This is a genomic window from Microbacterium sp. NPDC058345 (genome assembly GCF_042723855.1).
Classification (GTDB): Bacteria; Actinomycetota; Actinomycetes; order Actinomycetales; family Microbacteriaceae; genus Microbacterium.
Genome location: NZ_JBHXIG010000003.1, coordinates 241,437 through 297,709, shown reverse-complemented (window position 1 = coordinate 297,709; position 56,273 = coordinate 241,437). Strand labels below are relative to the sequence as shown.

The 56,273-nt window shown below is 70.7% G+C and carries 51 protein-coding genes and 1 riboswitch (2 of these 52 cut by a window edge); of the genes, 34 read left to right on the top strand and 17 right to left on the bottom strand.

Going from position 1 to position 56,273, the window contains the following annotated elements:
• On the top strand, positions 1-125 hold the 3' end of the coding sequence (locus ACFWH5_RS13065) for an APC family permease (protein WP_378835194.1). It extends 1,108 nt beyond the left edge of the window; 125 of the gene's 1,233 nt are visible here — the last part of the coding sequence; the start codon falls outside the window, past its left edge; the stop codon is at positions 123-125.
• A 7-nt stretch (positions 126-132) separates the two neighbouring features.
• Here the strand turns inward: ACFWH5_RS13065 and ACFWH5_RS13060 are convergent, their stop codons facing one another.
• On the bottom strand, positions 133-912 hold the full coding sequence (locus tag ACFWH5_RS13060) for a helix-turn-helix domain-containing protein (RefSeq protein ID WP_378835192.1): 780 nt from the start codon (positions 910-912) through the stop codon (positions 133-135).
• A gap of 82 nt (positions 913-994) precedes the next feature.
• On the opposite strand from ACFWH5_RS13060, the gene ACFWH5_RS13055 reads away from it, so the two are divergent.
• Positions 995-1,513, top strand: a complete 519-nt coding sequence (locus ACFWH5_RS13055) for a VOC family protein (RefSeq protein WP_378835191.1) — start codon at positions 995-997, stop codon at positions 1,511-1,513.
• A 49-nt stretch (positions 1,514-1,562) separates the two neighbouring features.
• Here ACFWH5_RS13055 and ACFWH5_RS13050 read toward each other — a convergent pair whose 3' ends face one another.
• From ACFWH5_RS13050 to ACFWH5_RS13040, 3 genes are all read right to left on the bottom strand, one after another.
• On the bottom strand, positions 1,563-2,828 hold the full coding sequence (locus ACFWH5_RS13050) for a histidine--tRNA ligase (RefSeq protein ID WP_378835787.1): 1,266 nt from the start codon (positions 2,826-2,828) through the stop codon (positions 1,563-1,565).
• 183 nt (positions 2,829-3,011) lie between these two features.
• Positions 3,012-3,692 carry a MazG family protein gene (locus ACFWH5_RS13045; RefSeq protein WP_378835189.1) on the bottom strand — a complete coding sequence of 227 codons (681 nt, stop codon included), beginning with the start codon at positions 3,690-3,692 and terminating at the stop codon, positions 3,012-3,014.
• Between the two features lie 15 nt (positions 3,693-3,707).
• Entirely contained in the window at positions 3,708-4,874 is a 1,167-nt protein-coding gene (locus ACFWH5_RS13040; RefSeq protein ID WP_378835188.1) for a Na+/H+ antiporter NhaA, read from the bottom strand.
• Positions 4,875-4,961: 87 nt separating this feature from the next.
• On the opposite strand from ACFWH5_RS13040, the gene ACFWH5_RS13035 reads away from it, so the two are divergent.
• Together ACFWH5_RS13035 and gdhA are read left to right on the top strand one after the other, a co-directional pair.
• Positions 4,962-7,628 carry a phosphoenolpyruvate carboxylase gene (locus ACFWH5_RS13035; protein ID WP_378835186.1) on the top strand — a complete coding sequence of 889 codons (2,667 nt, stop codon included), beginning with the start codon at positions 4,962-4,964 and terminating at the stop codon, positions 7,626-7,628.
• 123 nt (positions 7,629-7,751) lie between these two features.
• The gene (gene gdhA, locus ACFWH5_RS13030; protein WP_378835185.1) at positions 7,752-9,119 is read left to right on the top strand and encodes an NADP-specific glutamate dehydrogenase; all 1,368 of its coding nucleotides are present in this window, start codon (positions 7,752-7,754) and stop codon (positions 9,117-9,119) included.
• Between the two features lie 171 nt (positions 9,120-9,290).
• Here gdhA and ACFWH5_RS13025 read toward each other — a convergent pair whose 3' ends face one another.
• Complete coding sequence (locus ACFWH5_RS13025) at positions 9,291-9,887, bottom strand: gamma carbonic anhydrase family protein (RefSeq protein ID WP_378835183.1); 597 nt, start codon at positions 9,885-9,887, stop codon at positions 9,291-9,293.
• Positions 9,888-9,976: 89 nt separating this feature from the next.
• Positions 9,977-10,363 (bottom strand): nuclear transport factor 2 family protein, encoded by a 387-nt coding sequence (locus tag ACFWH5_RS13020; RefSeq protein WP_378835182.1) that lies wholly within the window; start codon positions 10,361-10,363, stop codon positions 9,977-9,979.
• 87 nt (positions 10,364-10,450) lie between these two features.
• Between ACFWH5_RS13020 and ACFWH5_RS13015 the strand changes: the two genes are divergently transcribed.
• Positions 10,451-10,810, top strand: coding sequence for a VOC family protein (locus ACFWH5_RS13015; protein ID WP_378835181.1), 360 nt, complete (start codon positions 10,451-10,453; stop codon positions 10,808-10,810).
• Between the two features lie 85 nt (positions 10,811-10,895).
• Here ACFWH5_RS13015 and ACFWH5_RS13010 read toward each other — a convergent pair whose 3' ends face one another.
• From ACFWH5_RS13010 to ACFWH5_RS13000, 3 genes are all read right to left on the bottom strand, one after another.
• Positions 10,896-11,057: a hypothetical protein gene (locus tag ACFWH5_RS13010; RefSeq protein ID WP_378835179.1), complete on the bottom strand. Its 162-nt coding sequence runs from the start codon at positions 11,055-11,057 to the stop codon at positions 10,896-10,898.
• A 92-nt stretch (positions 11,058-11,149) separates the two neighbouring features.
• Positions 11,150-14,683, bottom strand: a complete 3,534-nt coding sequence (gene mfd, locus ACFWH5_RS13005; protein WP_378835178.1) for a transcription-repair coupling factor — start codon at positions 14,681-14,683, stop codon at positions 11,150-11,152.
• A 9-nt stretch (positions 14,684-14,692) separates the two neighbouring features.
• Complete coding sequence (locus ACFWH5_RS13000; RefSeq protein WP_378835176.1) at positions 14,693-15,583, bottom strand: EamA family transporter; 891 nt, start codon at positions 15,581-15,583, stop codon at positions 14,693-14,695.
• 76 nt (positions 15,584-15,659) lie between these two features.
• Here ACFWH5_RS13000 and ACFWH5_RS12995 point away from each other — a divergent pair, with 76 nt between their 5' ends.
• The 13 genes from ACFWH5_RS12995 to ACFWH5_RS12935 all read left to right on the top strand — a co-directional run bounded on the left by ACFWH5_RS12995 (position 15,660) and on the right by ACFWH5_RS12935 (position 28,137).
• Positions 15,660-16,229: a GNAT family N-acetyltransferase gene (locus ACFWH5_RS12995; RefSeq protein WP_378835174.1), complete on the top strand. Its 570-nt coding sequence runs from the start codon at positions 15,660-15,662 to the stop codon at positions 16,227-16,229.
• Between the two features lie 51 nt (positions 16,230-16,280).
• On the top strand, positions 16,281-17,144 hold the full coding sequence (locus tag ACFWH5_RS12990; RefSeq protein ID WP_378835172.1) for an Fpg/Nei family DNA glycosylase: 864 nt from the start codon (positions 16,281-16,283) through the stop codon (positions 17,142-17,144).
• Positions 17,145-17,212: 68 nt separating this feature from the next.
• A riboswitch (FMN riboswitch) is annotated at positions 17,213-17,353 on the top strand.
• A 51-nt stretch (positions 17,354-17,404) separates the two neighbouring features.
• The gene (gene ribD / locus ACFWH5_RS12985; RefSeq protein ID WP_378835171.1) at positions 17,405-18,433 is read left to right on the top strand and encodes a bifunctional diaminohydroxyphosphoribosylaminopyrimidine deaminase/5-amino-6-(5-phosphoribosylamino)uracil reductase RibD; all 1,029 of its coding nucleotides are present in this window, start codon (positions 17,405-17,407) and stop codon (positions 18,431-18,433) included.
• Positions 18,433-19,062 (top strand): riboflavin synthase, encoded by a 630-nt coding sequence (locus tag ACFWH5_RS12980; RefSeq protein ID WP_378835169.1) that lies wholly within the window; start codon positions 18,433-18,435, stop codon positions 19,060-19,062. Before ribD ends, ACFWH5_RS12980 begins: the two co-directional genes overlap by 1 nt.
• Positions 19,059-20,333 carry a GTP cyclohydrolase II gene (gene ribA, locus ACFWH5_RS12975; RefSeq protein WP_378835168.1) on the top strand — a complete coding sequence of 425 codons (1,275 nt, stop codon included), beginning with the start codon at positions 19,059-19,061 and terminating at the stop codon, positions 20,331-20,333. The genes ACFWH5_RS12980 and ribA overlap by 4 nt, the downstream gene beginning before the upstream one ends.
• The gene (ribH, locus tag ACFWH5_RS12970) at positions 20,330-20,806 is read left to right on the top strand and encodes a 6,7-dimethyl-8-ribityllumazine synthase (protein WP_378835166.1); all 477 of its coding nucleotides are present in this window, start codon (positions 20,330-20,332) and stop codon (positions 20,804-20,806) included. Before ribA ends, ribH begins: the two co-directional genes overlap by 4 nt.
• Positions 20,807-20,852: 46 nt before the next feature.
• Positions 20,853-21,209, top strand: coding sequence for a Fe-S protein (locus ACFWH5_RS12965; protein ID WP_378835165.1), 357 nt, complete (start codon positions 20,853-20,855; stop codon positions 21,207-21,209).
• A gap of 150 nt (positions 21,210-21,359) precedes the next feature.
• Complete coding sequence (locus tag ACFWH5_RS12960; protein ID WP_378835163.1) at positions 21,360-22,535, top strand: ABC transporter substrate-binding protein; 1,176 nt, start codon at positions 21,360-21,362, stop codon at positions 22,533-22,535.
• Positions 22,536-22,560: 25 nt separating this feature from the next.
• Positions 22,561-23,436: a branched-chain amino acid ABC transporter permease gene (locus tag ACFWH5_RS12955; protein ID WP_378835162.1), complete on the top strand. Its 876-nt coding sequence runs from the start codon at positions 22,561-22,563 to the stop codon at positions 23,434-23,436.
• Entirely contained in the window at positions 23,436-25,169 is a 1,734-nt protein-coding gene (locus ACFWH5_RS12950; protein ID WP_378835160.1) for an ATP-binding cassette domain-containing protein, read from the top strand. The genes ACFWH5_RS12955 and ACFWH5_RS12950 overlap by 1 nt, the downstream gene beginning before the upstream one ends.
• Before the next feature lie 4 nt (positions 25,170-25,173).
• Positions 25,174-25,887 carry an ABC transporter ATP-binding protein gene (locus tag ACFWH5_RS12945; protein WP_378835785.1) on the top strand — a complete coding sequence of 238 codons (714 nt, stop codon included), beginning with the start codon at positions 25,174-25,176 and terminating at the stop codon, positions 25,885-25,887.
• A complete protein-coding gene (locus tag ACFWH5_RS12940; RefSeq protein ID WP_378835159.1) occupies positions 25,884-27,107 on the top strand; it encodes an alpha-hydroxy acid oxidase in 1,224 nt (407 codons plus the stop codon). Before ACFWH5_RS12945 ends, ACFWH5_RS12940 begins: the two co-directional genes overlap by 4 nt.
• 148 nt (positions 27,108-27,255) lie before the next feature.
• On the top strand, positions 27,256-28,137 hold the full coding sequence (locus ACFWH5_RS12935; protein ID WP_378835158.1) for a hypothetical protein: 882 nt from the start codon (positions 27,256-27,258) through the stop codon (positions 28,135-28,137).
• A 56-nt stretch (positions 28,138-28,193) separates the two neighbouring features.
• Here ACFWH5_RS12935 and ACFWH5_RS12930 read toward each other — a convergent pair whose 3' ends face one another.
• On the bottom strand, positions 28,194-29,225 hold the full coding sequence (locus tag ACFWH5_RS12930) for an LD-carboxypeptidase (protein WP_378835157.1): 1,032 nt from the start codon (positions 29,223-29,225) through the stop codon (positions 28,194-28,196).
• 73 nt (positions 29,226-29,298) lie between these two features.
• On the opposite strand from ACFWH5_RS12930, the gene ACFWH5_RS12925 reads away from it, so the two are divergent.
• Positions 29,299-29,505: an AsnC family protein gene (locus tag ACFWH5_RS12925; RefSeq protein ID WP_378835155.1), complete on the top strand. Its 207-nt coding sequence runs from the start codon at positions 29,299-29,301 to the stop codon at positions 29,503-29,505.
• A gap of 27 nt (positions 29,506-29,532) precedes the next feature.
• Positions 29,533-31,410: an ABC transporter ATP-binding protein gene (locus ACFWH5_RS12920; RefSeq protein WP_378835154.1), complete on the top strand. Its 1,878-nt coding sequence runs from the start codon at positions 29,533-29,535 to the stop codon at positions 31,408-31,410.
• A gap of 253 nt (positions 31,411-31,663) precedes the next feature.
• Here the strand turns inward: ACFWH5_RS12920 and ACFWH5_RS12915 are convergent, their stop codons facing one another.
• Positions 31,664-33,535 (bottom strand): phosphoenolpyruvate carboxykinase (GTP), encoded by a 1,872-nt coding sequence (locus ACFWH5_RS12915; protein ID WP_378835153.1) that lies wholly within the window; start codon positions 33,533-33,535, stop codon positions 31,664-31,666.
• Between the two features lie 109 nt (positions 33,536-33,644).
• Between ACFWH5_RS12915 and ACFWH5_RS12910 the strand changes: the two genes are divergently transcribed.
• Positions 33,645-35,087, top strand: a complete 1,443-nt coding sequence (locus ACFWH5_RS12910) for a helix-turn-helix domain-containing protein (RefSeq protein ID WP_378835151.1) — start codon at positions 33,645-33,647, stop codon at positions 35,085-35,087.
• A gap of 71 nt (positions 35,088-35,158) precedes the next feature.
• Here ACFWH5_RS12910 and ACFWH5_RS12905 read toward each other — a convergent pair whose 3' ends face one another.
• The 3 genes from ACFWH5_RS12905 to ACFWH5_RS12895 are packed head-to-tail and all read right to left on the bottom strand — an operon-like array spanning position 35,159 to position 38,535.
• Positions 35,159-35,935: a thioesterase family protein gene (locus ACFWH5_RS12905; RefSeq protein WP_378835150.1), complete on the bottom strand. Its 777-nt coding sequence runs from the start codon at positions 35,933-35,935 to the stop codon at positions 35,159-35,161.
• A gap of 52 nt (positions 35,936-35,987) precedes the next feature.
• The gene (locus ACFWH5_RS12900; protein WP_378835149.1) at positions 35,988-37,037 is read right to left on the bottom strand and encodes a winged helix DNA-binding domain-containing protein; all 1,050 of its coding nucleotides are present in this window, start codon (positions 37,035-37,037) and stop codon (positions 35,988-35,990) included.
• Between the two features lie 49 nt (positions 37,038-37,086).
• Positions 37,087-38,535 carry a glyceraldehyde-3-phosphate dehydrogenase gene (locus ACFWH5_RS12895; protein WP_378835148.1) on the bottom strand — a complete coding sequence of 483 codons (1,449 nt, stop codon included), beginning with the start codon at positions 38,533-38,535 and terminating at the stop codon, positions 37,087-37,089.
• Positions 38,536-38,811: 276 nt separating this feature from the next.
• On the opposite strand from ACFWH5_RS12895, the gene ACFWH5_RS12890 reads away from it, so the two are divergent.
• Positions 38,812-40,233: an amidase gene (locus tag ACFWH5_RS12890; RefSeq protein ID WP_378835146.1), complete on the top strand. Its 1,422-nt coding sequence runs from the start codon at positions 38,812-38,814 to the stop codon at positions 40,231-40,233.
• Positions 40,234-40,237: 4 nt separating this feature from the next.
• Complete coding sequence (locus tag ACFWH5_RS12885) at positions 40,238-40,912, top strand: HAD-IA family hydrolase (RefSeq protein WP_378835145.1); 675 nt, start codon at positions 40,238-40,240, stop codon at positions 40,910-40,912.
• On the opposite strand, the gene ACFWH5_RS12880 is transcribed toward ACFWH5_RS12885, so the two are convergent.
• Positions 40,899-41,336 carry an Lrp/AsnC family transcriptional regulator gene (locus ACFWH5_RS12880; RefSeq protein ID WP_378835144.1) on the bottom strand — a complete coding sequence of 146 codons (438 nt, stop codon included), beginning with the start codon at positions 41,334-41,336 and terminating at the stop codon, positions 40,899-40,901. The two genes, ACFWH5_RS12885 and ACFWH5_RS12880, sit on opposite strands and share 14 nt — an antisense overlap.
• 152 nt (positions 41,337-41,488) lie before the next feature.
• Here ACFWH5_RS12880 and pdhA point away from each other — a divergent pair, with 152 nt between their 5' ends.
• The 3 genes from pdhA to ACFWH5_RS12865 are packed head-to-tail and all read left to right on the top strand — an operon-like array spanning position 41,489 to position 45,092.
• The gene (gene pdhA, locus ACFWH5_RS12875; protein WP_378835142.1) at positions 41,489-42,592 is read left to right on the top strand and encodes a pyruvate dehydrogenase (acetyl-transferring) E1 component subunit alpha; all 1,104 of its coding nucleotides are present in this window, start codon (positions 41,489-41,491) and stop codon (positions 42,590-42,592) included.
• Positions 42,589-43,629 (top strand): alpha-ketoacid dehydrogenase subunit beta, encoded by a 1,041-nt coding sequence (locus ACFWH5_RS12870; protein ID WP_378835141.1) that lies wholly within the window; start codon positions 42,589-42,591, stop codon positions 43,627-43,629. The genes pdhA and ACFWH5_RS12870 overlap by 4 nt, the downstream gene beginning before the upstream one ends.
• Complete coding sequence (locus ACFWH5_RS12865; RefSeq protein WP_378835140.1) at positions 43,626-45,092, top strand: dihydrolipoamide acetyltransferase family protein; 1,467 nt, start codon at positions 43,626-43,628, stop codon at positions 45,090-45,092. The genes ACFWH5_RS12870 and ACFWH5_RS12865 overlap by 4 nt, the downstream gene beginning before the upstream one ends.
• Positions 45,093-45,153: 61 nt before the next feature.
• On the opposite strand, the gene ACFWH5_RS12860 is transcribed toward ACFWH5_RS12865, so the two are convergent.
• Positions 45,154-46,491 (bottom strand): MFS transporter, encoded by a 1,338-nt coding sequence (locus ACFWH5_RS12860; protein WP_378835139.1) that lies wholly within the window; start codon positions 46,489-46,491, stop codon positions 45,154-45,156.
• Positions 46,492-46,692: 201 nt separating this feature from the next.
• Between ACFWH5_RS12860 and ACFWH5_RS12855 the strand changes: the two genes are divergently transcribed.
• Genes ACFWH5_RS12855 through paaK form a run of 6 tightly spaced genes read left to right on the top strand, consistent with a single transcriptional unit; the run spans position 46,693 to position 53,313 of the window.
• Entirely contained in the window at positions 46,693-47,880 is a 1,188-nt protein-coding gene (locus ACFWH5_RS12855; protein WP_378835137.1) for a thiolase family protein, read from the top strand.
• Entirely contained in the window at positions 47,877-48,650 is a 774-nt protein-coding gene (locus ACFWH5_RS12850) for an enoyl-CoA hydratase/isomerase family protein (protein WP_378835136.1), read from the top strand. Before ACFWH5_RS12855 ends, ACFWH5_RS12850 begins: the two co-directional genes overlap by 4 nt.
• Complete coding sequence (locus ACFWH5_RS12845; RefSeq protein ID WP_378835135.1) at positions 48,647-49,501, top strand: 3-hydroxyacyl-CoA dehydrogenase family protein; 855 nt, start codon at positions 48,647-48,649, stop codon at positions 49,499-49,501. Before ACFWH5_RS12850 ends, ACFWH5_RS12845 begins: the two co-directional genes overlap by 4 nt.
• Positions 49,501-51,600 carry a phenylacetic acid degradation bifunctional protein PaaZ gene (gene paaZ, locus ACFWH5_RS12840; RefSeq protein ID WP_378835133.1) on the top strand — a complete coding sequence of 700 codons (2,100 nt, stop codon included), beginning with the start codon at positions 49,501-49,503 and terminating at the stop codon, positions 51,598-51,600. The genes ACFWH5_RS12845 and paaZ overlap by 1 nt, the downstream gene beginning before the upstream one ends.
• Positions 51,601-51,605: 5 nt before the next feature.
• On the top strand, positions 51,606-51,986 hold the full coding sequence (paaI, locus tag ACFWH5_RS12835; protein WP_378835132.1) for a hydroxyphenylacetyl-CoA thioesterase PaaI: 381 nt from the start codon (positions 51,606-51,608) through the stop codon (positions 51,984-51,986).
• 34 nt (positions 51,987-52,020) lie between these two features.
• On the top strand, positions 52,021-53,313 hold the full coding sequence (gene paaK, locus ACFWH5_RS12830; RefSeq protein WP_378835783.1) for a phenylacetate--CoA ligase PaaK: 1,293 nt from the start codon (positions 52,021-52,023) through the stop codon (positions 53,311-53,313).
• A gap of 46 nt (positions 53,314-53,359) precedes the next feature.
• Here paaK and ACFWH5_RS12825 read toward each other — a convergent pair whose 3' ends face one another.
• Positions 53,360-55,477, bottom strand: coding sequence for a DEAD/DEAH box helicase (locus tag ACFWH5_RS12825; RefSeq protein ID WP_378835130.1), 2,118 nt, complete (start codon positions 55,475-55,477; stop codon positions 53,360-53,362).
• A 113-nt stretch (positions 55,478-55,590) separates the two neighbouring features.
• Here ACFWH5_RS12825 and ACFWH5_RS12820 point away from each other — a divergent pair, with 113 nt between their 5' ends.
• Positions 55,591-56,010 (top strand): pilus assembly protein CpaE, encoded by a 420-nt coding sequence (locus tag ACFWH5_RS12820; RefSeq protein ID WP_378835129.1) that lies wholly within the window; start codon positions 55,591-55,593, stop codon positions 56,008-56,010.
• A 99-nt stretch (positions 56,011-56,109) separates the two neighbouring features.
• A protein-coding gene (gene paaA / locus ACFWH5_RS12815) for a 1,2-phenylacetyl-CoA epoxidase subunit PaaA (RefSeq protein ID WP_378835128.1) crosses the window boundary here: on the top strand, positions 56,110-56,273 show its 5' end (the start). Its footprint extends 817 nt past the window's final position; only the first 164 of its 981 coding nucleotides appear in the window; the start codon lies at positions 56,110-56,112; its stop codon lies beyond the right edge, outside the window.

Here is a 56,273-nt window from a genome sequence, read left to right as displayed (position 1 = left end):
GGGCGCTGGGCTGCCTGCTGCTGGTGAACACGCTTCCGGTGTGGTCGTCGATCATCGGCACGGTCGTCGTGCTGGCGGGTGTCGGCTACCGGATGCTGCGCCTGCGCCTGGCCGCACGACACTGAGTGCGCCTCAGACGTCGCGCCGATATCCACTCGGCGCCATGCCCAGCACGGTGCGGAAGTCCCCGGTGAGATGGGCGTGATCGGCGTAGCCCAGCTCGGCGGCGAGCGCGGCGAGGTCGACCTCCGGCTGGTCACGCAGCCGCTGCGCCGCCTCTTGCAGGCGCCGCCGACGGATCATCGCCAGGGGCGGAAGCCCGACGTATCGGTGCGCCATCCGCTGCAGCGTGCGCAGCGACACGGCGAGCCGGGCGGCGGCCAGCTCAGCGGTGCGCACCTCGGCGTCGGTCATCAGAAGATCGGCCATCGCATTGGCCTGCAGAGCGGCATCGCCGGGCGTGCCGGCGCGGTCGGCGAGCCACCGCGACACGCACGCCACCGCGCGTTCTCGATGCCGGTCCGCGCCGTCTGTCATGGCCTCCGTCACCGCGGCGAGGAGCTCGGGGGCGCGTACATCCGTGGCGCTGTCGCGGAGAGCGGCCGGCTGATCGGTGAGTGCCGCGACGGCGGCAGGGCGCAGCAGTGCTCCCACCGCCCAGCCCGACCCCGTCAGGTCACGGTGCGATGCCGCGGTGGTGGCGCCGACCAGCTCGATGCTGCCGGACGATTCGACGACGAGGTTCAGCGCGGGGTACGCCACGACGTGCTGCCGGGATGTCTCGCCGGGCGGCAGATCCCACTCCGGAACCCAGAACCACGCCACCAGGTGCTCCCCCTCGGGTGGCGGCGGCAGCCGGTGGAACCGGGGCATCCGCTGCGGGTAGAGCACACCGCGACGCGCGTCGATCACTCCACCGACCATAACCGCGACCGTCGACATCGTGTCGCGAATCTTCAAGCCCCCTCCCCCGCCCGCGTTCTACCGTCACCTCATGAACACGATGAAGACCGGACTCACCGGCATCCACACCACCGACGGCCGCCCGCACAGCGCGACGTCCCTCACGCCGTTCCTCGCCATCCCCGGCGCCGCCGCGGCGATCGACTTCTATCGCGACGTCTTCGGCGCTCGAGTCGTCGACGTCACGGAGCTCGGCGGGTCCGTCGTGCACGCCGATCTCGACTTCGGAATGGGCGGGTTGCAGCTGGGTGAGCCGAACCCGGAGTACCACCTGGTGGCACCTCCGCAGGGTGATGACGACTGCTATTCGATGGGACTCTATGTTCCGGATGTGGACGGCGTCGTCGCGAGGGCCGTCGACGCGGGCGCCACGGTGCGCGAGGCGCCGTCGGATTTCGTCTCCGGCGACCGGTACGCGAGCATCCGCGACCCGTTCGGTGTGCGCTGGTCGATCATGTCGCGTGTCGAGGATCTCTCCGAGGAGGAGAGCACGCGCCGCGTCGCGGAGTGGGCGGCCTCCTTCGCCGCCGACGGCCCCTCAGCGGACTGACCGCTCGGCGAGCGCCTCGACGGCCGCGGCGATCCCGTGCAGCGGCGGGTCAGGACAGCGGCTTGACCTCGAGCCGGCCGAGTGCTTCGCCGGCACGCACCGCGGCGAATCCCGTGTACCCGTCGGCGGCGGCGCGTTCCAGCAGCGCCTTCAGATTCTTGGTGCGTCGCTCCAGGCGCACCCGCGCCGCGGCGCCGTCGCGCAGCAGGGCGGACTTGTGCGCGAGCAGCTCGGTCAGCGGCACGTCGGCGTCATGCACCAGCACCACCGCCCGTGCGGCATCCGCCTCACGCTCGGCGACGAGATCGACGATGCGCTCGAATCCGATCGAGAAGCCCACCGCGGGCACCTGCTGCCCGAGGAACCGGCCGATCATGCCGTCGTAGCGTCCGCCGCCGCCGAGCGAGTAGCCCACCGAGGGGTGCGCCAGTTCGAAGATGGTGCCGGTGTAGTAGCCCATGCCGCGCACCAGGAACGGGTCGTACAGGAGCGGGGGCTCACCGGCATCGGGGCGTGCCGCCGCGACGGCCTCGCCGAGTCCCGTCAGGTGGGCGATCAGCTCGTCGGGCGCTCCCTCGGGCAGCGCCTTGCGGATCTGCCGCTCGCCGTACGGGTGGTACTCCATGGTCTGCGGGCGCGTCAGGAAGGCCTCGAACGCGTCGACGGCGTCCGCGCTCGCGCCGCGTTCGCGCAGTTCGACGCCCACGCCCTCGGCGCCGATCTTGTCGAGCTTGTCGATCGTGATGAGCACGCCGGGGCGCTCCTCCTCGGTGAACGCGAAGGAGGTCAGCATCCAATCCAGCATCCGGCGGTCGTTGACGCGCACGAAGCCGCCCTCCAGGCCGAGCGCGTCGACGGTGTCGAGCGATGCCGTCATCAGCTCGGCCTCCGCGCGACCGGAGTCATCGCCCATGATGTCGATGTCGCACTGTACGAACTGCCGATAACGGCCCTTCTGCGGGCGCTCCGCACGCCACACCGGCCCGATCTGGATCGAACGGAACACGGTCGGCAGCTGCCCGCGGTGGGTGGCGTAGAACCGGGCCAGCGGCACGGTGAGGTCGTAGCGCAGCCCGAGATCGCTGAGCGCCGCAGGGTCGTCGGCAGCGTCGCGGATCGCCGCGGCATCCAGCCCGCGACGCAGGATGTTGTACGAGAGCTTCTCGTTGTCGCCGCCGATGCCCGCGTGCAGCCGGTCGTACTCCTCGACGACGGGGGTCTCGATCTCGTCGAAGCCGTGCGCACGATAGCGCTCACGGATGACGGCGAGCACGCGCTCGCGACGGGCCTTGTCAGCGGGGAGGAAGTCGCGCATTCCGCGCGGCGGGTTCACGGTTGCCACCCGTCCATCCTTCCAGGTCTGCGAGCGCGCCCCCTCCCGGCATCCCCTCGCCTTCGTCGAGAAGTCGAAAGCGCACGGTATGCGGGCTCATACCGTGCGTTCTCGACTTCTCGACGTGCGTGGGCGGCGCGCAGGTGCATCTCAGCGCGACGGCGATCAGCGAGCCTCGGCGGCGCGCACCTCGTCCTCGAGCAGTCGCAGGCGCTCGCGCAGGGCACGTTCCGCATCCCAGCCGTGCGCCCGCGCGGTCGCCGTGAGGGTGAGCAGCAGGTCGCCGAGCTCCTGCTCCGACTCCGGGGCCGCTCCGATCTCGGCCGCGTCGTGCGCGGCGAGCGCCACGTCGTCACCCGCGCCGACCTGCGCGGCCCTGCCCAGCACCTTCTGCGCGCGGGCGAGCGCCGGCATCCCGGACGGCACGCCGTCGAGCACACTGCGTCGTTCGCGCTTCTCCGCCGCCTTCGCGGCGTTCCAGTGCACGAGCACCTCTTCCGGCGTCTCTGCTGTGGCATCCGCGAAGACGTGCGGATGCCGTCGCACCATCTTCTCGGCGAGGCCGCGGGCGACGTCGTCGATGTCGAACGGATCGTCGGGATGCTGCGCGGCGACGGCGGAGTGGAACAGCACCTGCCAGAGCAGATCGCCCAGCTCCTCGCGCAGCTCGGCGCGGTCGCTCGTCTCGACCGCGTCGATGAGCTCGTGCGACTCCTCCACGAGGTACGGCACGAGGTCGCGATGCGTGATCCGCTGCGACCAGACGCAGCGTTCGCGCACCTGTCGCATCGTCTCGGCGGCGGCGCGCAGCGGGTCCCGGACGGTCAGCGGATCAGGATCGTTCATCGGCTCTCCGGCATCTCAGGAGGTCGCCGCCGCGAGCATCCGGTAGTGCCGGGCGCGCATCGAGACGAACACGCCGGACAGCACGAGGGCGATCAGCGATCCGGCCAGCACGCCGAGGATCGCCTGGTCGCGCACACCCGCATCCGCCGCGAAGGCGAGGTTCGCGAGCAGCAGCGACACGGTGAATCCGATACCGCCCAGCATGCCGGCGGCGATCACGTCGGGCAGCGCCAGCGCGGGCGCCGTGCCCCGTGGCCGCAGCTGCAGGCTCAGCCAGCCGAAGAGGGTGATGCCGATGATCTTGCCCACGGGAAGCGCGACGAGGATCGCCCAGAACGCGGGCGACAGCTGCGAGGGCGAGACGGCGGGAATCACGACGAAGGCCGCGACGAAGGCGAAGATCGGCAGGATGAGCCCGTTCACGGTCGGCTCGAGGGCGTGCCGCACGCGCTCGGCGGGCACCGGTGCCATGACGAGTCCGAGCATGACGCCCGCGATCGTGGCATGGATGCCGGATGCCGCCATCAGCCCCCACGCGATGACGCCGACCACGCCCATGGCCACGGCGATGCCGGAGTGACCGTTGGCGTGCAGCCAGTGGCTGAGCAGCCAGAACACGATGACGGCCGCAACGGCGAGCGCGAACATCAGCCAGTCGACGTCGTGCGCGAACAGCACGGCGATGAAGATGATCCCGATGATGTCATCGAGGATGGCGAGGGCCAGCAGGAACACGCGCACCGCTGACGGGAGGCCCTTGCCGAACATGGCGAGAACACCCAGGGCGAACGCGATGTCGGTGGCGGTCGGGATCGGCCAGCCGCCCGACGTCGCCTCTCCTCCGGCGATGAGCAGGTAGACGGCGATCGGCACCAGCACGCCGCCGGCCGCGGCGATCGCCGGCTGCACGGCCTTGCGCACCGAATTGAGTTCGCCGTGGGCGAGCTCGTGGCGGAGCTCGATCGCGACGACGAGGAAGAAGATCGCCAGCAGCCCGTCCGAGACCCAGTGCGCGATCGACAGGTCGAGGGGCGTGCCGGGGATCGCGATGTGCGCATGGAGCACCGAGGCGATGCCGTCATGCGTCGGGATGTTCGCCAGCAGCAGGCCGAGACCTGCGGCAGCGAGCAGAAGGGCCGCGGGGAACTGCTGCCCGCGGAGCGGGTTCGACGAGATGCGCATCGGTCCCATGCTAGATGCTCGGCCGCGCCGCCGGAGCGGCGGGTAACACGGGACGGCGGGCACGAGAGGCCGGGATACGCTCGAAGAATGTCGCTCGAGCCCACGAACACCGAAGCCATCCGCGTCATCACCCGATTCGAGGCTTCCCACGGGATTCCCGAGGCGATGCGGGCCGACGTGCGCATGCTGGGCGGTCTGCTCGGACAGGTGCTGCGGGAGTCAGGCACCCCTGGTCTTTTCGATGACGTCGAACGCCTGCGCATCGCGACCATCCAGGCCGCCGAGACCGAGAGCGACGAGGCCTTCGAGCGTGCCACCGCCATCGCGGAGTCGTTCACGCTGGAACGCGCCGACGAGGTGGCTCGCGCGTTCACCTGCTACTTCCACCTGGTGAACCTCGCCGAGGAGCACCAGCGCGTGCGCGTGCTGCGCGAACGCGCCGGCCAGCCCGGTCGCGAGGACGCCGCCGACACGGTCGCCACGGCGTTCGCGCAGCTGCGCCGTGAAGTGGGCGATGACGAGGCCCGCCGCCGCCTCGCCGAGCTGCGCTTCCACCCCGTGTTCACCGCGCACCCGACCGAGGCGCGCCGGCGTGCGGTGTCGAGCAGCATCCGGCGCCTCTCCGAGCTGCTCACCCAGCACGACGCGGCGAGTCCCGGTGGCGCCGAGGAGCGCCGTGCCGTGCGACGGATGCTGGAGGAGGTCGACACGCTGTGGCGCACGGCGCCGCTGCGCGCGCAGAAGCCCAGTCCCACCGACGAGGTGCGCACCGTGATGAGCGTCTTCGACGAGACCCTGTTCACCACCGTGCCGCACGTGTACCGCCGCATCGACGACGCGCTGCGCGGTGAGGCCTCCGGACACGACGCTCCGGTGGTGCCCGCGTTCGTGCGCGTCGGGTCGTGGGTGGGCGGCGATCGCGACGGGAATCCGTTCGTCACGGCATCCGTCACCCGGGAGGCGGCGGAGATCGCCGCCGATCATGTGCTGCGCGGCATCGAACGGGCGACGGAGCGGATCGGGCGCACCCTGACCCTCGACGCCGCCGACACTCCGCCGAGCGCTGACGTCACCGCGATCTGGCGGCGGTTCGAGACCGCGCAGCCCGATCTGGCCGCCGAGATCGCCAAACGCTCCCCCGATGAGCCGCACCGCCGCGCGATGCTGTCGCTGGGGCACCGGGTGCACGCGACCCGCACCGGCGGCGGCGACGGATACGGCGCCCCGCAGGAGCTTCTCGATGACCTGCGAGCGCTGCAGCGCTCGCTCATCGACGCGGGTGCGCGCCGGCACGCCTTCGGCGGCGTGCAGCATCTGATCTGGCAGGTCGAGACGTACGGCTTCCACCTCACCGAGCTCGAGGTGCGCCAGCATTCCAAGGTGCACGCCCAGGCGCTCGCCGAGCTGGAGTCGGGCGCGGCGCTCAGCGAGCAGACCGAGGAGGTGCTCGAGGTCTTCCGCGCGATCGCCGACATCCAGAAGCGCCACGGACTGAGGGCTGCCGGCCGCTACGTCGTGTCGTTCACGCAGTCGGCCGCCGACCTCGCCGCTGTGCACCGGCTGGCCGGCCACGCTCTCGGCGCGGACGCCCCCGTGCTCGACGTCGTGCCGCTCTTCGAGACCTTCGCCGACCTGCAGGCGGCCCCCGCGATCCTGGCCGAGGCGGTGCGGTTCCCCGAGTTCCGCGCGCGCATGGCCGCGACGGACAACCGCCTCGAGGTCATGCTGGGCTACTCGGACTCGTCGAAGGACGTCGGCCCGGTCGCCGCCAACCTCGCCCTGTACGAGGCGCAGCGTGAGATCGCGCAGTGGGCGAAGGCGTCCAGCATCCGGCTCACGCTGTTCCACGGCCGCGGCGGTGCGCTCGGCCGAGGTGGCGGACCCGCGAACTCCGCGATCCTCGCCCAGCCGCCGCACTCCGTCGACGGCCGGTTCAAGCTCACCGAGCAGGGCGAGGTGATCTTCGCCCGCTACGGCGAGCCCGCCATCGCGATGCGGCACATCGACCAGGTCGCTGCGGCGACCCTGCTGGCCTCCTCTCCCACCGTCGAGCAGCGCATCAGCGGCGCCGCCGAGCGGTTCTCGTCGATCGCGACGACGATGGACGCCGCCTCCCGCGAGCGGTTCTTCTCTCTCGTCGGCGCCGACGGATTCGCGCCCTGGTTCGCCACCGTCACACCGCTCGAGGAGATCGGCCTGCTGGCACTCGGATCGCGCCCCGCCCGCCGCGGTCTCTCCGTGGAGTCGCTCGAGGATCTGCGTGCCATCCCCTGGGTGTTCGCCTGGACGCAGGCCCGCATCAACCTCGCCGGATGGTTCGGGCTCGGTTCCGCGCTCGAGGCGGTCGGCGACGAGCAGGCGCTGCGCGAGGCATACCGGGAATGGCCGCTGCTGCGCACCATGATCGACAACGTCGCGATGAGCCTGGCGAAGACCGATGAGCGCATCGCCCGCCGCTATCTCGCCCTCGGCGACCGCGACGATCTCGCCGCCATCGTGCTCGAGGAGCTGCGGCTCACCCGGGAGTGGGTCGTGCGCCTCACCGGCGGCGAGGGGTTGCTCGAGAACAAGCCCATCCTGCAGCGCGCGGTGCAGCTGCGCACGCCGTACGTCGACGCACTCTCGCTGCTGCAACTGCGCGCGCTGCGCGGATTGCGGTCGGATGCCGCCCAGCAGGCGGACGATCCGGAACTGCGCCGTCTGCTGCTGCTCTCGGTGAGCGGCGTCGCGGCCGGACTGCAGAACACCGGCTGAGCCGGCCCGCGCTCGACGTGAGACGAGCGCGGACTCGCGCGCTAAAGTGTGAAGCCGGGCCGACCCGGCGACGCATCACGCGACACGATCGCACCCTTCCATCCCCCACCAGAAAGCTTCCGCGTGACCGACAACACTGCCGACTTCCATCCGCTCAGCTCCGCAGCGCAGCCCGTGTTCGACGCGGTGCGCAGCCTCAACCCGAATGAGCCGGAGTTCCACCAGGCGGTGCACGAGGTGCTGCACTCCATCGGGCCTGTGCTCGACCGGCGACCCGAATACCTCGAGAACGGCGTGCTCGAGCGCCTCGTCGAGCCGGAGCGCCAGATCCTCTTCCGCGTGCCGTGGATCGACGACGCCGGCAAGCTGCAGGTCAACCGCGGCTACCGGGTGCAGTACAACTCGGCGCTCGGCCCGTACAAGGGGGGCCTGCGCTTCCACCCGTCGGTGAACATCTCGATCATCAAGTTCCTCGGCTTCGAGCAGATCTTCAAGAACGCGCTCACCGGTCAGGGCATCGGCGGCGGCAAGGGCGGCTCGAACTTCGACCCGCACGGCAAGAGCGAGGCCGAGGTCATGCGCTTCTGCCAGTCGTTCATGAGCGAGCTGTCGCGTCACATCGGTGAGCACACCGACGTGCCCGCCGGCGACATCGGCGTCGGCGGCCGCGAGATCGGCTACATGTTCGGCATGTACCGCAAGATCACCAACCGCCACGAGTCGGGCATCCTCACCGGCAAGGGCATCGGCTGGGGCGGTGCGCAGGTGCGCACCGAGGCGACCGGCTACGGTGCGGTGTTCTTCGTGCAGGAGATGCTGGCCGTGCACGGCGAGAGCCTCGAGGGCAAGCGCGTCGCGGTCTCAGGCTCGGGCAACGTCGCGATCTACGCGATCGAGAAGGCCACCCAGCTCGGCGCGCGCGCCGTGACAGCATCCGACTCCTCCGGCTACGTCGTCGACGACGCGGGCATCGACCTGGGTCTGCTGCGGCAGATCAAGGAGGTCGAGCGCGGTCGCATCGTCGAGTACGCCAACCGCCGCCCGAGCGCGCGCTTCGTCGAGAGCGGCAACGTCTGGGAGGTCCCGGTCGACATCGCCGTGCCTTCGGCCACGCAGAACGAGCTGAACGAGGATTCGGCGCGGATGCTGATCGAGAACGGCGTTCGCGCCGTGGCGGAGGGCGCCAACATGCCGTCGACGCCCGAGGCCGTCGGCGCGTTTCAGGACTCCGAGGTGCTGTTCGCCCCCGGCAAGGCCGCGAACGCGGGCGGCGTCGCGACCTCGGCGCTGGAGATGAGCCAGAACGCCTCGCGTCAGCGCTGGAACTTCGCGAACAGCGAGCAGAAGCTGCGCGACATCATGGCCGACATCCACGACGCGTCGTTCCGCGCCGCCGAGCGCTACGGCACCCCCGGTGACTACGTCGCGGGCGCCAACATCGCCGGCTTCGAGCGCGTCGCCGACGCAATGCTGGCCCAGGGCGTCATCTGACCCGGACCGGCGGCACCTCCCCGACTGGCACATTTTTCGTCGAATGTCACGCTTGTCTGTGTGACAAATGCAGAAAAGTGTGACAGTCGGGCGGGGTGCGGGGCGCGGGGGTGCGGGGTGAGGGCGAGGCGCGGAGGGCAGAGGCGGTGGCGGATGCTGCGCGCAGAGCGTTCAGACCTGCCGATCGTCAGCGTGTCGTGCCAGCGAGCTGCCGTAGCGCTCGGTGAGCTGCACCATCAGGTCGGGGGTGTCGCGGTCGACGCCGAAGACGTGGCCGGGGAAGTCGAGCTCGGGCATCGCCGCGGCGATGTCGTCGGCGCGGTCGGGTGACAGGAGCCGCGCCGGGTCGCCTGTCGCGACCCAGCCGATCGGCACGACGGTGCCCTCGGGCAGCACGGAGCGGCGCTGCACGATCGCGTTCACCCGCACCTCGCAGCGGGCGCCGATCAGCGCGCCGTTGAACACGCGCGCCCCGGACGCGAGGAAGACCTCCTCGCCGACGGTCGCGCCCGCGACGCTGGCGAGCGTGCCCACCAGCGTGTGATCACCGATGTGCACCGCGTTGGCGGCCGTCGCGCGGATCAACGCGTTCTCCATCACGATGACGTACTCGCCCAGAGTGATCGGCCCGCCTTCCGCGGTGATCACGGCGCCGTGCAGCACCTGACAGCCCGGTCCGATCTCGACGTCTCCCGAGATGACCGCGGTCGGCGCCACGACGGCGGTGTCGTGGATGCGGGGGCGAGCCCCGAGGTGCTCGAACATCATGCGGCCAGACTAGTCCGACCGGCGGGCAGGGCAAGCGACCCGCGAATGCGGCCGGTGCACCGGTCAGCGGGCACCGGCCGGTGCACCGGTCAGTCGAGCCCCGGTCCGTGGTCGGCCGTCTGCTGATACAGCGCCAGCCGCAGTCCGTCGTCGGTGCGCGCGTACACGCTGGTCATCAGAGCACGGAACGGCTCCTCGTCATCCGCGCGCTCGGCCCGCGCCCGGTACACCAGTGCCACGGCGTCCTCCCCCACCCGCACGAGCCGAGGGTCCGTGAGGGTGTAGGTCCGCCACGGCGGCGCATCGTCCAGCGACGCGGCGACCGCGTCGCGGTCGAGCACCATGCCGTTGACGAGCACCATCACGGCGTCGGCGGTCATCAGCTCCCGGTAGTGCGTGCCGCCCCGCGCCGCGCACAGCGCATCCCAGCCCTGCCGCTCCACGTCGAGAATCCGTTCGAGTTCGAATGCCGTCATGTTCCCGACGCTAACCCGGGCGGGCGCTCGCGCCAAGGAGCCGTCCCGGTCTTGCGCCCTCCCACTGGGGCGAGTACGTTCCCGGGCATGACGGTGACCACGCTGTTCCCCATCCTGCGCACCACGGATCTTCCCCGGCTGGTGGACTTCTACCGGCGAGCGTTCTCGGCATCCGTGCACTATCGCTTCGAACACGACGGACGCGAGGTGTACGTCGCGCTCACCGTGGGCGGCGGGGTGCTGGGCATCGGATTCGAACCCGAGGTGACGAGCGGCGATGCCGTCGCCGTCTGGCTCTACGTCGATGAGGTCGACAGCGCGCACTCCGCGGCGCTGGCCGCAGGTGCGACATCGGTCGTCGCGCCGGAGGACATGCCCTGGGGCGAGCGGGTGGCGCAGGTGCGCGATCCGGATGGCACGCTGCTCTACCTGGGCGTTCGGAACTGACCCGGCCGCACGGCTTCCCGACCCGGATGCGGCGCCTGCGCCGCCGGCGCCGCCGGATGCCGTGCCGGCGTGCCCGAGCCGAGGGTCATCCGCTGCTCGATCGACCCCTGCGGAAGAAGCCGAACACGAGCGTGACGAGGAACAGGACGATGCCCAGCACCGCGAGCCAGACCAGCCCCTTCACGACGAAGCCGAGAATCGACATACCGAGCCAGAGGACCAGAAGAACGATCAGCAGAGTCCACATGTGACGATCCTCGTGCACGCGGCCCGGAGGGCACAGGCGGTTGACCCTTCGGCGCGGAGGCGCTATCCGGTGTCGCTTCGTCTGCGGGCCGGTCAAGCCCCGGCCTTCACCGGCTCCGGGAAGAGGGCGGTGAACAGGTTGCCGACCCAGTCGATGAGCTCCGGTCCGTCCGGTCCCGGCATCGGCACGACCAGGGCCTCTCCCCCGCCGACGAGCTTCGCCTTCGGGTACAGCCGCTGCAGGCGCACCTTCATCGAGTCCTCGAAGCGGGCCGGCGCGATGCGCAGGTTGGATCCCATCGCGACGACGTCGGTCAGGCCGGCGCGGGCGGCGCGGCGACGAAGGCGCGCCACCGTCACGAGCGTCTCGACTTCCTCGGGAAGCGAACCGTAGCGGTCGATGAGCTCCTCTGCCACGAGGTCGATCGCGTCGTCGGTCGCAGTGGCCGTCGCCGCGGATGACAGCTTCTGGTACGCCTCCAGGCGCAGTCGCTCGCTGTCGATGTAGTGTTCGGGGATGCGCGCCTCGACCGGCAGCTCCAGCCGCAGCTCCGCACCGGTCTCGGTCTCCTCGCCACGGAAGTTCGCGACGGCCTCGCCGATCATGCGCAGGTAGAGGTCGAAACCGACGCCGGCGATGTGCCCGGCCTGCTCGGCGCCGAGCATGTTGCCGGCGCCGCGCAGCTCCAGGTCCTTCAACGCGACCTGCATCCCCGAGCCGAGATCGTTGTTCACGGCGATGGTCTGCAGCCGGTCGGCCGCCGTCTCGCTGAGCGGCTTGGTGTCGTCGTAGAGGAAGTAGGCGTACGCGCGTTCCCGGCCCCGTCCCACGCGCCCGCGCAGCTGGTGCAGCTGCGACAGTCCGTACTTGTCGGCGCGATCGATGATGATCGTGTTCGCGTTGGAGATGTCGAGGCCGGTCTCGATGATCGTCGTGGAGACGAGCACGTCGTACTTGCGCTCCCAGAAGTCGTCGACGACCTGCTCGAGCTGATGCTCGCCCATCTTGCCGTGCGCCACCGCGATACGCGCCTCCGGCACGAGTTCGGCGAGCTCGGCCGCCACCCGCTGGATCGACTGCACCCGGTTGTGCACGAAGAACACCTGGCCCTCGCGCAGGATCTCGCGGCGGATCGCCGCGGCGATCTGCTTGTCGCTGCGCGGGCCGACGAACGAGAGGATCGGATGCCGGTCCTCCGGCGGGGTCTGCAGGGTGGACATCTCGCGGATGCCGGTCACCGCCATCTCGAGCGTGCGCGGGATGGGAGTGGCGCTCATGGCGAGGATGTCGACGTTCATCTTCAGCTTCTTCAGCGCATCCTTGTGCTCGACGCCGAACCGCTGCTCCTCGTCGATGATCAGCAGCCCGAGATCCTTGAAGAGCACCTGGTCGGTGAGGATGCGGTGCGTGCCGATGACCATGTCGACCGAGCCGTCGAGGAGTCCCTGCAGGGTGAGCCTGGCCTCCTTGTCGGTCTGGAAGCGCGACAGCGGGCGCACCTTCACCGGGAAGCCTGCGAAGCGCTCGGTGAACGTCTCGAGGTGCTGCTTGACGAGGAGTGTGGTCGGCACGAGCATCGCGACCTGCTTGCCCTCCTGGATCGCCTTGAACGCCGCCCGCACGGCGACCTCGGTCTTGCCGAACCCGACATCGCCCGACAGCAGCCGGTCCATCGGGATCGGCCGCTCCATGTCGGCCTTGATCTCCTCGATCGTCTGCAGCTGGTCCGGTGTCTCGGCGAACGGGAACGCCTCCTCCAGCTCGCGCTGCCAGGGTGTGTCCGGTCCGAACGAATGCCCCTTGGCGCTCATCCGCGCGGAGTAGAGCTTCACAAGCTCCACGGCGATGTCGCGCACCGCCTTGCGCGCGCGGCCCTTCGCGGCCGCCCAGTCGCTGCCGCCCATCTTCGACAGCGTGGGCGCTTCGCCGCCGACGTACTTCGAGAGCAGGTCGAGCTGGTCGGTCGGCACGAAAAGCTTGTCGCCGGGATAGCCGCGCTTGGACGGCGCGTACTCGAGCACCAGATACTCGCGGGTCGACTTCGTCGCGTTGCGACCGCCGGTGGACACCTCGCGCTTGGTCATCTCGACGAAGCGGCCGATGCCGTGCGTGGTGTGCACGACGAAGTCACCGGGTTTCAGCTGCAGCGGGTCGACGACGTTGCGGCGACGCGAGGCGAGCTTCTTCACGACGCGCTGATCGCCACCGATGGTGCGACCGTAGAACTCGTTGTCGGTGAGCACGGCGAGCTTCGCCTCGGGCACCTGGAACCCCGACTCGACGGAACCCGCCACGAGACTCGCGACACCCGCCTCGGGCGCGTCGACGAGATCCTCGAGCATGCGCGCGGCGAGTCCCCGGTCGCTCAGCACGTCCCGCGCGCGCTCCACGAGCCCCTGCCCTGAGGCGATGACCACGACCCGCCAGCCGTCGTGCAGCCGCGCCTCGACGAAGGCGATGGCGCCGTCGACGTTGCCGTGGAAGGACGGGATGATCGAGGAGTCGAGATTCTCGGCGGCCGCGTCGTCGGTCGCGAAGACGCTGAGCCGCCACCACACGCCGTCGCGACCGCGCACGACCTCTCGCAGCCGCGCGATGGAGATGAAGTCGCCGGCGCCGAGATCGATCGGGGCGGATGCTCCGGAGGTCGCGGCGCTCCACGCGGCGTCGAGGAACTCGCGGTTGGTCTCGCCGAGATTCTGCGCCCTGGCGCTCGCCCGCTCCGGATCGACGATCGCGGCCGCCGACCCCTCTGGCAGGTACTCGGCGAGCGTCATCAGGGGCCCGGAGACGGCCGGAAGCAGCGACTCCATGCCCTCGACCGGGATGCCCTCGGCCATCTTCTCGAGCATGCCGGAGATCGCCGGGAATCGTCCGACGAGCGCCGCGGCCCGCTCTCGCACGTCGGCCGTGAGCAGCAGCTCACGGCTCGCCGGCAGCTCGACCCCGGCCACGTCGCCCGGGAGAGAGCGCTGATCGGCGACGGAGAACGCACGGATCTGGTCGACCTCGTCGCCGAAGAACTCCACCCGCAGCGGGTGGTCGGCCGTCGGCGGGAAGACATCGAGGATGCCGCCGCGCACCGCGAACTCACCGCGCCGCGAGACCATGTCGACGCGGGAGTACGCCCGCTCGACCAGCTGCTCGACGGCTTCGTCGAGCTCGACACCGCGCCCTCCGACGCGCAGCGCCAGCGGGACCGCGTCGCCGAGGTTCGCGGCGATCGGCTGCAGCGCGGCACGCACCGAGGCGACGACGACCAGGGGCCGCTCGCCCGTCCACGTGGTGATGCGGCGCAGGGCATCCAGGCGCCGGCCGACCGTGTCCGGGCTCGGGCTGAGCCGTTCGTGCGGCAGCGTCTCCCAGGCCGGGAACGTCAGGATCTCGGCATCCGCCAGATACGAGTCGAGGGCGGCGGCCACGGATTCCGCCCGGCGGCCGGTGGGCGTGACCACCAGCGCGGATGCCGGCAGCCCGGCGCGCGCTCGCTTCTCGAGCAGACCGGCGATGACCGGCACATCGAGCCCGTCGACCACGGAGATGTCGGCATCGGTCTGGGCCCAGGTGAGGGCGTCGCGGTACAGGTTCGCCTCTTCCAAGGCGCGCAGAATCCCCGGAACAGTCACCGGACGAGTCTAGTCGCGGGCACGGACACCGGGTCGCGACCTTCGGAACCCGTCGACCGCGAGGGTCGCGAGCGCGACGGCGAGGATGCCGTATACGACGGCGTCGGCGCCCCGCATCCGCTCCCCCAGCAGCAGCGCGACGAGGACCAGCATCACCGGCTCGGCGTAGCCGAGCAGACCGAACACCGGCATCGACAGCAGCGTCGAGGCGCCCAGGTACAGCACCATCGCGATCGCGCCGATGAGCCCGACCGCGGCGAGCCCAGCGAGCTCCTCCGCGGGGAACGGTCCCGGCGCCGCCGTGCCGAGCAGTGTCACGGCGAGCGGCGTCATGATCGCGACCTCGACGCCGAACACCATGGGCCCGTCCAGGCCGAAGCGCTGACGCAGCACGAAGTAGACGGCGTACGGGATGCAGATGGTCCAGGTGACCCACGACATCTGCGGCGTCGCCAGGAGCTTGAGGGCGACGGCGACGGCGGCGAGCGCCACGACGCCCCACTGTAGCGCGCTGACGTGCGCGCGCAGCAGGAACCGCCCGCAGAGCACCAGACTGATCGGCAGCAGCAGATAGCCGAGCCCGGCATCCAAGCCGTGTCCGTTCATCGGCGCCCACATGAACAGCCACAGCTGCACACCGACGATCGTCGTGAGCAGCAGCGCGATCAGCGGCGTCCACCACCGCGCCCGCAGGCGACGCCACAGCATGACGAGCGAGCGGCGCGCGGCCGGATGCGAGAGGGCGAGCGCGTACACCGCGAGCGTCGCGAGCACCCGCCAGGCGTATACGACCTCCGCCGAGGACTGCAGCTGGGCGGCGAGGAAGAAGATGCCGCCGAAGAGGACGGATGCCAACAGCGACGCGGCGACGCCCTTCGACGATGAGTGCTGCACCGGCACGGCCATCCTCCTCGGGTCACGGCGAACGACCGTCGACGAAATCCTATCGAGGACGGCGGAGCCCTACGCTGGTGGGATGCGACCCGTCACCCTGCGCACCGAACGACTGGTGCTCAGCATCCCGACCGACGCCGACATCGATGCGATCACGGCCGCCTGCCAGGATCCCGAGATCCCCCGCTGGACGACCGTGCCGAGTCCGTACTCGCGCGACGACGCGGCCGATTTCGTGCGGCTGGTCGCCGGCTGGTGGGCCGACGGCGTCGAGACCGTCTGGGCGATCCGCAAGGACGAGGCACTGGCGGGGATGGTCGGTCTGCACCGCATCAAGACCCATCCGCACGGCGGCGAGGCCGAGATCGGATTCTGGGGCGTCGCCGAGCACCGCGGGCAGGGCCTGATGCGCGAAGCCGCACGGGCCGTCGTCGACTGGGCCTTCGATGAGCTGCACCTGGCGCGCATCGGCTGGCGCGCGGTCGTCGGCAATGTGCCGTCGGCTCGCACGGCGCGTTCGCTCGGGTTCCGCTACGAGGGGATGCTGCGTCAGGCGGAGAGCAGCCCGCGCGGGCGCGACGACGGCTGGATCGCCGGCCTCCTCGCCGACGATGACCGCGCGCCCGTCGCGTGGCCGGTGCTGGACGCCTGAGAAGCGACGGCGACCCTCGCCGACGTCGTCGGGGCGTGCCAGGATGTCTGCATGCCCGAGATGCCGGAGGTTCAAGGACTGGTCGGCTTTCTCGCCGAACGAGCGGTGGGACGCACCATCACGCGCGTCAGTGTGAGCGCGATCGCGGCGCTGAAGACCTTCGACCCGCCGGTGACGGCGCTGCAGGGCGCGGAGATCACCGGGGCCGTCCGGCGCGGCAAGTTCATCGACCTGACCTGCGGGGATGATCTGCATCTGATCTTCCACCTCGCGAAGGCCGGCTGGCTGCGCTGGTACGACGAACTGCCGAAGACGCTCATCAAACCCGGCAAGTCGCCGATCGCGCTGCGCGTGGCCCTCGACGACGGCAGCGGGTTCGATCTCACCGAGGCGGGCACCAAGAAGTCCCTCGCCGTCTCCGTGGTGCGCGATCCGCAGGCCGTCCCCGGCATCGCCCGGCTCGGACCCGATCCGCTCGACGCGTCGTTCACCCGCGACGTCTTCGCCGAGCTGCTCGCCGGCCGGCGGATGCAGATCAAGGGCCTGCTGCGCGACCAGGCCCTCATCGCCGGGATCGGCAACGCGTACAGCGACGAAATCCTGCATGCCGCGCGGATGTCCCCCTACGCCCCTGCCGCGAACCTCGACGACGCCGAGATCGACCGTCTCTACGAGGCCATGCAGACGACGCTCCGTGAGGCGGTGGCCGCGGCGTCCGGCAAGCCGCCCGCCGACCTCAAAGATGCCAAGCGGCGCGGCATGCAGGTGCACGCGCGACGCGGCGAGACCTGCCCGGTCTGCGGCGACACCATCCGCAGCGTCTTCTTCGCCGATCGCAGCCTGGAGTACTGCCCCACCTGTCAGACCGGCGGCAGAGCGCTCGCCGACCGGCGCCTGTCGCGGCTGCTGAAGTGACGAGGTCTCCCGTCCGCAGCGGCCGGGAATGAAACGCATCGACCCGCGTTGAGTAGACTCAGAGCATCAACGTGCTCCGGGGTCGGTGAGAATCCGAACCGGCGGTGACAGTCCGCGAACGCCTGACATCAGGCGCCGATCCGGTGGAAATCCGGAACCGACGGTGATGCGAGCAGCCGCTCGCGAGTCCGGATGAGAGGCAGCACGAGACGCGAGAGCGCGCCCTCGGCCACCCCGGATGCCTGAATGAAGGACGACGGATGGCTGTGACCGAGGCGGAGCGCCGGGCGATGACCCGTGCTCTCGAGCTCGCCGGCAACGGGCCCCGGGGCCTTAACCCGCAGGTCGGCGCCGTCATCCTCTCCGCCGACGGCGAGATCCTCGCCGAGGGCTGGCACCGCGGCGCGGGGACCCCGCACGCCGAAGTCGACGCCCTCTCGAAGCTCGCTCCCGGCGCCGCGCACGGCACCACCGCCGTGGTGACCCTCGAGCCGTGCAACCACACCGGCCGCACCGGCCCGTGCTCCCAGGCGCTCATCGACGCCGGTGTGGCACGCGTCGTGCACTCCCTCGACGATCCCGGCGACGTGTCCGGGGGCGGCGCTGAGCGCCTGCGGGCCGCGGGCGTCGACGTCGAATCCGGCGAACAGGCGGCCACCGCCCGCACGGTCATCGCCGACTGGCTCGAGGTGCAGCGCCTCGGCCGGCCGCACGTCACGGTGAAATGGGCGCAGAGCCTCGACGGCCGCGCCGCGGCATCCGACGGCACCAGCCAGTGGATCACCGGTCCCGACGCCCGCGCCGACGTGCACCGGCGCCGCGCAGCATCCGACGCCATCGTCGTCGGCACCGGCACCGTGCTGGCCGATGACCCGTCGCTGACCGCGCGCGACGGCGACGCGCTTCTGCCCCACCAGCCGGTACCGGTCGTGATCGGCTCGCGAACGACCCCTCCCGGCGCCGCGCTGCGCCGGCATCCGCACCAGGCGCTGTTCTACGACACCCGCGATCTCGCCGTCGTCCTCGACGATCTGCGCGAGCGCGGTGTGCAACGCGTGTTCGTCGAGGGCGGCCCCACGCTCGCCAGCGCGTTCGTCGCCGCCGGTCTCGCCGACACCGTGCTCGCGTACATCGCACCTGTGCTGCTCGGCGGACCCCGCCTCGCCCTCACCGACATCGGCGTGGGCGGCATCGCCGAGGCGCGCCGCCTCGCCGTCGACGAATGGATGCCGCTGGGCGACGATCTGCTCGTGATCGCCCGCCCCGCGGCGGCTACGGAAGGAGACTGATGTTCACCGGAATCATCGAGGAGATCGGCGAGATCGCCGCGATCACCGCCTCCGGCGACGGCTGGCGACTGACCGTGCGGGCCCCGCAGGCCGCAATGGACGCCGTGCACGGCGAGTCGATCGCCGTCAGCGGCGTGTGCTTGACCGTCGTCGGCTCCACCGCCGAGTCGTTCGACGCCGACGTCATGAAGCAGACGCTCGACGTGTCGGCACTGGGCGCCCTTCAGGTCGGCTCCCGCGTCAACATCGAGAAGGCGATGCCCGCCGGCGCCAGGCTCGGCGGTCACATCGTGCAGGGACACGTCGACGGCACCGGCTCCGTGATCGACGTGCGCCCCGGCGATCAGTGGCGAGTGCTGCGCATCAGCATGCCCGCCGATCTCGCACCGCTCGTCGTCGACAAGGGATCGATCACCGTCGCCGGCACGTCGCTCACGGTGAGCGCCGTCAGCGAGCCGGACGAGACCGACGCCTGGTTCGAGGTCTCGCTGATCCCCGAGACGCTCGAGGCGACCGTCCTCGGCGACCTCGCGCCCGGCGACACCGTCAATCTCGAGACCGACATCCTCGCCCGTCACGTCGAGCGCCTGCTCGCGTTCCGCACTGCTCCGGAAGGAGGCTCACGATGAGCCTTGCCACCATCGCCGAGGCCCTCGACGCGCTGCGCGCGGGACGGCCGATCATCGTCGCCGACGACGAGGACCGCGAGAACGAAGGCGACGTCATCCTGTCGGCAGAGCTGGCGACACCGAGCTCGGTGGCGTGGATGGTGCGCTGGTCGTCGGGCTTCATCTGCGCGCCGATGCCCGCCGATCTCGCCGACCACCTGAACCTGCCCCCCATGGTGGAGGCCAACGAGGACGCCCGCTCCACGGCGTACACGGTGAGCGTGGATGCCGCCAGCGGCGTGACGACCGGCATCAGCGCCGGCGATCGCGCCCACACCCTGAACGTGCTGGCGAACCCGGAGTCGACCGCGACGAGCATCATCCGGCCCGGCCACGTGCTGCCTCTGCGTGCCGTGGACGGCGGGGTGCGCGAGCGCAGCGGCCACACCGAGGCCGCGGTCGAGCTGATGCGCCTGGCCGGTTTGAACCCGGTCGGCGCCATCGCCGAGGTCGTCGCCGAGGACGGCAGCATGATGCGGATGCCCGGTCTGCTGGAGCTCGGTGAGCGCGACGGTGTGCCCGTCATCACGATCGAGCAGCTGATCGCCCACCTCAACGAGGTCGACCCGCTCGACGGGGCGGCCGGCCGCCCGCCGCACGGCCGCCGTCGGGTGAGCCTGCGCGCCGACGCGAACGTGCCCACCGAGCACGGCATGTTCCGCTTCCTCGCCTACAAGGACCGGGTCACCGGCACCGATCACATCGCCGTCGTCTCGGGCGAACCCGGCGACACCGCGCTGGTGCGCGTGCACTCCGAGTGCCTCACCGGCGAGGCGTTCGGGTCGCTGAAGTGCGAATGCGGCCCGCAGCTGGATGCCGCGCTCGACGCGATCGAGCAGGAGGGTGGCATCGTCATCTACATGCGCGGCCATGAGGGCCGCGGTATCGGCCTGATCAACAAGCTGCGCGCCTACAGCCTGCAGGAGGACGGCCTCGACACCGTCGACGCGAACCTCGCTCTCGGGCTGCCGGCGGATGCCAGGGAGTACGCCGCCGCGGCCGGCATCCTCGCCGACCTCGGTGTGTCGAAGGTGCGCCTGCTCACGAACAACACCGACAAGGTGAACAAGCTGCGCGAGCTCGGCCTCGATGTCGTCGAGCAGGTGCCGCTGATCGTCGGCGTCGGGCCGAACAACCACCAGTACCTCGAGACCAAGCGCGACCGCATGGGCCACATCATCGGCGAAGCCGAGCTGGCCGAGGCGCTCGCACAGGGAAAGGACCGCGCATGAGCCGCGAAGGAGCACCCACGACGCAGACCCCGGTCGACGGCAGCGGCCTGCGGGTCGTCGTCGTCGCCGGCACCTGGCACGACACGATCACCGACGGGCTGATCGCCGGCGCGCAGCGCACCCTCGATGCCGCGGGCGCCGCGCACTCGCTCGTGCGGGTTCCCGGGTCGTTCGAGCTCGCCGTCGCGGCGCAGGCGGCGTTCGCGGGCGGCGCGGATGCGGTCGTCGCGCTGGGCGTGATCATCCGTGGCGGGACGCCGCACTTCGAGTACGTGTCCGCGGCGACCACCGACGGTCTCACGCGCGTCGCCCTGGATGCCGGCAAGCCGGTCGGTTTCGGCGTGCTCACCCTCGACGACGAGCAGCAGGGCATCGACCGCGCGGGCCTGGAGGGCTCGAAGGAGGACAAGGGCGCCGAGGCCGCGGATGCCGCGCTGCGGACGGCCCGCGTGATCGCGAACCTGCGCGGCTGATCGGGGAGCACCACCGGGCGGCGCCGGTTCGGCTAGCCTGAGGTCCATGGAGACCCTGCGCCACATCGTGCTTTTCATCCACCTGATCGGCTTCGCGGTCCTGTTCGGATCGTGGGCGGTGCAGGCGTTCGGCGGTGCGCGCGAGATCACCCGGCTCATGCACGTCGGCATCTCCATCGCCGCGGTCGCCGGACTGGCGCTGGCGGCGCCGTGGGGCCTTCCCGACGGCGCCGAGATGAACTACGCCAAGATCGGCACGAAGCTCGTCGTGCTGCTCGTCATCGGCGCCTTCCTCGGCATCGGACAGGCCCGTCAGCGGAAGGCCGGTGGCGTGCCGCCCGTGCTGTTCTGGGGCGTCGGCGTGCTGACGCTCGTGAATGCGGGCATCGCCGTGCTCTGGTGAGCATCGCGCCGCCGCCACCGGACCCGCCGCACTATGATCGATCCATCGCCAGCGCGCTTCGAAGAGGTTGCCGCGCCCTGCAGGCAATGACGCTCCACCCGGTCGACGTCGCGCCGGCGAATCTGAATCACTCGTTCATCGGAGATACTCATGCGCAACGTCGTCCGCACCGCAGTCATCCTGTCAGCATCCGCCCTCGTCCTGGCCGGCTGCAGCGCCGGCGGTGAGGGCGGCGGAGGCGGCTCCGCTGAGGGCCTGAAGGGCACCGGCAGCGGCGAATCCTGCGTGATCGAGGGCACCGTGCAGGTCGGCGCGGCTCTCAGCCTCACCGGGGGCGCCGCGAGCTACGGCGAATCGCAGCAGAAGGGTCTCGAACTGGCCCTCGAGGAGCTCAACGCGGCGGAGGGTGTCGAGTACGAGCTGAAGGTCGAGGACGACGGCACCGATCCGCGTCAGGCCATCGGCGTCTTCGAGAACTTCGTCGGCGACGGCACCAGCGCCATCATCGGCCCCACCCTCTCGAACACGGCCTTCCAGGCGCAGCCCGTCGCGCAGGAGGCCGGTGTGCCGGTGCTCGCGATCTCGAACACGGCCACGGGCATCACCGAGCAGGGCGACTTCATCTTCCGCGACTCGCTGACCGAGGCGCAGGTGATCCCGCAGACCATCGCGGCGGCCACCGAGAAGCTCGACCTGCAGAAGGTCGTCGTGATGTACAGCAACGACGACGCGTTCACCGAGTCCGGCTTCCAGGTCATGGAGTCGGCACTGAAGGACGAGGGCGTGGAGATCGCCGACACCCTCACCTTCTCGGTGAAGGACACCGACTTCCGCAGCCTGCTCACCGCCGCGAAGGAGAAGGACGCCGACGCGATCGTCGTCTCCGCGCTCATCGAGGCCGCGATCCCGCTGGTCACCCAAGCGCGTGAGCTGGGCATCGACCAGCCGATCATCGGAGGCAACGGGTTCAACAACCCCCAGCTGATGGCGGATGCCGGCGATGCCGCCGAGGGCGTCATCGTGGGCGCCGCGTGGAACTCCGCATCCGACAGCCCCGAGAACACCGACTTCATGGCGGCCTTCGAGGAGAAGCACGGCTCGGCCCCCGACCAGTTCGCCGCGCAGGCCTACACCGGCCTGAAGATCATCGACCACGCCGTCCGCGCGAACTGCTCGGGCGAACGCGCCGACATCCAGGACGGCCTGACGCAGGTGAAGGACCTGGCCACTCCGCTGGGCGCGATCAGCATCAACGAGAACCGCGACGCCGAGCACCCGGCCGTGGTGCAGATCGTCGAGGACGGCACGTTCACTGTCCTGAAGTGATCCGCGTTCCGCGAGAGGGAACCCCATGCAGCAGCTGCTGAACGGCCTGTTCCTCGGATCGATCTACGCGCTGTTCGCCATCGGCTTCACGCTGGTGTTCGGCATCCTGGATCGTCTGAACCTGGCCCACCCGGCCGCGTTCGCCGCCTCGGCGTTCGTCGGCATCTGGCTCACCGATACGTTCGATCTACCGATCGCCCTCGTGCTGGTGATCGTGTTCGCCTTCGGTGCGGTCCTGGGCCTGCTCATCGAGCGACTCGCCTTCCGGCCGTTGAAGGACCGGCCGGACGCGCACTTCGCCGGACTGATCTCGTCGATCGCGATGGGCGGCATGACCATCGCGCTCCTGCAGGCGGTCTTCGGCCCGAACACACGGCGCTTCCCGCCCGACACCGTGCCGGATGAGAGCATCCCCTTCGCGGGGGTGACCGCGAGCACGCTGCAGCTGGTGATCCTGGGCGTCTCGCTCGGGCTGATGATCGCGCTGACGGTGCTGGTCGGCCGCACCGCTCTCGGCCGCTCGATGCGCGCCGTGGCGGAGAACCCGACCGCTGCACGCGTGCTGGGCGTGAACGTCGATCGCGTCACGGCGATGACGTTCGCCATCTCGACCGCACTGGGCGCCGTCGCCGGCGTGCTGTTCGCCCTGAACGTGAACAGCGCGCAGCTGGGCATGGGCGGCGCGATCGAGTTGAAGGGTCTCGCGGTGATCATCGTCGGCGGGATGGGGTCGCTGCCCGGAGCACTCATCGGCGGCCTCATCCTCGGCATCGCCGAGGTGTTCGCCATCCAGTACATCGGCTCCAGCTGGCGCGACCTCATCGCGTTCGCGCTGCTGTTCGTCATCCTGCTGCTGCGCCCGCAGGGGCTCTTCGGCAAGCGCCGGATCCGGGAGGTGTGATGCTGTTCACCGAGTCGACACTCGTCTTCATCGCGCTCAACGGCGTCTTCGCGTTCTCGTTCTACGCGGTGCTCGTCGCCGGACAGCTCAGCCTCGCACAGGCCGGCTTCGCGGGCATCGCCGCGTTCACCGCCGCGACCATCACCCCGGCTCCCACACAGTGGGGCCCGCTGCCCACACTGCTGTTCGCCATGGTGGTGGGGATGCTGGTGGGCGCTGTCGCCGCCGTGATCCTCGGCCTGCCGACGATGCGGCTGCGCGGAGTGTTCCTCGCGATCGCCACGCTCGGCTTCGCCGAGGCCATCCGCATCTTCATCCTCAACGCGGAGTGGACCGGCGGGGCGCAGGGCATGCCCGTGCCGAAGATCATGACGCCGCTGATCGCATGGATCGTGCTGGTCATCGTCGCGTACTGGTTCTGGCGTCAGGGACGCTCCCGCTACGGGCGCGCCCTCGAGGCCATCCGCGAGGACGAGCTCGCCGCCCGGTCCATCGGCATCAACGTCGGCGGCCACCGGCTCAGCGCGTTCGTCGCCGCCGGCGTGCTGGCGGGGCTGTACGGCGTGATGTGGGCGTACTACCTGCGACTGATCGCCCCCGAGGACTTCGCGTTCGAGAAGGCCATCGACGGCCTCGTGACCGCGGTCGTCGGCGGCACGGCGAACTTCGCCGGCCCCATCCTCGGCAGCGGGTTCCAGACCCTGCTGCCCGAGCTCCAGCGTGCCGTCGGCATCGAGGCCGGCTGGATCCGCCCGTTCCTCTCCGGCCTGCTCCTGCTGCTGGTGATCCTCTATCTGCCGGGCGGCATCGCGAGCCTCATCCCTCGGCGCCGGCAGCGCATCGACGTGAGCGCGCTCGACGGCGGTGCCGTCGTCGCCGGACGCGTGCACCCCGCGAAGGGCGAGGTCGTCGCCGAGCTGAAGGGGCTGTCGAAGGAGTACGGCGGCGTCCATGCCGTCCGCGGCGTCGACCTGACCGTGCGCAGCGGTGACGTCGTCGGCCTGATCGGTCCGAACGGCGCCGGCAAGACGACGCTGGTGAACATGATCAGCGGCCTGATCCCGCCGTCCTCGGGCACCGCCACGGTGCTCGGCGTGCCGGTCGGACGCACGCCGGTGCACAAGATCGCCGCCGCCGGTGTGACCCGCACCTTCCAGCACTCCAAGCTGTTCAACCGGCTGACCGCCCTCGAGAACGTGCTGATCGGCGCGCACCTCGTCGCCAGGCCGACGTTCCTGCGCCGGCTGCTGTGGCTGCCGTCGGCCCGGCGCGACGAGCGACTCGCGCTCGAGCACGCCGCGCGCTGCCTGCGCAGGGTGGGTCTGCTCGACAAGGCGAACGACACCGCGACGTCGCTGTCCTACGGCGACCAGCGCCGCCTCGAGATCGCCCGCGCTCTCGCGGCCGACCCGTCGCTGCTGATCCTCGATGAGCCCGCCGCCGGCATGAACCATGTCGAGGCGGAGGGTCTGTCGGCGCTGATCCGCTCGCTCGCCGCAGACGGCCTGACGATCATCTTCATCGAGCACAACGTCGGCATGGTGCTCGACACGTGCGACCACATCGTGGTGCTGAACTTCGGCGAGGTGCTCGCCGAAGGCACGCCCGGCGAGATCGCCGCCGACGAGCGTGTCATCGAGGCCTACCTCGGTGCGGCCGACACGGAGGCCGCCGGGAGTGGGCCGGACACCGCGCCGGGCGAGGAGCCCCGCAAGGAGGGTCACCATGGCTGAGCCGCTGCTGCGCGTGAAGGACCTGAAGGTCTCGTACGGCCGCGTCGACGCGGTGCGCGGTGTCTCGTTCGACGTCGCGGCCGGATCGCTGGTCACCCTGGTGGGTGCGAACGGCGCCGGCAAGTCCTCCATCATCAACGCCATCTCAGGGGTCGTGCGGCCTTCGGCGGGCACGATCACATTCGACGGGACGGACATCACCCGAATGAAGTCCCACCGCCTCGTCCCCCGCGGTCTCGTGCAGGTGCCGGAGGGTCGGCAGGTCCTGGCGACCATGACGATCGCCGAGAACCTGCAGATGGGCGCGCGCTTCCACGGACGGGGCGCCTCGGGCGCAATTGATGAGATGTACCAGCGCTTTCCCGTGCTGGGCGAACGTCGCAAGCTGCCCGCGGGATCGCTGTCGGGGGGTGAGCAGCAGATGCTGGCCATCGGCAGGGCGATGCTGGCACGGCCGAAGCTGATCCTGATGGACGAGCCGTCCATGGGGCTCGCCCCGAAGATCGTGAACGAGGTGTTCGGCGTCATCGACGAGGTGCTGGCCGGCGGCACGACCGTGCTGCTGGTCGAGCAGAACGCCCGTCGCGCGCTGCAGGCGGCTCACGAGGGCCACATCCTGCAGAACGGCCGGATCGTGCGCTCCGGGGCCTCCGAGCAGCTGCTCGCCGACGACGACATCATCCAGGCCTACCTCGGCACCGGCCGGGCGAAGGGATGACCGACCGGCGGCGCGCCGCTCGCCGAGTGCCGACCTGGGGTGCGATCGCTCCCCTGCTCGGGTTCCGCCGCCCGGTGTGGAATGCGACCGACCGCCGGCTCGCGAAGGCGCTGTCGGTGAAGGATCTCGCCCGCCTCGCCCGGCGCACCACCCCGCGCTCGGTGTTCGACTACGTGCACGGCGCGGCCGAAGACGAGCGAGGCCTGGCGCGGGCCCGGCGGGCCTTCGCCGAGGTCGAGTTCGAGCCGCGGGTGCTGCATGACGTCGCCGCCATCGACACCTCGACCACGATCCTGGGCCGGCCGGCGTCCATGCCGCTAATCATGGCGCCGACCGGCTTCACCCGGATGATGCACCATGAGGGCGAGATCGCCGTCGCCGCCGCCGCGGCCAGGGCCGGCGTGCCCTACACGCTCTCCACGATGGGCACGACCGCCCCCGGCGAGCTCATGACGGCGGTGCCCGACGGCGACAACTGGTTCCAGCTCTATCTCTGGAAGGACCGCGACGGCACCAGGAAGCTGATCGACGACGCGCGGCGGGCGGGCTACCGCACTCTGGTGCTCACCGTCGACACCCCTGTCGCCGGCAACCGGCTGCGGGACGCCCGCAACGGACTCACCATCCCGCCGACGCTCAATCTGAAGACCATGTGGGACATCGCGTGGCATCCGGCGTGGTGGTTCAACGTGCTCACCACCGATCCGATCGAGTTCGCCAGCCTGCGCTCGTTCGACGGCACCGTCGCCGAGCTGGTGGCCAAGATGTTCGACCCCAGCCTGAGACTCGAGGACCTCGCCTGGCTGAGGGAGCAGTGGGAGGGAACGCTCGTCGTCAAGGGCATCCAGTCGGTCGCCGACGCACGGCGCGTGGTGGATGCCGGGGCGGATGCTCTCGTGGTGTCCAACCACGGCGGCCGCCAGCTCGACCGCGCGCCCACGCCGCTGCGTCTGCTGCCCGAGGTCGCGGCCGCCGTCGGCGACGACGCCGAGATCTTCCTCGACACCGGCATCCTGTCCGGCGCCGACGTCCTCGCCGCCGTGGGGCTCGGCGCTGACGCCTGCATGATCGGCCGCGCCTACCTGTACGGCCTGATGGCCGGCGGCGAGCGCGGCGTCGACCGGATGCTGCAGATCATGCGCTCCGAGGCCGTGCGCACGATGCAGCTCACCGGCGTCTCGACCGTGCACGAGCTTCGCGGCAGGGTGCGGTTGGGCTGACCGGGACTTCCGGTACAGGCTCCTCGGCTATTACCGGGCTCGGCGGTCGCGCGTCAAGACGCTGTCGAAGTCGGATGAGCCCGGATAGACCGGAGGGGCACCCTCGGTCGGGGACAGCCCTCGGCGCACGACAGGGGAGGTCAACACCATGGACTGGTTCGGATTGGGCGCGGTGCTCTCGGGCATCGGCCATTTCATCCTGCAGCTGATCGTCTTCCTCATCATCCTGCTGATCGGATGGCTGATCGCGAAGAGCATCGCGAAGGGACTCGAGTATCTGTTCAAGAGACTCGGCTTCCACCGGCTGCTCGATAAGGCGGGCATATCGCGGCTGCTCGCCCCCACCGGCATCGACCCGCTCACGCTCGTCGTCAAGCTGGTCTACTACTTCATCCTGCTGATCGCGCTGCTGCTCGCCCTGGGCGCCTTCGGTCCGAGCAACCCCGTCTCGGGCATCGTCGAGGAGATCATCGGCTGGCTGCCGCGAGTACTCGTCGCGATCGTCATCGTGATCGTCGTGGCCGCCATCGCCAACTTCGTGGGCGACATCATGCGCCCGGCGCTCGCGAAGTTCCGCTTCGGCGCCCTGCTCACCCGCATCGTGACCATCTCGATCATCGTGATGGGTGTGATCGCGGCACTGAACCAGATCGGGGTCGCCGTCACGGTGACCATGCCCATCCTCATCGCCGTGCTCGCCGCGCTCGTCGGCATCGCGATCGTCGGCATCGGCGGCGGGCTGATCGAGCCGATGCGCCGCCGTTGGGAGAAGTGGCTCGGCGCGATGGAATCCGAGATCGCCTCGCCGTCGGCGCCCGCCGCGACGACCTCGGTGCACACGGCCGCCACCAGTGGCGGTCCGGCGGCTTCGACCCAGCCGCCCGCGACCCCGCCCACCACGCCGCCGTCGACACCGGACGCGCCGCACACCCCGCCCGCTCCGCCGGCGACGCCGCCCACGAATCCCCCCGCGCCGCCGACGGCTCCGCCGGCACCGCCCAGCGCGCCGCCGGCACCGCCCCAGTACTGACGCTCGGATGACGACGATGATTCCCCGCAGGGTGCCCTGCGGGGAATCTCGGCGTGTCAGTAGACGGCGGTCACCGTCCGCCTCGCGCCGTCGAGAGTCATCTCCCCGCCGTACGGGACGATCCACTGCGGGCGGGTGTGCCCGAAGGGCACGCCGACGCACACCACCGCATCCGGGTTGTACCGGTGCAGCTGCTCGATCACGACGTCGCGCTGGGCGGCGCGCAGCGCCAACCGTTCGGTCTGCGACGGCATGACATCGAAGGTGCTCACGACGGGCCTCGCGACGACGACGCCCGCAACGGCGCCGAGCAGACCCCGCTCGCCGAACGACCGCAGATGCTCGGCGACGGTCTCGGCCGGGGTGAGCTGTTCGCTGGTCTCCAGCAGCAGCAGCGTCCCTTCCAGCTCGTCGTTCGACGGCAACCGGTCTGCCAGGGCGAGCTGGACGAGCACTTCCAGACAGCCGCCCCACGTACGCCCGGTGACCCGTTCGGCCGGGCCCGCCCAGCTCCACGGCTCGGCCGACTCGCGATCCCCGAACTCGGTGAGTGCCGCGCTGCTCTCCCAGCGCCGGCCGAAGTCCTCCGACTCACCGGGCTCGGTGAGTTCGATCTCGCCGCCGTCGAGCAGCGCGGCGCGCAGCGAGCGCAGCTGCACCTCGTCCACAGCGGGGCCGGCGCCGAGGTGCACCTGAGTCGACCCGCCGTGATAGCCGGCGACACCGTGCCGCCACAGCCAGTTGAGGATGTTGGTGTTGTCGCTGTATCCCACGAAGGGCTTCGGGTCGGCGAGCGCGACCGCCGCGTCGAGATGCGGGGTGACGAGGATCTGGTCGTCGCCGCCGATGGTCGCGAGGATCGCCCGGATGCTCGGATCCGCGAACGCCGCATTGACGTCGGCCGCACGCGCCTCGGGGCTCGCGCCCAGCTGCCGCGTGGTGGGGAACTCGACGGGGATCAGACCCGTGAGATCGGCCAGCCGCCGCATGGCCTGTTCGTGGATCGCCGCGGACACGGCGGGCGCAGCGAAAGCCGGCGAGAGGATCGCCACCCGGTCACCGGGGCGCGGTCGGGGAGGTGTCAGCATCCGTCCATCCTGCCCGAGACCGTGCGTCAATCGAGGTTGACAGAGTGTCCTGCGTCAACCTATATTGACAGACATGACCGTTCGCACAGCCGTCGCCACCGATCCCGAGGACGAGCCCCTCGCCGAGCTGCACAGGCTCGCCGGGATCCGCACCGAAATCGCGCGCGCCGAGGAGGCGCAGGTGCGACGAGCACGGCTCGCCGGCTACTCGTGGCAGTCGATCGCCAGCGCACTCGGCGTGACCAGACAGGCAGCGCATAAGAAGTTCGGCAGACAATAGAGGCGCCCCCTCCCAAGAAGGATCCTCATGTCCCGCACGGCGACAGCACGCCGACGCGGACGCGGCGCAGCGCAGGATGGACCGCGCGCCACGTTCCGCCAGCTCCTCCCCTTCCTTTTCGAGCACAAGAAGGTCCTCTGGGTCGTCGCGCTGCTCAGTGTCATCGGCGCAGCGGCCTCGCTCGTGCAGCCCCTGCTCGTCGGGCAGGTCATCGACCGGGTGCAGCGCGACCAGGCCCTCGGTTCTCTCGTATGGATGCTGATCGGCTTCGTGATCGCGGCATCCGTCATCTCGGGCTATCAGCACTACCTGCTGCAGCGCACCGGCACCGCGGTGGTGTACTCCAGCCGGCGCAAGCTGATCGCCCGCATCCTGCACCTGCCCATCAGCGAGTTCGACGCACGACGCACCGGGGATCTCGTCTCGCGCGTCGGCACCGACACCACACTGCTGTACGCCGTGCTGACCCAGGGCCTCGCGGACGCGGTCGGCAGCTCGATCCTCTTCATCGGCGCGCTCGTCGCGATGCTGATCATCGACCCGCTGCTGCTGGTGCTCATCGTCGTCGTCATCGGCACCTCCGTGGTCGTCGTCGTGCTGCTCAGCAGCCGCATCCGCACGGCATCCGCCGCTCAGCAGCACAAGGTCGGCGAGCTGGCATCGGGGGTCGAGCGCGCGGTGTCGTCGATCCGCACCGTCCGCGCCTCCGGCGCGACGCAGCGCGAGACGGACGCCGTCAGCGGCATCGCATCCGACGCCTACGGTCTGGGCGTGCGCATCGCGAAGATCTCGTCCATGGTGGTGCCGGTGGCCGGCATCGCACTGCAGCTCTCGCTGCTGGTCGTACTCGGCGTCGGCGGGTTCCGCGTGGCGTCGGGAGCGCTGAGCATCGCGGCGCTGGTGACGTTCATCATGTTCCTGTTCATGCTGGTGATGCCGCTCGGCGAGGCGTTCGGGGCGATCACGTCCGTGAACCAGGCACTGGGTGCGCTGGGGCGCATCCAGGAGGTGCTCGACCTGCCCACCGAAGCCGAACGCGATGAGGCGGATGCGGCGGCGACCGCCGTGCCGGTCGCGGGGTCGGCGGCGATCGAGTTCCGCGACGTGCGCTTCCGCTACCCCGAGAACGTCACCGCCGCCCGCGCCGCGGCGGCGAAGGAGGCGCAGAGCGTGCTCGTCGACGCCCATCTCGAACGGCACGCCGAGCGGATCGAGGCGCACGACCCCGAAGTGCTCAAGGGCGTGACCTTCGCCGTGCCGCGCGGCTCCCGGGTTGCCCTGGTCGGCCCCAGCGGCGCGGGCAAGAGCACGGTCCTCGCGTTGATCGAGCGGTTCTACGACCCCACGGGCGGTTCGATCCGGGTGGACGGGCACGATCTGCGCACCTACCCGCGCGACGAGCTGCGTGCCCGGTTCGGCTACGTCGAGCAGGATGCGCCGACGCTGGCCGGAACGCTCGCCGACAACCTGCGGCTCGCGTCGCCGGATGCGACGGATGCCGACTGCGAGCGCGTCCTTCGCGCCGTGAACCTGGGCGACGTGCTCGAGCGCAGCCCGCTGGGACTGCAGGCGCAGGTCGGCGAGGACGGCGTGATGCTGTCGGGTGGTGAGCGTCAGCGTCTCGCAATCGCCCGCGCGCTGCTCACGAAGGCGCCGATCCTGCTGCTCGACGAGTCGACCTCCTCGCTCGACGGCGTGAACGAGCAGCGGATGCGCGAGGCGATCGACGCCGCCGCATCCGACCGCACCCTGCTCGTGATCGCGCACCGGCTCTCGACCGTCGTCGACAGCGACCTCATCATCGTGCTGCAGGACGGCCGCGTCGTCGGGCAGGGCACCCACGCCGAGCTCGTCGAGTCGACACCCCTGTACCGCGATCTCGCCAGGCACCAGCTGCTGGCCTGAGTCCCGCGCCGTCGCTGCCGGCGCGGGTTCCTCCGCCCAGAGCGACTGTCACACTTTTCCGCATCCGTCACACGAATCGACGTGACAGTTGCCGAAAAGTGTGACAGTGGTGCGGGGGCAGCCGCGCCGGCGTGACAGTTGCCGAAAAGTGTGACCGTGGGGCGGGGCAGCCGCGCCGGCGTGACGCGACGGCGGGATGCCGGGACCACTCAGCCATGGGTTCGTCCCTGACATCCCGCCGTCGCGGGTCTGATCAGCGCGCGGCGGTGAGCCGGTAGCGCAGCGCCTCGAGCTCGCTGCGCAGCGCCGCCGGGAGCTTGTCGCCGAAGACGGCGTAGAACTCCTCCGTCGAGTCGGCCTCGGCGAGCCACGCGTCGGTGTCGATCGCGAACAGCGCGTCGAGATCCGCGTCCGTGATGTCGAGTCCCTCGAGGTTCAGGTCCTCCCGGCGCGGCAGCCGGCCGATGGGCGAGTCGACGGCAGCGACCTCACCCGAGATGCGACGGATGATCCAGTCGATCACGCGCGCGTTGTCGCCGAACCCCGGCCACAGGAAGCGGCCGTCCGCGCCGCGACGGAACCAGTTCACCTGGAAGATGCGGGGAGCGCGGTCGAAGCGCAGCGTGCGCCCCACCTTGAGCCAGTGCGCGAAGTAGTCGCCCATGTTGTAGCCGCAGAACGGCAGCATCGCGAACGGGTCGCGGCGCAGCTCGCCGACGGTGCCCTCGGCGGCGGCGGTGCGCTCCGACGAGATCGTCGACCCCAGGAAGACGCCGTGGGTCCAATCGGTCGCCTCGACGACCAGGGGCACGTTGCTCGCACGCCGTCCGCCGAAGAGGATGACGTCGAGCGGCACGCCGTCCGGGTCCTCCCAGTCGTCGGAGATCTGGGGGCACTGCGCGGCGGAGACCGTGAAGCGCGAGTTCGGGTGAGCAGCAGGGCGCCCGGACTCCGGAGTCCACGGGTTGCCCTCCCAGTCGATCAGCCCGGCCGGCGGGGTGTCGGTCAGACCCTCCCACCACACGTCGCCGTCGGGTCGCAGCGCGACGTTCGTGAAGATCGTGTTGCCCCACAGCGTCTCGACCGCGGTGACGTTGGTCGACTCGCCGGTGCCGGGCGCGACCCCGAAGAAGCCGGCCTCGGGGTTCATGGCGTACATGCGACCGTCCTCACCGGGACGGATCCAGACGATGTCGTCGCCGAGGGTCTCGACCTTCCAGCCCCGGACGGTGGGGCGCAGCATGGCGAGGTTCGTCTTGCCGCAGGCCGAGGGGAACGCCGCGGCCACGTGGTAGGCTCTGCCGTTCGGATCGGTGACGCGGATCAGCAGCATGTGCTCGGCGAGCCAGCCCTCGTCCCGCGCGATCACCGACGCGATGCGCAGTGCGAAGCACTTCTTGGCGAGGATGGCGTTGCCACCGTAGCCCGATCCGTACGAGTACACCTCGAGCGTCTCGGGGAAGTGCACGATGTACTTCTCGTCGTTGCAGGGCCAGGACACGTCCTGCTGACCGGGCTCGAGCGGCGCGCCGACGGAGTGGACGGTCTTGACCCAGGGGGCACCTTCGGCGATGCGCCGGGTCACGGCATCCCCCACGCGGGTCATGATGCTGATGGAAGCCACCGCGTACGCGCTGTCCGTGACCTGCACGCCGATGTGCGAGAGCGTGCCGCCCACGGGACCCATCGAGAACGGGATGACGTACATGGTGCGCCCGCGCATCGAACCCTTCAGCAGACGGTTCATGGTCTCGCGCATCTCGGCGGGGTCGGCCCAGTTGTTCGTCGGCCCGGCATCCTCCTCCTTCTCGGAGGCGATGAAGGTGCGCCCCTCGGTGCGCGCGACGTCGCTGGGGTGCGACCGCGCGAGGTACGACCCGGGGCGCCACTCGGGGTTGAGCTTGATGAGCTTGCCCTCGTCGACGAGCTCGTGCAGCAGCGCGTCGTTCTCGGCGCGCGATCCGTCGACCCAGTGCACCCGCTCGGGCTGCGTCAGCGCCGCGATGCCGTCGACCCACGCGCGAAGCTCCGCCATGGCCTCCGTGTCGTACGTCGGAACAGCCCCGAAAGCTCGCGCGGGTGCGACGGACGGGACGTGCGGAGTGTAGGTCTCGGCGATGGCCATGTCTGCTCCTTGTCATCGGGATGCTGTCCACCCATCTTCTTCGCAGATATCCCAGACTTTCGAGGCTTCCGTGGCGAAAGAAGCGAAATTCCTTCGCTATGATCAAGGAATGGCGACCAGCGGACTGGAACTCAGCACCCTCGGGCACCGCATCCGGCATCACCGCACCCGGAACGGCTTCACCCTCGACGAACTCGGCTCGCGGGTCGGCATCGCGGGCTCTCAGCTGAGCCTGATCGAGAACGGCAAGCGAGAGCCGAAGCTGTCGCTGCTGCAGTCGATCGCCGATGCGTGCAGCACAGAGGTCGCCGATCTCATCTCCGGCGAGCCGCCGAACCGCCGCGCCGCGCTCGAGATCGAGCTCGACCGCGCGCAGGCGAGCCCGGTGTTCCGCCAGCTCGGCATCGCGCCGGTGCGCGTGACCAAGGGGATGACCGACGAGATGATCGAGGCGGTGCTCGGACTGCATCGCGAGCTGCAGCGCCGCGAGCGCGAGGCCATCGCGACCCCCGAGGAGGCCAGGCGTGCGAACACGGAGATGCGCCTCCGGATGCGCGAGCAGGCCAACTACCTGCCCGACATCGAGAAGCTCGCCGAGAAGCAGCTCAAGGCGGCGGGGCACACCTCGGGCGCGCTGACGCACCGCACCGTGAGCATCATGGCGTCGAAGCTCGGCTTCGAACTCATCTACGTCGACGATCTGCCGCACTCGACCCGGTCGATCACCGACCTCGAGCACGGTCGCATCTACCTGCCCCCGGCGTCGATCCCCGGCGGGCACGGCCTGAGGTCCATGGCGCTGCAGGCCATGGCGCACCGGCTGCTCGGGCACACTCCCCCGACCGATTACGCCGACTTCCTGCAGCAGCGCCTGGAGATCAACTACTTCGCGGCCTGCTGCCTGATCCCCGAGACCGCGGGCGTCGCCTTCCTGCAGCAGGCGAAGAAGGACCGCAATCTCGCCGTCGAGGACTTCCGCGATGCGTTCGGCGTCACGCATGAGGCGGCCGGGATGCGCATGACGAACCTGATGACGCACCACCTCGACATGCGCCTGCACTTCCTGCGCGTGGACGAGAACGGCGCCATCACCCGGGTGTACGAGAACGACGACCTGCCGCTGCCCATGGACGTCACCGGCGCCGTCGAGGGTCAGCCCGCGTGCCGCAAGTTCTCGGCGCGCGCTGCATTCGAGCAGCGCAACCGCACCACGGAGCACTACCAGTACACCGACACCCCGGCCGGCACGTTCTGGTGCTCGACCCAGACCGGATCGGCGAGCGACGGCGGTTTCTCGGTGACGGTGGGCGTCCCGTTCGACGATGCGCGCTGGTGGCGCGGGCGCGAGACCGCGGACCGCGCGCAGTCGAGCTGTCCTGACGAGTCGTGCTGCCGGAGGGCCTCCTCGGCACTGAGCGACCGCTGGGAGGGCCGGGCGTGGCCGAGTGCGCGGGTGCACACCCACATGTTCTCGCCGCTCCCCCGCGGCGCCTTCCCCGGTGTCGACGACAGCGAGGTGTTCTCGTTCCTCGACCGGCACGCCGACGGGTGATCAGCGGCGCGCGCTGCGGCCGTGCAGTGCGTTGTGCGGCCGCGCACAGCGACCATCCGGCCGTGCGGTGGTCAGCGCGGACGCACGGTCAGCGTCTGCGATGACGTGCCGAGCGGGCCCGTCGCGTCGCTGAGAACCGATTCGGTCAGACCCACTCCGTCTGCGCCGAACGAGACGGAGGTGTCGAGCCCGAACCAGTCGCCCGCCGGCTCGCGGAACAGACTCGCCGTCAGGTCGACGTTCGGGTAGAGGGCCACGTCCGGGAGCACGCGGGTGGCGATGCCGTTGGCGAAGTCGACCATGCCGAGCATCCGCGCACGCGACGAGACCTCCTCGTCGGCCAGCAGCGCCGGCACCGGGCGGATCCAGCATCGTGACCGCCCGGCGTCGACGAACTCGCGGTGCGCCTCGATCGAACGGATCGCACCGCCCTGCCAGACGTCATCCGGCGACCACGACGGCAGCGTCTCGCGTGCGGGCATCGCCGGCAGCTGAACGCCCTCGATGGCCCGGGTGTCGTGCTGCTGCAGCATCCATCCGCGCAGCGTCACCGCGGCACGCCCGCCGTGGCGGGCCGTGACCTCGACCAGCTCGATCGTGCGTCCGGCACGCACCACCCGGGTGTCCACCTCGAAGGCGTCCATCGGGATGACACCGAGGATGTCGTAGCTCGCCCGCGCGAGCACGAGAGGAGCGTCGGGCCTGCGCGCCGCGTGCTCGAGCTCGGCGATGTGCGCGAGCAGTCCGAACATCGGCGCGATGTGCTGCTCCTCGGGGTTCCACGCCCCGCCGACGTGCGCGGTGGGTGCGAAGGCGGTCTCGGACAGGCGGCGGAAGTAACTCGTCACGCCCCTCATTCTGCCAACCGCCTGCGGCGGCGGTGGCACGTCGCACTCTGCGTCATCCCGCGACGAAGCGCGCGAAGCGATCCAGGGCGGCGCCGACCGCCTCCGGATCGTGGTCGTCGCCGAACAGCTCGGGCGGCGTTCCGCGCGCGGCATCCGCATGCGACCAGGTGCCGACGACGCGACCGCTCTCGATCAGCGTGGGGCGGACCATGCCGTTCTTCCCCGGTCCGACGGCGGCGAGGTGCTCGGGCGCGCAGACGGCGGTGCGGTCGGCGTAGGAGATGTAGTACTCGTCGAAGGCCGGCAGCGCGAACGCCGAGGCTGATCCCGGTGAGCGACGCCGTGCCGCATCGGCCGCGAAGAGCCCCTCCTCGACCTCGCGGACGCGATCGCGTGCCCGCTCGGCCGCCTCGCGGGCGCCGCCGAGCGTCAGCCCGGACCACCATGCGAAGTCTGCGGCGCCGGCCGGGCCATGACCGTCGATGTAGCGCACGAACAGCTCGGCGAGCGGATCCGCCGGGGCGGTCGCGTCGCGCACCCAGTCCTCCACGAGGACGAAGCGCTGATCCCGGGCGACACCGGCCCCGTTCGGCTCGATCGGCCCCTGGCAGATCTCCCCCGCGATCGTCAGTGCGAACAGCAGATGGATGCCGCGCTGGTTCCTCGGGTCGATCCCCGCGCTCTCCAGCAGTGCGAAGGCCTCGGACCGCGAGCACCCTCCCTCGCGCAACGCCGGTCGCAGTGCGCGTGAGGCGGTCGTCATCACCTCGTCGTCGATGCCGAGGTCGCGGTGCCGTGCGGCGGCCTGCTGACGCTGCCTGTCCGCCGTCACCGACAGCACCCACGCGAGGTCTCGCGCCGGAACGATGTGCAGGGTGCCGCGCATCGTCCAGGCCCGCACCAGCTCGCCTCGTGCGAAGGCGGCATCCACGGCGCTGAGGGTCGGCGACCCCTTCGTGCGCACGCCGAGCGCCCACCGTCCGGCCAGCAGATCCTGGCTCTGCACGGCGAGCATGTGGTGCGCAGCATCCGCCGCCGTCGCGGCCGGAGCGGTCAGCCGATGCGAGCGCAGGCGAAGGTCGAGAAGGCGGCGAAGCGTCATGCCCTCATCTTCGCCGCACCCGCCGACACCGGGCCCGCGCCGTGCCGGATCACGCGCGCAGCGTCACCTCGCGGCGGCGGGGCAGCACCACCGGGTGCGAGCCGGCCATGACCTCGAGCACGCGCACCACCTGGCAGGAGTAGCCGTACTCGTTGTCGTACCAGACGTAGAGCACGACGTCGCGGTCGTTCGCGATCGTGGCGAGACCGTCGACGATTCCTGCGCGGTGCGAGCCGACGAAGTCCGTCGACACCACCTCGGGACTCTCGACGTAGTCGATCTGCTGGCGCAGCTTCGAGTGCAGCGAGGCGCGACGCAGGTAGTCGTTCAGTTCGTCCTTGGTGGCCGGGTCCTCGAGCGTGAGATGCAGCACCGCGAGCGAGACGTCGGGGGTCGGCACGCGGATCGCCGAGCCGGTCAGCCTGCCCTCCAGCTCGGGCAGCGCCCTGGCCACGGCCTTGGCCGCGCCGGTCTCGGTGATGACCATGTTCAGCACCGCCGATCGGCCGCGGCGGTCACCCTTGTGGAAGTTGTCGATGAGGTTCTGGTCGTTGGTGAACGAGTGTACCGTCTCGACGTGGCCGCGCACGATGCCGTACGCCTCATCCACGGCCTTGAGCACCGGGGTGATCGCGTTGGTCGTGCACGATGCCGCCGAGATGATGCGGTCGTCGGGTTCGATCGTCGCGTCGTTGATGCCGTGCACGATGTTCTTCAGGGCGCCCTTGCCCGGGGCGGTGAGCAGCACACGCGCCGCGCCCTTCGCCTCGAGGTGTCGGTGGAGACCGGCCTCGTCGCGCCAGCGTCCGGTGTTGTCGACGACGATGGCGTCGTGGATCCCGTACGCCGTGTAGTCGACGGTCGCCGGGTCGTCGGAGTAGATCACCTGGATGCGGTTGCCGTTGGCGATGATCTGGGAGCGCTCCTCATCGACGTCGACCGACCCCTCGAAGCGCCCGTGCACCGAGTCGCGCAGCAGCAGCGATGCACGCTTGACCAGGTCGTTCTCGGACCCCCGCCGCACCACGATCGCGCGCAGGCGCAGCCCGCTGCCCCCGCCGGTGTGGCTGATGATGATGCGGGCCAGCAGGCGGCCGATGCGGCCGAAGCCGTACAGCACCACGTCCACCGCAGGCGCAGGTGCCGCACCGAGGGCCGGAGCGAGTGCCTCTCGCAGGAATTCGTGCAGATCCCGTCCGCTCGCCGCGTGCTCGCCCGCGAGGCGGGCGACGTCGAGCGACGATGCGCCGGGAGCGACCTCGCGCAGCGCCTCGAGCACGGCCAGGGTGTCTTCCAGTGCGAGCTGCTCGTGCCCGAGCTGGGCGACGCGCTCGTGCACCTCCAGGATGCCGGTCGTGGAGAGTCCGAGGAGCCGGTGCCCGTGCAGCGACGTCACGACATCGCGGTCCCGGTTCAGTCCGCCGATCAGCGGGATCATCCGCTCGGCGAGTTCTTCTCTGACCTTCCAATCGTCGCGGTGCGCGGCGAGATCGTCCATGTGCGTCCTTGCTGGTGTCGTCGATGCCGGGCGGGTCTCTCGGCAGGCGGTGAGCGGGCGGACCGCCCTTCTTCAGCGTATGCGGCGGCGATCGGCGGCCCTCGTCGATCGGTGGCGCAAAGATCCGCCGTTGCCCACGTCCGGTTAAGAACCGGCATCTTCGCGTTCGAGCTGCCGAGCGCTCCGGCGCACCCGGGCGGTGAACTCCGCCGCAGAACCCCGGGCGGCGGACTCGGCCGCGCAGCCCAGCCCAGCCCGCGGGCCTAAGCTCGCCTCATGGGCGAGCTGCACGATCTCACGGCGATCGAGCAGCTGGCGGCGCTGCGACGCGGCGAGATCTCCCCCGTCGAGCTGGTCGGACACTATCTCGCGCGCATCGCCGAGGCCGACGATCAGCTCGGGGCGTTCACGGAGGTGACCGCGGATGCGGCCCTCGCCCGCGCTGAGCAGCTGTCGCGCAGCCGACCGCACGGTGCGCTCTGGGGGCTGCCCTTCGGCGACAAGGATCTCGTGGCCCGTGCCGGGGTTCCGACGAGGTACGGGTCGCGCCTGCACCGCGACCTGATCCCCGAGGTGACCGCGCCTCAGGCCGCCGTGCTCGACGAGGCCGGCGGGATCAGCCTCGGCAAGACCAGCACGCCGGAGTTCGGGCTGACCGGATACACCGAGACGGCGATCGGGCCGCCCGCGCGCGACCCGTGGAACCCTCGCAACGGCGCGGGCGGCTCCAGCGGCGGCGCCGCCGTCGCGGTCGCCGCCGGCCTGCTGCCGATCGCACCGGCATCGGACGGCGGCGGGTCGATCCGCATCCCCGCCGCGACCGTCGGTGTGGTCGGCCTCAAGCCCTCCCGGGGCCGGGTGCCGTTCGCGTCGGGCCTGGACAGTCCGGGCGGCCTGGCCGTCGCCGGCCCCATCGCCCGCACGGTGGCCGACGCGGCGCTGCTGCTCGATGTGCAGGCCGGTGGCCGCCCGCACGCCTACGCCACGCGCGCGCCCGGGTCCGGTCCCTTCCTCGACGCGGCTCTCGCGCCGGCGGCATCCGCGCGCATCGGCGTGACCACCGTCTCGCCGTGGGACGACGCGGAGGAGATCCGGCTGGACCCGGATGCCGCCCGCGCCGTGGACGTCGCCGCCGCGCTGCTCACGGATGCCGGACACGGGGTCGACGGCTTCCCATGGCGCCCGGACGGGTACCCGGAGATGTTCACGACGCTCTGGCGGATGAGCGCGGCGCGCATGGCGCTGTCGGACGCGCAGCTGGAGCTCGTCGAGCCGATCACGGCGTGGCTCGCGAGGCAGGGACGAGCGCTCAGCGGTGTGCAGGTGCTGGACGCCCTGGCGGCGGCATCCGCTTTCGAGCATGCGACGATCACGGCGTTCGCCCCGTTCGATGCCGTGCTCACGCCCGCGCTCGCCCTGCCGGCGCGTCCGATCGGCTGGTTCGACCGGACGGACGCCGCGCGCAACTTCTCGCAGCAGGTGCGCTACGCGCCCTACAGCAGCTTCGTCAACGTGGCAGGGCTGCCGGCCATCGTCCTGCCGGTGACCGTCGACGCGTCCGGGCATCCGGTCAGCGTCCAGCTCATCGGGAGACCGGGTGGCGAGGCGGCGATCATCGCCCTCGCCGCCGTGCTGGAGCAGCGCGCGGGACGAATGCCGCGCCCGGCGATCTGGCACCAGCATGCCCGGCTACGCTGAGAGCATGACCACGACGATCCGCGCCCGTGCCGTGCTGCTCGACATGGACGGAACCCTCGTCGACTCCACCGCGGTCGTCGAACGCCTGTGGCTGCAGTGGGCGAAGCCGCACGGTATCGATCCGGAGCGTGTGCTCAGCGTGGTGCACGGCCGGCAGGGGCACCAGAGCATGGCCATCCTGCTGCCCGAGCGCGACCACGCCATCAACCTCCTCGAGAACCAGCAGATGCTCGAGCGGGAGACCGGTGACGTCGAGGGCGTCGTCGCGATCGGCGGTGCGCAGCGCCTGCTCGAAGCCCTGCAGCCGCATCCGCACGCCATCGTCACCTCCGCGGACGTGGCGCTGATGACGGCGCGCATGGACGCCGCTGGTCTCACCGTTCCGGCGCTGGCCGTGACGGCCGAGAGCGTCACGGCGTCCAAGCCGCACCCGGAGGGCTTCCTCAAGGCCGCGGCTTCCCTGCAGGTCGACCCGGCCGACTGCGTCGTCTTCGAGGATTCGCCCGCCGGCATCGAGGCGGGCCTGGCCGCCGGGATGGTCGTCATCGGCGTCGGCCCGCACGCCGCCGCGAACGCGCCGACTCATGCCGTCGCGGATCTGACGCACGTCTCGATCGTCGGCACGGACGACGGATTCGAGATCACCGTCGACGAATCGGAAGCCGTCACTCGCGGCTGAAGTCCTCGAAGATCAGGGTGGTGCGCGTCGAGCGGATCGACGGGATCGCCTGGATGTCCTCGAGCACGATGCGGCGCAGATCGCGGGCATCGCTCGCGCGCACCAGCAGGATGACGTCGAAGTCGCCGCCCACGAGCGCCATGTGCTCGACCTCGGGAATGGCACGCAGGCGCTCCTGCACGTCCTGCCACGTGGCCTGCTCGATCGCGAGCATGACGTAGGCCGAGGCGTGGTGGCCCAGCTGCACGGGGTCGGTGCGCACCGTGTACCCGGTGATGACGCCCGACTCGGTCAGGCGCTTGATCCGCGCATGAGCGCCGGCCCGGGAGATGTGCACCGTGTCGGCGATGGCCGTCATGGACGCGCGCGCGTCGCGGCGCAGTTCATCGAGGATCGCCTGATCCGTGGCGTCCATCACCGTCATGGGAACCCCTTCGTTCTGTCCACGGGATTCTGACACTCTGCACCGCGAAAGCGCAATCCTCATGCAGTCGTTCGCATTTCGGCGTCCGCTCTTGGACGATTGCCGCGCTCGGGGCATGCTGAGCACACACGTTCGGCAAGGAGGGCGAACCGATGCAACACGACGACCTGCTCCCGCGCGACATCCCCGTGCGGCTGATCGACCAGGACGGCCGGGCGGTCGCCGACGAGCGCTATCCGATGCCCGACGTCGACCTGCTGCTGCGCGCCTATCGAGGCCTCGTCGAGGGGCGCCGCGTCAATGACCAGGCGAACGCGCTTGTACGCCAGGGCCGCCTCGCCGTCTACCCGTCGTCGCACGGGCAGGAGGCGTGTCAGGTCGCCGCTTCCCTCGTGCTCGGGGAACGGGACTGGCTGTTCCCGACGTACCGCGATTCGGTGGCGGTGATCGCGCGCGGCGTGCATCCCGCCGATGCGATGGTGCTCCTGAAGGGCGACTGGCACTCGGGCTACGACCCCGCCGAGCATCGCGTCGCGCCGCAGGCCACCCCGCTCGCCACCCAGCTGCTGCACGCGGTCGGCTTCGCGTACGCTTCCCGGCGCCGCGGCGAGGACACCGTGGTGCTCGCGCTGTGCGGCGACGGCGCCACCAGTGAGGGCGACTTCCACGAGGCGCTGAACTTCGCCGCCGTGTTCCATGTGCCGGTCGTGTTCTTCGTGCAGAACAACGAGTTCGCCATCTCGGTGCCGCTCGCGCGGCAGACGGCCGCACCCTCGCTCGCGCACAAGGCGATCGGGTACGGGATGCCGGGTCAGCGCGTCGACGGCAACGACGTCGCGGCCGTGCTGGCCGTGCTCGGCGAGGCGGTGGATCGAGCCCGCGCCCGCGGCGGCCCCTCCCTCGTCGAAGCGCACACCTACCGGATCCAGGCGCACACCAACGCCGACGACGACACCCGCTACCGGGAGCGCGAGGAGGTGCAGGCGTGGGTGGCACGCGACCCGCTCACCCGGATGCGCGCATTCCTGACCGCCGCGGCCCACCTGGACGACGCGGCCGAGGAGCGCCTGGCCGCCGGCGCGGAGCAGATCGCGGCCGCGCTGCGCGAGGCGCTCAACGCGGATGCCGACCCCGACCCCGAAGACCTGTTCCGGTACGTCACCGCGCAGCGGTCGCCGCAGCTCGAAGAGCAGTGGCAGCTGCTGCGCGGCGAGATCGAGCGCGCATCCCTCACCGACGCGGGAGGTCGACCATGACGATCACTCACGACGACATCCGTCTCGACGAGCACCCCGTGGTCGGCACCATGACCATGGCGGCGGCCCTCAACCGCGCCCTGGCGGACGCCATCCAGGAAAATCCCGAGGTCGTCGTCTTCGGCGAGGACGTCGGCGCGCTGGGCGGCGTCTTCCGCATCACCGACGGCCTCACGGAGCGCTTCGGTGAGGACCGCTGCTTCGACACCCCACTGGCGGAGTCCGGCATCGTGGGCGCCGCGGTCGGCATGGCCATGAACGGCATGCGGCCGGTGATCGAGATGCAGTTCGACGCCTTCGCGCTGCCGGCCTTCGAGCAGGTGGTGAGCCATGTCGCCAAGCTCGCGAATCGCACCCGGGGTTCGCTGCGGATGCCGCTCGTCATCCGCATCCCGTTCGGCGGAGGCATCGGCGGGGTGGAGCACCACTGCGACTCGTCCGAGGCGCACTACGCGCACACGCCGGGTCTCACGGTCGTGTCGCCCTCCACGCCGCAGGACGCCTATTCGCTGCTGCGCGCGGCGATCGCCTCGCCCGACCCGGTGATCTTCCTCGAGCCGAAGAAGCTCTACTGGTCGAAGGGCGAGGTCGACACCTCGATCACCGCCGAGATCGGCACGGCGCGCGTCGCCCGCGAGGGCTCCGACGTCACCGTGCTCGCCTACGCCGCGATGGTGCCCGTCGCCCTCGAGGCCGCCGAGATCGCCGCATCCGAAGGGCGCAGCGTGCAGGTGATCGACGTGCGGAGCCTCTCCCCGTTCGACGACGCGACGGTGACCGCGGCGGTGCGCTCGACCGGCCGCGCCGTGGTCGTGGCGGAGGCGCCGGGGTACGCGAGCGTCGCCAGCGAGATCCAGGCGAGGGTGTTCGAGCGCTGTTTCGAGTACCTCGAGGCGCCGGTGCGCCGGGTGACCGGGTTCGACACACCGTACGCTCCGCCGAAGCTCGAGCACTGGTACCTGCCCGATGCCGACCGCATCCTCGACGCGATCGACTCCCTGCACTGGGATGACGATGCCGAGGGGGCCGGGCGATGACGACCGCGACCGCACGGGTGTTCCGCCTGCCCGACCTCGGCGAAGGGCTCACCGAGGCGGGTCTGGTGCAGTGGCTCGTGCAGGTGGGCGACACGATCCGCACTGATCAGGCCATCGCCGAGGTCGAGACCGCGAAGGGCGTGGTCGAACTCCCCTCCCCCTTCGCCGGCGTCGTCACCGCGCTGCACGGCGAGCCGGGTGCGACGATCGCCGTGGGCGCCCCGGTGCTCGAGGTGGCCGATCCGGATGCTGCGGCGCCGTCACCGGATGCCGCCGGCTCCCCCGATTCCGCCGCGGGAGGGGCGGCGGAGAAGGACGCCTACCGCGCCGAGGAGCGCGCCGGCTCGGGCAATGTGCTCATCGGCTACGGCACGACGGAGCGCGCCGCCGGCGGCCGACGCCGCCCCAGGGCCGTGCCCGCCGCGGCATCCGTTCCACCGAATGAACCGGATGCCGTCGAGCGCACCACTCCCCCGCGCGGCGAGCAGGTGCACTCGACGACACGTGGTCCACTCGACCGCGGTGCGGCGCCGCATCGCACGATCGCCGTGCGCTCGCCGATCGTCCGACGACTGGCTCGAGACCTCGGCCTCGACGTGCACGGCATCACGCCGACCGGCGCCGACGGCGCGGTGACGCGCGCCGACGTGCTGCGCGCGGCCGTCGACCATGCCGTCGACGGCGTCACCGCCGCATCGGGGCCGGCCGCGGCACCCCTGCCCCCCGCGGCGCCGGCGGCCACCGTCGCCCCGGGCGAGATCGACGGCCTCGCCGTGACATCCCGCGAGCGGATGAGCCCGCTGCGCAAGGCGGTGAGCGCGAAGCTGTCGCGCAGCCGCGCGGAGATCCCCGAGGCGACCGTCTGGGTGGACGTCGACGCGACGAGGCTGTGGGAGCTGCGCGCCGAGATGGCGGCGGACGGCGGGCGAGCGCCCTCGCTCACCGCCCTGGTCGGACGGTTCGCGCTCATCGCGCTGGCCGATCACCCGCTGCTCGCGTCGCGTCTGAACGACGAGGCCGACGAGATCATCTCCTTCGACGGCGTGAACCTCGGCGTGGCGACCGATACCGACCGCGGGCTCATGGTCCCGGTCATCCCGCGCGCTCACGAGCTCTCCGTCGCGCAGCTGGATGCCGCGCTGCGCGAACTCGCCGAGACCGCCCGCTCCGGCGCCATGCCACCGGAACGGCTGCGCGGCTCCACCTTCACCGTGAACAACTACGGCGGTTTCGGCGTCGACGGCTCGGCCGCGATCATCAACCACCCTGATGTGGCGATCCTCGGCATCGGCCGGATGATCGAGCGCCCCTGGGTGGTCGACGGGGCGATCGTGCCGCGCCGCATCGCCCAGCTCTCCCTGGTCTTCGATCACCGCGTGTGCGACGGCGGCTACGCCGCCGGATTCCTGCGCCGGGTGGTCGAGCTCATCGAGCATCCGATCCGCGCGTACGGCCGCGTCTGACGCACGCCGAACGGGCCGGGCGGGTCATCCGCCCGGCCCGTTCGCATGCTGCGGGCGCTGCTCAGCGCACCCGGGTGGTGCCGGTGCGCGCCGCCACCACGTCGACACTGTGCGTGTCGAGCGCGACCCCGCGGGTCTCCTTGACCAGCGAGACGGCCACCAGGGAGACGATCGTGATCACCAGCACGTACACGCCGATCATCCACGACTTCCCGGTGCTCGTCAGCAGCACCTCCGCGATCAGCGGCGCGAACGCGCCACCGAGGATCGCTCCGAGCGCATAGCCGATCGAGACGCCCGAATAGCGCACGTCGGCGGGGAACATCTCGGCGTAGAGCGCGGACTGCGGGCCGTACGACAGCCCGAGCCCGATCGTCAGCACGAAGAGGGCGACGAAGAACAGCGCCACGTTCCCGGTGTCGATGAGGAACCACATCGGGATCGACCACACCGCGATCAGCGCGTACCCGATCTGGAAGGTGCGCACGCGGCCGATCCGGTCCGAGATGCGGCCGCCGACCATCGTGAAGAGCAGCCAGCCGAACGACGCGAGGGTCGTCATCAGCAGTGCGGTCGGCCGCGGCATGCCGATCACCGTCGACACATAGGTCGTGAAGAAGGCGATGAGCAGGTATCCGGCGGCGTTGTTGGCGATGAAGATCAGCGCCGTCAGCACCACCTCGCGACCGTGGTGGCGGAACAGGGTCGATAGCGGCGCGGACGACGCGGTGCGGCGCTCCTGCAGCTCCTTGAAGATCGGGGACTCCTCCACCGCGCGACGGATGATGTATCCGACCACGATCAGCACGATCGAGAACAGGAAGGGCAGCCGCCATCCCCAGGCGAGGAACGCCTCCTGGGTCATGTTCGAGGTGAGCACCCACATCGTGAAGGTCGCGAGGATCATGCCCACCGGCACACCGATCTGCGGGTATGCCCCGAAGAGCCCGCGCTTGCCCGCCGGCGCGTGCTCGACCGACATGAGGGCCGCGCCGCCCCACTCGCCGCCGGCGGAGAAGCCCTGCAGCACGCGCAGCAGCACGAGCAGCACCGTCGCCAGGATGCCGATGTCGGCATATGTCGGCAGGACGCCGATCAGCGAGGTGGCCAGCCCCATCAGGATCAGGGTGAGCACGAGCATCCGCTTGCGCCCGAGTCGGTCGCCGAGGTGACCGGCGATCACCGCCCCGAGCGGACGGAACAGGAAGGAGATGCCGAGAGACGCCCAGGAGGCGATCTGCGCGCCCGTCTCGCCCAGCGGGGCGAAGAACAGCCCGCCGAACACCAGACCCGCGGCCTGTGCGTAGATGAAGAAGTCATACCATTCGATGGTCGTGCCGACCAGGGTGCCGGCCAGCACCCGGCGCTCCTCGCGCCGTCGGACTGCGGTATCCGTCATAGAGAACTCCGTTGTTCGGGTGATGCTGACCGACCGATCGGTCAGCAAGTCAGGAGAGTACACGGCGGAACGAGGGCGCGCCACACGTCCGACTTGCCAACGGGATCGGCGGGCTGTCATGATTTACTGACCGAATGGTTAGGAAAGCCCGGGTACACCGCCTGCGCCGCCCCTGACGTTCCACGCAATGGAGATGGAATCGTGACAGACGCCTTTCTCGTCGGCGGAGTGCGCACCGCCGTCGGACGCTACGGCGGAGCACTCGCGAGCGTGCGGCCCGATGACCTCGCCGCGCTCGTCGTGCGGGCCGCGGTGGAGCGCGCCGAGCTCCCCGATGACGCGGTCGAGGAGGTGATCCTCGGCGCGGCGAATCAGGCCGGCGAGGACAACCGCAACGTGGCGCGCATGGCGGTGCTGCTCGCCGGGCTGCCCGACCACGTGCCGGGCATCACGGTGAATCGCCTGTGCGCGTCCGGGATGTCGGCGATCGCGATGGCCGCACAGGCGATCCGCGCCGGCGACGCCGACGTCATGCTCGCCGGCGGCGTGGAGTCGATGACCCGTGCTCCCTGGGTGCAGGCCAAGCCCGAGCGGGCCTGGGCGAAGCCCGGTGACGCGTTCGACACGTCCATCGGCTGGCGGTTCGCGAACCCGCGGCTGCTCGCCCGCGACAAGGCGACGTTCTCGATGCCGGAGACCGCCGAGGAGGTGGCGCGCCGCGACGGCATCACCCGCGAGGATGCCGACGCTTTCGCGCTGCGCAGTCAGCACCGTGCCGTCGCCGCGATCGACGCGGGCCGTTTCGAGGCGGAGATCGTCGCCGTCCCCACCCGCACCGGCGACGTGCTCGTCGATGAGGGGCCACGTCGCGACACGAGCCTCGAGGCGCTCGCCGGGCTGAGACCCGTCGTCTCCGGCGGAAGCGTCGTGACCGCGGGGAACTCGAGCTCGCTCAACGACGGCGCGTCCGCCGTCGTGGTGGCGAGCGCCGAAGCAGTGCGCCGCCACGGCCTGACACCCCGCGCGCGGATCGTGACGTCGACCTCCGCCGCTCTCGCCCCCGAGATCATGGGGCTGGGCCCCGTTCCCGCGACCGAGCGGGCGCTGAAGCGCACCGGGCTCTCCGTCGACGACCTCGGCGCCGTCGAGCTCAACGAGGCCTTCGCCTCGCAGTCGATCGCCTCGATGCGCCGACTGGGCCTCGATCCTGAGATCGTGAACCGCGACGGCGGCGCGATCGCCCTCGGCCATCCCCTCGGTTCGAGCGGATGCCGCATCGTCGTCACGCTGATGGGCCGGATGGAGCGCGAGGCAGCAGGCCTCGGACTGGCGACCATGTGCGTCGGAGTCGGCCAGGGCACCGCCATGATCCTGGAGCGGGTGGCATGAGCGAACCCGTGCTCGTCGAGCGTCGTGACGACCGCGTCGTCGCCACCCTGAACCGCCCTGACAAGCGCAACGCGATCGACCAGCAGACGATCGACGCGCTGCATGCGCTGTGCGCCGCGCTTGAAGCCGAGCCGCGCACCCTCATCATCACCGGCTCCGACGGCGTCTTCGCCTCCGGAGCCGACATCGCCCAGCTGCGCGCACGGCGCGCGGAGGATGCCCGCCGCGCGATCAACGCGACCGCGTTCATCCGCCTCAGCGAGCTGCCCATGCCCGTGATCGCCGCGGTGGAGGGGTACGCCCTCGGCGGTGGCGCCGAGCTGGCCTACGCCGCCGACATCCGCATCGCCGCCCCCACCCTGAAGATCGGAAACCCCGAGACCGGGCTCGGCATCATCGCCGCGGCCGGCGCGACCTGGCGGCTGCCCGAGATCGTGGGAGCGGCCCGAGCGAGCGAGCTGCTGCTCACCGGCCGGGTGCTGAACGCCGATGACGCTCTCGCCTGGGGCCTGATCTCGTCGGTCCACCCTGCCCATGAGCTGCTCACCGCCGCGCACGCCATCGCCGACCGCATCGCCCGGAACGACCCGCTCGCCACCCAGCACACCAAGCGCGCGCTGCGCGCGCCGCGGCACGAGCATCCCGACATCGAACGCGAGCTGCAGGCCGAGCTGTTCGAAAGCGAGGAGAAGCGGCGGCGCATGACGGAGTTCCTCGAGCGACGCACGGAACGCACCCCTCAGGGCGAAGCGGGAAGGGCACGCCGGTGAGCGCGCCGAAGACCGTCGGCGTCCTGGGCGGCGGGCGCATGGGCGCGGGCATCGCGCACGCGTTCCTGCTGGCCGGATCGCGGGTCACGGTGATCGAGCGGGATGCGGCGAGCGCCGACGCCGCGGCGGAGCGCGTCGGAGCCGGCATCCGCCGCTCGGCCGATCGCGACGCCGGCTTCGACATCGCCGAGACGGCCTCCCGCTTCTCGGTCGGCACGGATGTGTCCGCCTTCTCCGACGCCGAGCTCGTGATCGAGGCGGTGCCGGAGGACCGCGATCTGAAGGAGCAGGCCCTCTCCCGCGCCGAAGGGGTTCTCGGCGAGACGGCCGTACTCGCCTCGAACACCTCCTCCATCTCGATCGACGACCTGGCCGCGACCCGCCGGCACCCGGGACGCTTCCTGGGTCTGCACTTCTTCAACCCGGTGCCCGCGTCGGCGCTGGTCGAGATCGTGCGGGGGTCGGCGACCGACGACGTCGTCCTCGACCGCGCGCTGGGCTGGGTGCACGCGCTGGGCAAGACCCCGATCACGGTGAAGGACTCCCCCGGCTTCGCCTCCTCGCGGCTGGGCGTGATGCTCGGCCTGGAGGCGATCCGGATGCTCGAGGACGGTGTCGCGTCGGCATCCGACATCGACGCCGCGATGACCCTTGGCTACCGGCACCCGATGGGTCCGCTGCGCACCACCGACATCGTCGGCCTCGATGTGCGTCTCGGCATCGCCGAGGAGCTCGCCCGCGAACTGGGCGACCGTTTCGAACCGCCCGCGCTGCTGCGCCGGATGGTCGCCGACGGGCACCTCGGGCGCAAGTCAGGACGCGGCTTCTACGACTGGAATGAGGAGAACTGATGACCGACTACCTTCCGAGCTTCGTGCAGGGGCAGTGGTGGACTCCGCAGGACGACGCCGACGCGAACGAGGTGCGCGACGCCTCGACGGGCGAGGTGATCGCCCGCGTCAGCACCTCGGGCCTCGATCTCGCCGGTGCCCTCGAGTACGGGCGCACGACCGGGCACGCGAACCTCGCCCGGCTCACCTTCCACCAGCGGGCGGTGCTGCTCAAGCAGTTCGCCCTCGCCCTCACTGAGCGCAAGGACGAGCTCTACGCGCTCTCCGCGCGCTCGGGAGCGACGAGAACCGACTCCTGGGTCGACATCGACGGCGGCATCGGCGTGCTGTTCTCGTACTCGGGCAAGGGCCGCCGCGAGCTGCCGAACGCCACCGTGCACGTCGACGGCCCCGTGGAGCCGCTGTCGAAGGACGGCTCGTTCCTCGGTCGCCACGTCTACACGACGCTGCCCGGCGTCGCCGTGCAGATCAACGCCTTCAACTTCCCCGTCTGGGGGCCGCTCGAGAAGCTCGCGCCGGCCTTCCTCGCGGGCATGCCCACCGTGATCAAGCCCGCCACGCCGACCGGCTACCTGACCGAGGCGATGGTGCGCATCCTCGTCGAGTCCGGGTTGCTGCCCGACGGCTCACTGCAGCTGATCAGCGGCAGCGTGCCCTCCCTGCTCGACCACCTGCGGCTGGGCGACCTGGTCGCTTTCACGGGCAGCGCGTCGACCGCTGAGAACCTGCGCCGCCACCCGTCGGTGCAGACCGGCGGAGTGCGCTTCACCGCCGAGACCGACTCGATCAACGCCTCGGTCCTGGGCACGGATGCCGTCGCCGGCACCCCGGAGTTCGACGCCTACATCCGCCAGCTGGTGGTGGAGATGACGACGAAGGCGGGTCAGAAGTGCACCGCCATCCGCCGCGCGATCGTGCCGGCCGCGACGGCGGGCGACGTCATCGAGGCCGTGCGCGCCCGCATCGCCGAGAAGACCGTCCTCGGCGACCCCCGCGGCGAGGGCGTCACGATGGGACCACTGGTCTCCACGGCGCAGCGCGACGAGGTGCTGCGCCAGGTGCGCGCCCTGCAGGACGCCGGCGGCCGGGTGGTCGTCGGATCGACCGACGCCCCCGAGGTGCGCCTGGCCGACGGCAGCACGGGAGCAGCACCCGACGGCGCCTTCGTGTCGCCGGTGCTGCTGCAGTTCGACGATGCGCAGGCCGACGCCGTGCACGGCGTCGAGGCTTTCGGACCGGTGTCGTCGCTGCTCACCTACCAGACGACGGCCGAGGCCGCCGCGCTGGTCGCCCGCGGTGGCGGGTCGCTGGTCACCAGCGTGGCGACACACGACCCGGTGCAGGCCGTCGAGCTCGCGACGCGCATCGCACCGTTCAACGGCCGGATGCTGCTGCTCGACCGCGACGACGCGCGCTCCTCCACCGGCCACGGGTCGCCGCTGCCCGGTCTGGTGCACGGCGGTCCGGGGCGTGCCGGCGGCGGCGAGGAGCTCGGCGGCATCCGCGCGGTGCTGCACCACATGCAGCGCACCGCCGTGCAGGGCTCGCCCGAGATGCTCACCGCGCTCACCGGTGTGTGGCACGCCGGTGCGGCGGCGAACACCGACGGCCGGCATCCGTTCCGCAAGTCGCTGGCCGAACTGCGCATCGGCGATCAGATCGTCTCGCAGTCGCGCGAAGTGACCCTCGACGACATCGAGACCTTCGCGCGCTTCACCGGCGACACCTTCTACGCCCACATGGATGAGCAGTCCGCCGCCGCCAACCCGTTCTTCCCCGGCCGGGTGGCGCACGGCTACCTGCTCGTGTCGTGGGCGGCAGGCCTCTTCGTCGACCCTGCGCCCGGTCCGGTCCTCGCCAACTACGGCCTGGAGAACCTGCGCTTCCTCACCCCCGTCTCGCCGGGTGACAGCATCCGGGTCGAGCTCACGGCGAAGCAGATCACGCCGCGGGAGACCGACGAGTACGGCGAGGTGCGCTGGGATGCGGTGATCCGCAACCAGGACGACGAGGTCGTCGCGATCTATGACGTGCTCACCCTGGTGACCAAGCAGCCGGCCGATGTCGAGACCCCCGAGGCCGCGGCGGTGCCGGCATGAGGGCGATGATGCAGCGGGACGCCGCGTCGGCATCGCTCGGCATGGTCGTCGACGTCGACGAACCCGGCCGTGCGGTGGTGTCGATGCCCGTGCGGGAGGACATGCTGAACGGGTTCGCCATCACCCATGGCGGACTCGTGTTCACCCTGGCGGACACGGCGTTCGCGATCGCCTGCAACGAGGACGAACGGGTGACCGTCGCGGCCGGCGCGGACATCACCTTCCTCAAATCCACGGGTGCGGGGCAGACGCTCACCGCGACGGCCGAGCGCCGCGTCGTGAACGGCAGAACCGGCCTGTACGACGTCACCGTGACCGACGAGACCGGCGACGTCGTCGCCGAATTCCGCGGCCGCTCCCTCACCACCAACCGCGCCGCGGAATGACGCGCTGACCGAACCGGAGATCCCTATGTCGACGATGACCGGACCCGCCACCGACACTCTCGACGCCGCCGAGCGGCTGTCCCGCCCCGACCTCGAAGCGCTGCAGCTGGAACGGCTGCAGTGGACGGTGCGGCACGCGTACCAGAACGTGCCGCACTACACCCGTGCGCTCGACGAGGCAGGGGTCTCGCCCGGCGACATCCGCTCGCTCGACGATGTTCGGCTGCTCCCCTTCACCACGAAGGAGGATCTGCGCCAGAACTACCCCTTCGGCATGTTCGCCGTGCCGATGGAGCAGGTGCGGCGCGTGCACGCCTCCTCGGGAACGACCGGCCGCCCCACGGTGGTCGGCTACACGGAGGCCGACCTGTCGAACTGGGCGGATCTCATCGCCCGGTCGCTGCGCGCCTCCGGCATCCGTCCTGGCATGAAGGTGCACAACGCCTACGGGTACGGGCTGTTCACCGGAGGGCTCGGCGCGCACGCCGGCATCGAGCGCCTCGGTGCCACGGTGATCCCGATGTCGGGCGGTCAGACGGCCCGGCAGGTGCAGCTGATCCGCGACTTCGAGCCCGACGCGATCCTCTGCACGCCGAGCTACCTGCTGACGATCGCCGACGCCATGGAGGACGCGGGCATCGACCCGTCGTCGACGTCGCTGAAGGTCGCCGTGCTGGGGGCGGAGCCCTGGACGAACGAGATGCGCGCCGAGCTGGAGCGTCGCCTCGGCATCGACGCCCTCGACATCTACGGGCTGAGCGAGGTGATGGGTCCCGGTGTGGGCAACGAGTGCGTCGAGACGAAGGACGGTCCGCACATCTGGGAGGACCACTTCCTGCCCGAGGTGGTCGACGATGACGGCAACCCGCTGCCGGACGGCGAGATCGGCGAGCTGGTCTTCACCTCGCTCACCAAACAGGCCTTCCCGGTGCTGCGCTACCGCACCCGCGACCTCACGCGGCTGCTGCCCGGCACGGCCCGCCCGGCGATGCGGCGGATGGAGAAGATCACGGGGCGCAACGACGACATGATCATCCTGCGCGGCGTGAACATCTTCCCCACGCAGATCGAAGAGCTCGTGCTGGGCATCGAGCACCTGACCCCGCACTTCGTCATCGAGCTGACCCGCGAGGGCCGCATGGACGCCATGTCGGTGCGCATCGAGCGGCACCCGCATCTGGGCCGCGAGGTGTGCGAAGCGGCCGCCGTCGTCCTCGCCGAGCGCATCAAGACGCACATCGGATCGAGCGTCGCGGTGCGCCTCGAGGAGCCCGGCGCGCTGCCGCGCAGCGAGGGCAAGTACAAGCGGGTGTACGACCTGCGCTGACGGATGCGGCGCGCCGCACAGCACCGATGCGGCGCTGTGCGGCCGCTCAGCCGCGCACGGCGAGCACGAAGGGCAGCACGGCGCTCGCCCCCGCACGGCGCAGCTCCCGGGCGGCGACCGTGAGCGTCCATCGGCTGTCCGCCTGATCGTCGACCAGCAGCACCGGTCCCGGCGGCACCTCGATGCCCTCCGCGGTGAACCGATCCCAGAGGCCGGCGAGGCGGAACACGCTGTTGCCGCCCGGCTGACCGCTCGGTCCGCCGTTCGCCGTTCCCAGGGTGCCGAGGTACGGCAGCCGGCCGACCTCGGCGAGGCCACGGGCGAGCGAGTCGATCAGCAGGGGACGCGAGCGCGAGGGCACCGCGACCACGGCGGCAGGCCGTTGCTCCCATGCCCAGCCGGCGAGCACCCGCACGCAGGCCGCCAGTACCTGGGGTGAGACGGGCGCATCGGTCGCATTCGCCGCGAACAGCTCGCGCAGCGTCCCGCCCCACCCGAGGTCGGTGAGGCGCGCGAGCGCGCGCCCTTCGCTCGCCTGCTCCTCGACGGGGATGCGGCCCTTCACCGCGACACCCACCCGGTCGGCGCCGGTCGGCCACTGCCGGCGTGCCTCGACGGCGACACCGACACGGTCGAGCGATTCCGCTGCGGCGCCGGCGGCATCGCTGCCGACCTCACGCGGGAACCACGGGCCCGCGCAGTTGTCGCACCGACCGCAGGGCGCCGCGGTGTCATCGTCGAGTGAGCGCTGCAGGAACTCCATGCGGCATTCGCCGGTCTGCTCGTACTCGATCATGTGCTGCTGCTCGGCGCGACGCTCGGCGGCGATGCGCTCATACCGCTCCGCGTCGTAGGTCCACGGCTGCCCGGTGGCGATCCAGCCGCCCTGCACGCGCCGCACGGCGCCGTCGACGTCGAGCACCTTGAGCAGCAGTTCGAGCGGCGTGCGCCGGATGTCGACGACGGCCTCCAGCGCCGGCGTCGAGACGGGTGTGTCGCCGAGCGCCGCGATGACGCGCTCCGCGCGCTCCCGATCGGGCATCGACGCCGTTGCGAAGTAGTGCCAGATGTCGCGGTCCTCCGGTCCGGGCAACAGCAGCACATCGGCGCTGTCGCTGGCACGGCCGGCACGACCGACCTGTTGGTAATACGCCACGGGCGACGACGGCGCGCCCAGATGCAGCACGAATCCGAGGTCGGGTTTGTCGAAGCCCATGCCCAGCGCGCTGGTGGCGACCAGCGCCTTCACCTCATTGCGCTTGAGCATCCCTTCGGATTCCTCACGCTCTTCGGCATCGGTCTGCCCGGTGTACGCGCGCACGTCATGGCCGTTCTCACGCAGCAGCCGCGCGGTGTCGACGGCGGCCGAGACCGTGAGCGTGTAGATGATGCCCGAGCCGGGCAGATCGTCGAGGTGGCTGAGCAGCCAGGCCAGCCGCTGCGCGGACCCCGGCAGCGGAAGCACGCCGAGCCGCAGCGACGAACGGGCCAGCGGGCCGCGGATCGTGAGCACCGGCTCACCATCGGATCCGGTGCCGCCCGCTTCGAGCTGCTCGGCCACATCGGCCACCACCCGGCTGTTGGCCGTGGCGGTGGTGGCGAGCACCGGCACGCCGGCGGGCATCCCGGCGATGAGGTCGCGCAGCCGCCGGTAATCCGGACGGAAGTCATGCCCCCAGTCGCTGATGCAGTGCGCCTCGTCGACGACCAGCAGCCCGATGCGTCGCACGAGCGCGGGCAGCTGCTGCTCGCGGAATGCCGGGTTGTTGAGGCGTTCGGGCGAGACGAGCAGCACGTCGACCTCGTCTCGATCCAGCCGCGCGGTGACTTCGTCCCATTCGTGCGCGTTCGTGGAGTTGATCGCGACGGCACGCACGCCGGCGCGCTCGGCAGCCGCGATCTGGTCGCGCATCAACGCGAGCAGCGGCGACACGAGGACCGTCGGACCCGCGCCGCGGCGACGCAGCAGCAGCGTCGCGACGAAGTACACCGCTGACTTGCCCCAGCCGGTGCGCTGCACCACAAGCGTCCGCCGGCGCTGCTCGACCAGAGCCGCGATGGCTTCGTACTGCCCGTCGTGGAACTCTGCATCGGGACGACCGACCAGGTCACGCAGTGCGGCGAGCGCGGCATCGCGGGTCTCGGAGGAGTTCGGGGAAGCCATGCCCCCACTCTGCCGCACTCCGCCGACATGCCCCGCGGTGCATTCACCGAGCCGGCGCGCCGCGGCCGAACCAGACGACCTTCGCGGCGGTCCGACTCGTCTAGCGTGGAGGGATGATCAGCCGCGAACTGGCCGTCGCCCTGCGGGACGCCGGATTGGTGTGGCATCCGGCCAGCGGCGACCGCTTCCAGCTGGACCTGCCCGATGACGTCGAGCTCGAGGCCGAGGCCGAGATCTTCACCGTCAGCGAGATGACCATCGAGGCGCGGCGGACCCCGACGGGCACCGACCTCGCGTTCAACGGCACGACCGAGTGGGCGCTGGACTCGGTGCAGCTCGCCGACGCGGTCTGGCTTCCGCGCGAGGATCAGCTGCGGGAGCTGCTGCGGGGCACGTTCCGCAGCCTGCGACGGCTCACCGACGCGTTCGTCGTCGAGATCGAGATCGCCGGCGAGACGCTGCGTTACGAGCATCCCGACCCCTCCGAGGCGTACGGACAGGCACTGCTCGAGCTCATCGGCCGCTCGCGCTGAGCATCGGCGCTCTGCGTCGGGCACAGCATGGGGGTTGCGCGCCGTCTGCCGTCGTGTCAAAATTACCTAACGATCGGTCAGTAAACACAGGAGTCGATGATGACCAGCCCCGCAGATCTGTCGCTCATCGACGGCGACGTCGCCGACAGAGAGCGCCTGTTCGATGAACTCGTCGCGAACGAGCAGCGCGTCGAACCGCGTGACTGGATGCCCGAGGCGTATCGCAAGACGCTGATCCGGCAGATCTCCCAGCACGCGCACTC

Coding starts and splice junctions, on each gene's coding strand:
- ACFWH5_RS13010 (WP_378835179.1), bottom strand. CDS start 11,057: ATGTGGACTCTGCTGATCGTTCTTCTGGTCCTCTGGCTCGGTATGTCG.
- ACFWH5_RS12935 (WP_378835158.1), top strand. CDS start 27,256: ATGGACTGGTTCGGATTGGGCGCGGTGCTCTCGGGCATCGGCCATTTC.
- ACFWH5_RS12895 (WP_378835148.1), bottom strand. CDS start 38,535: ATGGACGATCTCGCCGCGCACCGCGACGATTGGAAGGTCAGAGAAGAA.
- ribH (WP_378835166.1), top strand. CDS start 20,330: ATGAGCCGCGAAGGAGCACCCACGACGCAGACCCCGGTCGACGGCAGC.
- ACFWH5_RS13050 (WP_378835787.1), bottom strand. CDS start 2,828: ATGCGCGACTTCCTCCCCGCTGACAAGGCCCGTCGCGAGCGCGTGCTC.
- ACFWH5_RS13055 (WP_378835191.1), top strand. CDS start 995: ATGAACACGATGAAGACCGGACTCACCGGCATCCACACCACCGACGGC.
- ACFWH5_RS12965 (WP_378835165.1), top strand. CDS start 20,853: ATGGAGACCCTGCGCCACATCGTGCTTTTCATCCACCTGATCGGCTTC.
- ACFWH5_RS12890 (WP_378835146.1), top strand. CDS start 38,812: ATGGGCGAGCTGCACGATCTCACGGCGATCGAGCAGCTGGCGGCGCTG.
- paaZ (WP_378835133.1), top strand. CDS start 49,501: ATGACCGACTACCTTCCGAGCTTCGTGCAGGGGCAGTGGTGGACTCCG.
- pdhA (WP_378835142.1), top strand. CDS start 41,489: ATGCAACACGACGACCTGCTCCCGCGCGACATCCCCGTGCGGCTGATC.
- ACFWH5_RS12915 (WP_378835153.1), bottom strand. CDS start 33,535: ATGGCCATCGCCGAGACCTACACTCCGCACGTCCCGTCCGTCGCACCC.
- ACFWH5_RS12960 (WP_378835163.1), top strand. CDS start 21,360: ATGCGCAACGTCGTCCGCACCGCAGTCATCCTGTCAGCATCCGCCCTC.
- ACFWH5_RS13015 (WP_378835181.1), top strand. CDS start 10,451: ATGACGGTGACCACGCTGTTCCCCATCCTGCGCACCACGGATCTTCCC.
- ACFWH5_RS13035 (WP_378835186.1), top strand. CDS start 4,962: ATGTCGCTCGAGCCCACGAACACCGAAGCCATCCGCGTCATCACCCGA.
- ACFWH5_RS13045 (WP_378835189.1), bottom strand. CDS start 3,692: ATGAACGATCCTGATCCGCTGACCGTCCGGGACCCGCTGCGCGCCGCC.
- ACFWH5_RS12880 (WP_378835144.1), bottom strand. CDS start 41,336: ATGACGGTGATGGACGCCACGGATCAGGCGATCCTCGATGAACTGCGC.
- ACFWH5_RS12910 (WP_378835151.1), top strand. CDS start 33,645: ATGGCGACCAGCGGACTGGAACTCAGCACCCTCGGGCACCGCATCCGG.
- ACFWH5_RS12885 (WP_378835145.1), top strand. CDS start 40,238: ATGACCACGACGATCCGCGCCCGTGCCGTGCTGCTCGACATGGACGGA.
- ribD (WP_378835171.1), top strand. CDS start 17,405: ATGGCTGTGACCGAGGCGGAGCGCCGGGCGATGACCCGTGCTCTCGAG.
- ACFWH5_RS12920 (WP_378835154.1), top strand. CDS start 29,533: ATGTCCCGCACGGCGACAGCACGCCGACGCGGACGCGGCGCAGCGCAG.
- ACFWH5_RS12820 (WP_378835129.1), top strand. CDS start 55,591: ATGATCAGCCGCGAACTGGCCGTCGCCCTGCGGGACGCCGGATTGGTG.
- ACFWH5_RS12995 (WP_378835174.1), top strand. CDS start 15,660: ATGCGACCCGTCACCCTGCGCACCGAACGACTGGTGCTCAGCATCCCG.
- ACFWH5_RS13040 (WP_378835188.1), bottom strand. CDS start 4,874: ATGCGCATCTCGTCGAACCCGCTCCGCGGGCAGCAGTTCCCCGCGGCC.
- ACFWH5_RS12990 (WP_378835172.1), top strand. CDS start 16,281: ATGCCCGAGATGCCGGAGGTTCAAGGACTGGTCGGCTTTCTCGCCGAA.
- ACFWH5_RS12930 (WP_378835157.1), bottom strand. CDS start 29,225: ATGCTGACACCTCCCCGACCGCGCCCCGGTGACCGGGTGGCGATCCTC.
- ACFWH5_RS12865 (WP_378835140.1), top strand. CDS start 43,626: ATGACGACCGCGACCGCACGGGTGTTCCGCCTGCCCGACCTCGGCGAA.
- ACFWH5_RS12925 (WP_378835155.1), top strand. CDS start 29,299: ATGACCGTTCGCACAGCCGTCGCCACCGATCCCGAGGACGAGCCCCTC.
- ACFWH5_RS12940 (WP_378835159.1), top strand. CDS start 25,884: ATGACCGACCGGCGGCGCGCCGCTCGCCGAGTGCCGACCTGGGGTGCG.
- ACFWH5_RS12900 (WP_378835149.1), bottom strand. CDS start 37,037: ATGACGCTTCGCCGCCTTCTCGACCTTCGCCTGCGCTCGCATCGGCTG.
- ACFWH5_RS13025 (WP_378835183.1), bottom strand. CDS start 9,887: ATGATGTTCGAGCACCTCGGGGCTCGCCCCCGCATCCACGACACCGCC.
- ACFWH5_RS12950 (WP_378835160.1), top strand. CDS start 23,436: ATGCTGTTCACCGAGTCGACACTCGTCTTCATCGCGCTCAACGGCGTC.
- ACFWH5_RS12850 (WP_378835136.1), top strand. CDS start 47,877: ATGAGCGAACCCGTGCTCGTCGAGCGTCGTGACGACCGCGTCGTCGCC.
- ACFWH5_RS12860 (WP_378835139.1), bottom strand. CDS start 46,491: ATGACGGATACCGCAGTCCGACGGCGCGAGGAGCGCCGGGTGCTGGCC.
- ACFWH5_RS12980 (WP_378835169.1), top strand. CDS start 18,433: ATGTTCACCGGAATCATCGAGGAGATCGGCGAGATCGCCGCGATCACC.
- ACFWH5_RS12825 (WP_378835130.1), bottom strand. CDS start 55,477: ATGGCTTCCCCGAACTCCTCCGAGACCCGCGATGCCGCGCTCGCCGCA.
- ACFWH5_RS13020 (WP_378835182.1), bottom strand. CDS start 10,363: ATGACGGCATTCGAACTCGAACGGATTCTCGACGTGGAGCGGCAGGGC.
- ribA (WP_378835168.1), top strand. CDS start 19,059: ATGAGCCTTGCCACCATCGCCGAGGCCCTCGACGCGCTGCGCGCGGGA.
- paaI (WP_378835132.1), top strand. CDS start 51,606: ATGATGCAGCGGGACGCCGCGTCGGCATCGCTCGGCATGGTCGTCGAC.
- paaK (WP_378835783.1), top strand. CDS start 52,021: ATGACCGGACCCGCCACCGACACTCTCGACGCCGCCGAGCGGCTGTCC.
- ACFWH5_RS12955 (WP_378835162.1), top strand. CDS start 22,561: ATGCAGCAGCTGCTGAACGGCCTGTTCCTCGGATCGATCTACGCGCTG.
- ACFWH5_RS12870 (WP_378835141.1), top strand. CDS start 42,589: ATGACGATCACTCACGACGACATCCGTCTCGACGAGCACCCCGTGGTC.